Here is a 57,671-nt window from a genome sequence, read left to right as displayed (position 1 = left end):
CCGTCCGCGCCCCGCCGCGCCAGTTCGGCGCCAAAGATCAAGGTTGGAACGTAAAGCGGCAGCACCAGCAACGACAACAACAGGCCACCCCGCTTTAGGCCAACCGTCAAAGCCGCCCCAAACGTGCCAACGACGCTTAGCGCCGGCGTGCCAATCGCCAGTGACAGAACAAGCCAAGGATAGCCCGCCTGTGGCAAGTTGAGCAGCAGTCCAAAAAGAGGTGCAGCAATCACCAGTGGCAGGCCGGTGGTGAGCCAATGCGCGAGGGCTTTGATTGTCACGACGCCTTCAAGTGGCAATGGTGAGGTCGCCATCAGATCGAGCGTCCCGTCCTCCCAGTCCAGCGCCAGAATGCGATCCAGCGACAACAGGCAGGCAAGCAACGCCCCGAGCCACAAAACACCGGGCGCAATGTCCGACAAAAGGCCACTTTCCGGCCCAACGCTGAAAGGCACAAGTATCACGACAATAAGGAAAAATGCGAGGCCAAGGCCAAAGCCGCCACCGGCGCGGATCGCCAGCTTCAAATCGCGGGTCAACAGCGCAATCATAAGAAACTCTCGTCAAATCCGTTGGGATCAGGACGGGATCCGCTGGCTTTGAACGGCCCGACATCCAGCTCATCGCCGTCAAGCCCAAGATCGATATGGGTGGCGATCAATGTGCTGCCTCCATCCGCAAGATGGCGTCGCACAGCGTCAGCGAAACGGGCAACCGAGTGCGCGTCCAAAGACACAGTAGGCTCATCTAAAATCCAGATCGCCCGACCGGTCACGAGCAACCGCGCCAGCCCCAATCTCCGTTTCTGACCGGCCGACAAAGTTCCGGCAGGACGCTCCAGAAGATCCGTTAAATCAAAGGCTTGAACGGCGGTATCAATATTGGATTGACCAAAGACTTGGGCCCAAAAACGCAGGTTCTCTTCAACCGACAACATCGCCTTAAGCCCGTCGCTGTGCGCGGCATAGGCGATGCTTTCTTCAGGCGCCGTCACAGTGCCCGATACCGCTGGTTGCAGCCCTGCCACTGTTCGCAGCAATGTGGTCTTGCCGATCCCGTTGGGTCCACGAAGGATCAAGGCACGGCCCGGTGCGAGTTCAAAACTCACGCCTTCCAACACGGCAATGCCGCCACGCGATACGGTCAAATCAGAGACAGTCAAAGTCATGTCTTTGACTTAGCCCATCAAAGGCCATGACAAAAGCAAAATGGCGCGTCGGGCGCATTGGTCGCGAATCAAGTCTTAACGCGCTGAAAACATGATGAAACCAGAGGTCTGTATCACGTCGGTATCCCGTCAGCATTACATCGGTGGCGAAAACGGCAAACAGGCCGATTAACCGACCGTGCAGTTTGATCCGAAAATGCCTCGGGGTTGAATTGGTCCGCACGACCAAGAAGGAGCCGCGCCCCTGACAGTCCCCAGCTCTGTGCTTGAACCACGCTCAACCGCTGCATCCGGGCGGGAGCGCTCGGTGCGGAATATCAGACCGGGAAAACCACGGCCGCCACGCGACGGCCCTCGCTGACCAAAACGTTGTAGGTGCGACACGCCGAAGGTGACGCCATCGGCTCAACACCGATACCGGCCGCCTCTACTGTGTCGCGAAACGCTTTGTTGACCGGAACCATGTCCGCGCCTGTCCCCAAAAGGATAAAATCAACCTCGCCTGCCAAAGCCAGAACACTTGCTACGTCGTCATAGCCCTGCCAGCCCCGCGCGCCCGTGGTGGTGATGATTGCCGCGCCTTTGAGCACTTCGCCGTTGATGCGGAAAAAGCCGGGACCATAGCCGTCGATTGGTACAGCGTCCTCATAGTGCACTTCGTTCATCTGCATGTTTTACCCTCCATGGCTCAGGATCGGCAGGCCCGAAATCGCCGCGCCTGCGATAACGGTATAAGCCACGCCTCGGTATAGCCGCTCCCGCTCCGGATGGAAGAGCGCGGCCCCCAACAAGTTGCCCGCCATTGCCGGAACGCCTAAGGCGAGGCCCAGCACAAAGGGCAGAGCCTCAAACCACCCCAGCAACAGCAGGACCACGATCAGCAGCAGGTCATAGAAAAACAAATAGGCCATTGTGTTGGCCCGCACCACGGACGGGCCGTGGGGGCTGGCCATGTAAAACAGGATCACCGGTGGCCCCGGCATTCCAGCCGCGCCGCCCATAAATCCGCCCGCGCCCCCGATGCCCCAGACCATTCGTCGCGTGATTGCGCCACGGTAGCGCAGCCCAAACAGCAAGACTGCGAGCATTGCCAAAGTCACAAAAGACACCGCATAGCGAAACACCGCAGGGTCGACCAATGTCAGAACCCAGAGCCCAACCGGCAGAACGAGAACTACCCCTCCCATCAACCGCGCCAGATCACGGGGATGGCCATTGCGTACGGCGGCGGGAATGTTGGGGGCTGGCGCCAGCACATCCATCGCGGCAAGCGATAGAATGGCCCACACAGGCGGCATGACCTGTGCTGCCACCGGCAGATAGATCAGAGCGGTCCCAAATCCTGAAAAGCCGCGCACAACGCCCGCGACAAAGGCAGCCAAAGCAACCCAGGCAAGGCCCTCAAAGGCCAGCGCCTGGGTCAGAAGTTCAGGCATCCACGTTGGAAAACTGGTTGCCGGATGTGTTGTCTGGCTTGGACCAATCGCGCTTGACGCCCAGTTTCAGCAGAACCGCTGATGCAATGAAGACCGAGGAATAGGTCCCCACAATCACGCCCCAGATCATCGCGAATACAAAGCCACGGATCACGTCGCCGCCCAGCACGTAGAGCGAAATCAACGCCAACAGTGTTGTTACCGAGGTCATCACCGTCCGGCTCAGGGTTTCGTTGATCGAGATGTTCAGCACCTCTTTCAACTCCATCTTTTTGTATTTGCGCAGGTTTTCCCGAACGCGGTCAAACACCACCACCGTATCGTTGAGCGAGTAGCCCACGATGGTCAGAAGCGCGGCAATAATGGCAAGGTCAAACTTGATCTGCAGTTCGGAAAACACGCCGATGGTGAGCACCACATCGTGCACCAGCGCCGCCACCGCGCCAAGCGCGAACTGCCATTCAAAGCGCAGCCAGATATAGATCAGCACTGCTGCAATCGCCAAAGTGACGGCCAAAACGGCCTTGGTGATCAACTCACCCGACACTTCGGGGCCAACGGATTCCACCGCCACAAAGCTGATGTCAGGCACCACTGTCTGCAGTTGCGCCTGCACTTGACGGATCAGATCGGCAGACACCGCCTCTTCGCCGGCTTGGGCCTGAAACTTAATGATTGTGACGTTCTGATCAGCCGTAAAACTAAGATCATCCACTTCGACGATGGACACATCGCCCAGCTGTAGCGGCGTCAAAGCCTCGCGATATTCTGCGACCACAACTGGTTGCGCGCTTTCGGTCCGGATGGTCGTGCCGCCGGTGAAATCGATGCCAAGGTTCAGTCCCTGAAGGGAAAAGCTGACAAGCGCCGCAATCATCAGAGCAGTGGAGATGCCAAGCCACAGCAAAGGGCGGGAGAAGAAATCCCATTTGGTATTCTGGGGAACAAGTCTCAAACGCATGGGGTCAAACCTCGATTGTCTTGGGTCGGCGGCGTTCAAACCAGATGACAACCATCAAACGCGTCACGAAGATCGCGGTAAAGACAGATGTCATAATGCCGAGCCCCAGCGTGATGGCAAAGCCGCGTACTGGGCCGGAACCCACGGCAAAGAGGATCACGGCGGTGATGAATGTGGTGATATTGGCGTCCAGAATGGCCGAAAGCGCTTTTTCATAGCCAAGATCGATGGCCCGCGCCGGGCCTTTGGAGGTCTTGAGCTCTTCGCGGATACGTTCAAACACCAGCACGTTGGCATCCACCGCCATACCGATGGTCAACACGATACCAGCGATGCCCGGAAGCGTCAGCGTGGCGCCGATGACGCTGAGCAGGCCAAAGATCATGCCCACGTTGATGATCAGCGCGATATTGGCGAAGAGGCCAAACGTGCCATAGCTGAGGAACATAAAGACCAGAATGCCCACGAATGCGACGATACAGGCGATGCGCCCGGCCTCGATGCTGTCTTGACCCAATTCCGGGCCGATGGTGCGTTCTTCAAGGAAGGTCAGCTCGGCAGGCAATGCCCCCGCGCGCAAGAGAACGGCGAGGTTGGTGGTTTCTTCCACCGAGAAGCGGCCGGTGATGATGCCCGAGCCGCCTGGAATGTGGCTTTGGATTGTAGGCGCGGAGACCACTTCGCCGTCAAGCACGATGGCAAACGGGCTGCCGATGTTCTCGGCCGTGTAGTCCCCGAATTTGCGCGCGCCTGTGGGATTAAAGCGGAAGTTCACCGCAGGCCGCCCGTTCTGGTCAAACGTCGGCTGGGCATCGACCAGTTCTTCGCCGGTCACAACCGGTGCGCTTTCAACGGTGTAGAAGACACCCTCTTCATCCAGCGACGGCAGAATTTGATTGCCAATACCAGCGGAGCCATCAGCATTGGCGCCACGCCCAAGAACGGGGTGGAACGTCAGCTGAGCCGTGGTGCCGATGATGTCTTTGAGTTCGGAAGCCGACCCGATGCCCGGCACCTGAATCAGGATCCGGTCAGTACCTTGGCGCTGAATGGTCGGTTCACGTGTGCCCACTTCGTCGATCCGGCGGCGCACAATTTCCAACGCTTGTTGAACAGTGCGCTGATCGGTGGCGAGGCGTTCTGCTTCTGACAGGCGCACAACAATTGTGTCGCCTTCGGTGCTGACCTGAATGTCGGTGGCCCCTGCCCCGGTAAGTGAAACAACCGGCCGCGCCAGACCGCGCACGAGGCTCGCAGCCTCCTGAATGGCTTCTGGTTTGGAGATTTTCACACGCAGTTCATCGTCGGGGCCGGGTTGCAGGCGAATGGTGCCGATGGTGGCACGTTCCTCGCGCAGCAAGTCGCGCACTTCGGGCCACGTCGCAGTCATGCGCGCCTTATAGACGTCCGAGACCTGCACTTCGGCGAGCAAATGCGCACCACCGCGCAAATCAAGCCCGAGGTTGACCAGAGACGACGGCATCCAGTTTGGCCAGCCTTCGGCCAGCTCTTCCAGCCCGTTGCCGGACATGCCGGCCTCGAGGTCAGCTACTGCGTCGTTGTGGGCCTCAACCCGTGGATAAAAGGCATTTGGCAAAGCAAGGAGCAAGCCCACCACACAGGTAAGCAAGATCAATACGCGTTTCCAGCCGTCGATTTGCAGCATGAATGCAGCCCCCGGTCAGGTCGTGTCAGATCGTGACGTCAGAATTTAAGTGGTTCAGCCGTTCGCCGGTTCGGTTTTGGACAGAACCTGCGCGATCGTCGACTTTACCACGCGCACTTTGACGCCCTCGGCCACTTCGACTTCGACTTCGTTGTCTTCTTTGACTTTGACCACTTTGCCAATCAGCCCACCTTGGGTCACAACCCGATCGCCCTTGCGCAGCGCATCCACCATGCCTTGGTGTTCTTTGACCTTCTTTTGCTGAGGGCGGATCAGCAGGAAATACATGATCGCGAAGATCAGAATGAGCGGCAGAAACTGACCGATTTGTTCCATAGTGTGGCGTCCTTTGTCTGTGCGCGGGTCTCTCCCGCGAATTTTGACGGAACCTATGCGCTGGATGACTGCATTGCAAGCAGCCCCAAGCCGCTATACGCGCAAGTTTTACATTGGAACGCGGGATTTCAGAGTGCAGCGGTGGCTAGGCCGCTTTTGAGGCGCCTTACATGGCCGTCCGGCGACACCATTGCTTGACCGAATACTGCCGCAATGCGAGGGTCTGGTGAATTTGACTAACCCAAAGATTGAAACGCGATGCACGCAGCCATGATGTTCCCTATCGAGTTTTCAATCAGTGCACAGGATGCGGCGAACATAGCTGCGTTTCTACTCTTTGGCGGTGCGCTGGTTTGGGTCGCCAGAAAGATCGACCTCTCCCCATTGGACGGTTTGCAAAAAGCATTGGGGGCAGATGGCAACCTATCAAAATCGCTTTTTCGCTCTCTCTTGGCACTATGGGCGCTGCTCTTGCTGTTCTTGCTCGTGGGATTGCTCGTCACGATCGGAATAATCACGAGTCAAGTGGCCGGAATGGATGGCACCACGCAGCTCGACCGCTTGCCTCTCATCCAACTCGCCGCACTCACCGCCACCCTTGGCGCAACCGTTGCCCTGCCCTTTACAATTTTGCGTCTGAAACTCACCAACGAACAAACAGAGACTGCCAAGGCGTCGCTGTTTAACGACAAGATCACCGAAGCCGCCGCCGACTTGCATGCACAACGCCAGATTTCCAAGAAATCCGGCAAAAATTGGGAAAGCGTCTGGGAAGACGACGTAGTGCGCCGCAATGCGGCGATTGACCGGCTCGAAGGGTTGGTGCGCGATGAACAACCCAGCGAGGCCGGTCGCGTCGCCCGCCTGCTCAGCGTCTATGTGCGGGAACTGTCGGATGAAATCCCGGCACAGCCGACGCCAGACACGGACGATGTGAAAGCGCTGCGAAATTGGGCCCACCAATTGAGTATCCCCCGGTCGGACATGCAGAACGCGGTGCAGGTTTTGGGGCGACTAGCGAAGATCGAGGGCGTCGCCCCTATGTCTTTGGAAGTCGACCTTCAAAAAGCGAACTTGCAAGCAATGAACTTACGAAACCTTGAATTCGGGAATACCAACTTCTCCGAAGCAAATCTCGAGGCGGCTCATTTTTCTGATGCTAACCTTCTTAACGCCGACTTTTTTGCCGCAAGTATCAGTTTTGCAAACTTTAGGGAGGCCAACCTACAGGAGGCGGACTTCTCGAGCACAAACTCAAGAGAGGCAAACTTCAAAGGAGCCGACCTACGAAAGGCAAACTTTCTAAACTCTCAGTGTCGGTTCGCAAATTTTTCAGGAGCAGATTTACGAGAAACAAATTTCCAATCGTCGGACATGAGGGCAGCTGTACTAACGGAAACCAAGCTTCAAAGCGCTGTTTTCAGGTATGCGACCATGAATGCGGTTAAAGCCTCCCACGCAAACTTACGCGGAACAATCTTTGCGCATTCATATATGCAGGGGATGGAGTTGGTTGGAGCAAAGCTTGACAAGAATACACTACTGCAGGGAGTCAATCTGAGAGGTACTTCGGTTCGCTCAGCAGATTTCAAAGACGTTCAAGGAATTCCCAAATATCTACCTGAATTATTTGGGGATTCTTCTACAGTTCTTCCACCGAATACTTCGCATCCGTCTCATTGGTATTCAGGTAATCCTGAGTTCAGTGACTTTTATACCGAATGGCGCAAATGGGCGGCAGGCTTGGGCGTAGAGTTGCCAGAAGAGGAGATTCCATTTTGATTACCACCCTTCCCCTTTGCGCATCGTTTCGGCATATAAGGCCCTACAGATTCACACGATCCAAAGGACAAGACCGATGCACGACATTAAAGCGATCCGCGAAAACCCGGCCGCTTTCGACGCCGCCCTGACCCGCCGTGGGGACGCGCCTGTCTCGTCGTCCCTTTTGGCCCTTGATGAAGAGCGCCGCGCCAAGATTGGCGCTGCCGAAGCTGCACAAGCCGCACAAAAGGCCGCTGCCAAAGACGTTGGTGCCGCCAAAGCCAAAGGCGACGAGGCCGAATTCGAGCGGCTGCGCGCGCTGGTGGGCGAGAAAAAGGCCGAAGTCGCCGCCATGCAGACCGACGCCAAAGACATCGACGCCAAGCTGACCGACGCGCTGGCCCGCATTGCTAACCTGCCAGCCGACGATGTGCCGGATGGCGGTGGCGAGGACGACAATGTCGAGGTCACCCGCTGGGGCACCCCGCGCGAGATGGACTTTGCGCCGGTTGAGCATTTCGACATCAAAGGCGTGTCCGCCGCAATGGATTTCGAAACCGCCGCCAAAATTTCCGGCGCCCGGTTTGTGATGCTCAAAGGCGCCGTGGCGCGCATTCACCGCGCCCTGGCGCAGTTCATGATCGACACCCATGTGGATGAAAACGGCCTGCTCGAGGTCAACTCGCCCGTTTTGGTGCGCGATGAGGCGATGTATGGCACTGATAAATTGCCGAAATTTGGCGAAGACAGCTATCAGACCACCAACGGTTGGTGGCTGGTGCCGACATCCGAGGTGCCGCTAACCTATTCGGTTGCCGGAGACATTCTCGACGAAGCCGCGCTGCCGATCCGCATGACAGCGCACACTCTGTGTTTCCGCAGCGAGGCGGGCAGCGCTGGCAAAGACACATCCGGCATGCTGCGCCAACACCAGTTCGAGAAGGTCGAGATGGTGTCCGTGGTGCATCCCGAGGAAAGTGACAACGAGCAAAAGCGCATGCTGCGTTGCGCCGAGGATATGCTGGAACGTCTGGGTGTGCCTTATCGCACCGTGGTTCTGTGCACCGGCGACATGGGTTTTGGCGCGCGCCGCACCTATGACATCGAAGCCTGGATTCCCGGTCAGAACACTTTCCGCGAGATCAGCTCGGTTTCCACAACCGGCGCCTTTCAGGCGCGCCGCATGAATGCACGCTTCCGCCCCACCGATGGCGGCAAGCCGGAATATGTGCACACGCTCAATGGCTCGGGTCTCGCTGTGGGCCGCTGCCTTATTGCGGTGCTGGAGAACGGTCAGAATGCGGATGGTTCCGTCACACTGCCCGAAGCGCTGACACCTTATCTGGGTGGCAAAACCACGCTGAGCGCTGAGGGCTTTCTGGTTTAAGCCGTCCGGCCCATCAAATCAAAGGGGCGCGGCGGCAATTATGCTCGCCGCGCTTTTGTTTCCTCTTGCCAAAAATATCCCGGGGTGAATTGGCCCCTTCGGGTCAAGAAGGGCTTGCCCCTCCCTTCCCTCCGCCAACACCCCGCGCTAGCGTGTTTTGGTGCACATCACGATCACAAAGGAGCCTCCCATGTATATCGAACCTTTTGGCGTCGAAATCTGGATGAACGAATGGGAGACCAAATGTGAGTGGAACCTCGCAGAAACCTGTGTCGAGAGCCTGACAATTGGCCAGTTGCTACATCTGACAGGCAAGAACGACACCAACCTGTCCGAGCTTCTGGCGATGAAGATGACATATGGCGAAATCGAAGGCTCCATGCGCCTGCGCACCGCAATTGCGGCGCTTTATGAGGCGCAAAATCCGGAAAACACCGTGGTCACCCACGGCACAATTGGCGCCAATATGCTGGTGCACAAGACACTTGTGTCGCGCGGCGATCGGGTGGTCGCGGTGGTGCCCACCTATCAACAGCATTATTCCATTCCGACCAGTATCGGTGCGGATGTGCATAAGTTGACCCTGCAAGAGGAAGACGGGTTCCTGCCCGATTTGGACGCTCTGCGGGCGTTGGTGACGCCGGATACGCAATTGATTGCGTTGAACAATCCCAACAATCCTACGGGTGCCTTGATGGATCGCGTGATGCTGGAGGATATCGCCGAAATCGCGCGTGCCGCTGATGCGTGGATTTTATGCGACGAGGTCTATCGCGGCACCGATCAAGAAGGCAGCGGCATGACGGTGTCGATCGCGGACGTCTATGAAAAAGGCATCAGCACGGCGGGCATGTCCAAAGCCTATTCGCTGGCTGGTTTGCGCCTTGGCTGGATTGCTGCGCCCAAGAAGGTCATCGAGGCGGTATCGATCCACCGCGACTACGACACGATTTCCGTGGGCATGATCGACGACCATTTTGCGGCACTGGCGTTGGAGCACCGCGACAAGGTTTTGGCGCGGTCTCAGGCGATCACCCGCGGCAACCTCGCCTATCTTTCGGACTGGGTCGATCAGGAGCCGCGTATCACTTGGGTGAAGCCACGTTCGGGCACGACGGCTTTGCTCAAATATGACCTGCCAATGTCGTCGCGCGATTTTTGCATAGCGTTGTTGAAGGACAGCGGCGTGATGTTCACGCCCGGATCGGCACTGAATATGGAAGGCTATGTGCGGATTGGCTATGCCAACACGCCCGCGATTTTACACGAAGGGCTGGCGCGTGTGTCGGCGTTCCTGAAAACTGCATAAAACGAAGGAGCTGTCTCTGCGTTTCAGAGCGACTCCCGCATTATTCCGCAGGAACCGCCGTTTGTGTGTCGCCGCGTTTCGGAAACGGCACCAAGCGTCCCTGCTCTTCGTCCCAAAGCTTGAGCGAAAACGAGCGGATTGCCTCGGGCCATTCGATGGTCGGCAAGTCGAATTCCTCGCGCAACATCTGATGGCACTTGCGCAGATTGTAGTGCGGGATGCGGGCGTTGAAGTGGTGGATGTCGTGATACGCGATATTGGCGCTGGCCAGATCCATCCACCAGCCCAGATCAAGCGCGGACGAACCTTGTAGGGCGGCGATGCGCGGGTCCAGATCGGGGCGACGGTCCCAATAGGTGTCCTCAAAATTGTGCTGAAGATAAACCATGAAGACGCCGACCATGCCGCCAAACAGGCTGGCAAGGAACCAGATCAGCACGCCGTTCCAGCCCGAAAGCGCATAGATCGCGCCCATATAGGCAAAGACCACCACATTGTGCAGCAGCACGGATCGCCACATGGTATGGGCGCTCTTGGGCCAGCGGTAGCGGATGAAATAGGTGAACAGGCTGCCCAGCGGGATCAGCACAAACGGGTTGCGATAAAGCCGGTATTGCAAGCGGCTCCAGAACCCGGCCTCGTTCCATTCGCGCAGCGTCATCGTGTGGATTTCACCCGTGTCGCGGTGGTCAAGATTGCCAAGGTGGTTGTGGTGCATATTGTGATTGTGGCGCATCGCGGCATACGGCGCGAAGGTAACAACTGACAGCGCCTCGCCTGCCCAATCATTGTGCCTGCGGGACACAAAAAGGGACGCGTGGCCGGTGTCATGCTGCAACACATAAAGCCGCACAGCCGACAGGCCATTCAGCACCATCATCGGGATCAAAATCCACCACGTACCTTGATTGGCAATCGCCAGATACAACGTCAAGAAATAGAAGGCAAAAGTGCCAAAAAAGCTGACGGCGCCGAGGCGGTCGTCCTGCACTGTGTAGTCTTTCAGACGCGCACGAATTTCCACCGTGACCCTCGCTCTGTTTCAAAAGTGTTGTTGGCTTAACCGTCTTCGACGGGTGGCTTTCAAAATACGTATCGACAACGTGACTGGATCACGTTGCCGCGACTATAGCGCGAAAATTGCGCTTGCCAAATGGGGGGCTACCCGACCCGAAACACATGCAATCCCCGCGCGTTAGCGGGAATCGCGGCCGTGGATGTGTTTGCGCAGACGCGAAGGCGTAGATTTTTTCCGGCCTTTGAACGGGTTCTTGTCCCCCTGCCCGCGCATTGTCAGGCGGATCGGTGTGCCTGGCATATCGAAATCTTCGCGCAACCCATTGACCAAATAGCGGGAATAGCTGTCCGGCATTTTGTCGGGATGGCTGCACATCACCACGAAACCCGGCGGACGGGTTTTGGCCTGCGTCATATACCGCAGCTTGATGCGCTTGCCCTGTGGTGCGGGCGGCGGGTGCTGCTCAAGCATGCCCGAGAGCCAGCGGTTGAGATGCGCAGTCGACACGCGGCGGTTCCACACATCATAGGCGCGCAGAATGGCATCATGCAGACGCTCCAGACCGCGGCCCGTCTTGGCCGACACGGTGATCAGCGGGGCGCCTCGAAGTTGTGGGAGCAAACGGGCGAAGGACTCTTTGAGGTCGCGCAGTTTTTCCTGCTTGGCGTCCTCAACATCCCATTTGTTCACGGCCACGACTACGGCCCGGCCTTCGCGCTCGGCCAGATCGGCGATGCGCAGGTCTTGTTGTTCAAAAGGAATCGCTGCGTCCAGAAGAACCACGACGACCTCGGCAAACTTCACAGCGCGCAAGCCGTCCGAAACCGACAGCTTTTCCAGCTTGTCCTGTACCTTGGCCTTTTTACGCATACCGGCGGTGTCAAAAATCCGCATCGGTGTGCCGGACCATTCGGTGCGCAGGCTGATGGCGTCACGGGTGATGCCCGCCTCGGGACCGGTCAACAGGCGGTCCTCGCCAACGATCTTGTTGATCAAAGTGGACTTACCCGCGTTCGGGCGACCAACCACGGCGATCTGCAAAGGACGCCGCTCTGTGATCAGCTCGGACGGCAAAGCCGCGTCTTCGTCATATTCCGCGTCTTCGTCCAGATCGACGTCGATCTCGATCTCGTCGTCGGCATCTTCGGCACGTTTTGCAAACTCATCCGCGATGGGCATCAGATGCGTGTAAAGATCGTTCAAACCTTCGCCATGTTCCGCTGACAGGCGAATCGGCTCGCCCAGTCCCAGAGAATAGGCCTCGATCACCCCCGCATCTGCAGCCGAGCCTTCGCCTTTGTTGGCGGCAAGGATCACATGGGCCGAGCGTTTGCGCAGGATTTCCGCGAAAATCATGTCAGTCGGCGTCACACCTGCACGGGCGTCGATCATGAACAGGCACACGTCCGCCATATCCACCGCACGCTCGGTCAGGCGGCGCATGCGGCCTTCGAGGCTATTGTCGGTGGCATCTTCAAGGCCTGCAGTGTCAATCACCGTGAACCGAAGGTCTGCAAGACGTCCCTCGCCTTCGCGCAAATCGCGCGTGACCCCGGGTTGGTCATCGACCAACGCCAGCTTTTTGCCAACAAGGCGGTTAAACAGCGTGGATTTGCCCACATTTGGGCGGCCCACGATGGCGAGGCTGAAACTCATAACAGGTCTCCGGAACGTCTGAAGTCGCTCCGATATAGTATTATTGCGTCAACGGAAAGCGTGCAATTGCCCCTTGCGGCTGACGATGTAGAGCACACCATTGGCCACAACCGGATTTGTTGCTGCCCCACCGGGGATTTCGGCGCTGTAGACTTGCTCACCAGACTTGGGATCAAAAAGACGCAACATCTCGTCAGAGGAGGCCACCACAAGACGGCTGCCTGCGATGATCGGCCCGTAATGGGCATGCAGTTCTGCCTGACGCCGCGGCTTGTCTTTGACGAAATATGGCAGTTCGATGTTCCAGATCGGGGTGCCGTCGCGTGCGTCCATCCGGATCAGGCGGTTGCGGTCAGAGACAAAGAACAACGAGTTGCTGGCTGGAAACACCGGGCTGAGCGCGCCTTCGTCTGCGGTCCAGATGCGTTCACCGGTTTCCGTGTCCAGCGCGACCATACGACCGGAATGGTTGGCCAAATACAGGCGGGAGCCAACAACAACGGGATCGCTCGAGATGTCGCCAACCCGATTTGAGGCGCGTCCCGGACGGGTGTCAGACAGGCCCGCGTTCCAGCGACTGACGCCGCCACGACGGAAAGCGGCCTGCAATTCACCGGATCCAAATGGGAAAAACACAAAGCGGTCGCTGACGGCAGGGGCTGCCGGGCTTTGAACGTTTTGCACGTTGGGCAGTGAAATTGCTTGCCAGATGACTTTGCCGGTTTTGGCGTCTATCGCCCAGCCAGTCGCATCACCGGACACGACATAAACAATGCCGCCAAAAACCGTGGGCGTGCCGCTTCCGACCGCTTGCAGCTTTTGCTCCCACACATCAGCGCCGGTTTTTGGATCAAACGCGCGCACCGAGCCAAAGCCGGTGGTGGCAAAAAGAAGGCCTTCTCCGTAGGCCAATCCGCCGGTCGAGGCGTTGTCCGCCTTGTCGCGTGCTGGTGTCAGATCGCGGGTCCAAAGCATGGCGCCACCGGTAGAGGTCGCGGTCAGTGTGGCCTCGGAATCCATCGTGAAGATGCGACCTTCCACGACCACAGGGTCTGCGGTGATCCGGTTTTTGCGGCTGTTACCTTTGCCAACGGGTGCGGACCAAGCCAGCGACGGCGTGGCCGAGAGCGCAGCATTGTTGACCCGATATTTCTGCGTGCCAATGCGATGGGTCCAGCTGGAATTTTTGGTCTGACTTGCGAGGCTGATGGCTGGTGCTGTGTTTTCAATTTCCGCCGCGAGCGTCCGCAGATCTTCACGTTCACCCGGAAGTACGACTTCCTTTTTCGCGCAGGAGGCCACAAGCGCCACGCTCACAGCCGCCATGATCCATGTCTTGCTATTCACTGCTCCGGCCCCCACCAGGTAATTCTTATTGATCAAATCCGGCGCCTGAGACGTCCGCGGGTGTTCCCCCCAACGCCACAATCAACTGAGAAGCGCGACGACGCAAGCCTGCGGTTACAGATGCGTCTTCAACGATGCCGTTCAAACGCGCAATTGCGCCTTCCTGATCGCCGTCTTCGATGTCTGCGAGTGCCAGCTGTTCCTGCGCCAAAAGCGACAGCGGCGCGCCGGGATTTGCCAATGCTTCAAGGGCGGAGCGGCGTTCAGCCATTGGCAGATCGCCCGCGCGGGCCAGAATGGATTTGAAGGCCGCGATATCGCGATAAATTGCCGGGACGTCTCCGCCCGACAGAGCGATCGCGTCAAATGTTTCAGCGGCGCTGGCGGCATCACCCGCACCGATCTGTTCGGCACCAAGCAGCAGATCCGCAACCACTTGTGCCTGTGCCGAGTCGGTCTTGAGCGACTCAAGCGAAGCGGCGGCGTTGCTGTCGTTGCTTTGAAGGGCCGCCAGAATCGCATCGCCGCTGGCCTGAGCTGCCGTTTGCTGTTGCGACTTGCGCACCTCGTTGTAGGCAGCTCCGCCTACAATCAGAAGCACGAGCAGCACCGGCACCCAGCCATAGCGTCGGATCATCGCAAAAAGCTTGTCGCGTTTGACCTCTTCGGTCACTTCTTCGATGAAACTGTCTGTGTCGCTCACGCCGCTCTCCCGCCGCATTATTGTTGAGTTTGCACCCTCTTATCCGTTTGTCTCCGACCTGCCAAGGGGCGCGGCAAATCGGCAACAACTTCGCTTGCGCTTGGACAAAAATTGAAAAAATCTGAACCCATCAGTTCAGTTTTTCGCAGATGAGCTTGTTTCCGCCGATGTTGTACCCAATATGTCGGTGAAAGATTTTGCGCGAACTGACAGGGAATATCACATGCGCCTGATTCCGGCACTCACAGCGATCCTTGTGACCGTTTTTCTTTTTGTTTTGGTTGTGGAACGCGACATGCTGCGCAGCTTTGCGTCTGGCGGGGCCAGCGCGACCACGGACGAGGCAACAGAAACCACCGACGCCCCCGAGACACCGAGCACCGACGTCGCGGACGGCAAGGTGCGGGTTGTGGCCATTCGGTCCGTCACCACCTCGATCGACAGCGCGGTCGTTTTGCGCGGCGAAACCCAGGCCAACCGCTCCGTGGAAGTGCGCGCCGAAACCGGTGGGCTGGTGATATCCGAGCCGCTGCGCCGCGGTTCGCATGTGGAGCGGGGCCAGGAATTGTGCCGCCTCGAAGCCGGCACACGGACGGCTATCCTGGCCGAAGCGAAGGCGCGGCTGGCCGAAGCGGTGGCGCGCGGACCGTCAACTCAGGCAGCTGTGGCCGAGGCCGAAGCCCGCCTTGAAGAAGCGATGATAAACGACAATGCGGCGCGAAAACTGTCCGAAGGCGGCTTTGCCTCCTCGACCCGCGTGGCCTCTGCAGCGGCGTCTGTGCGCGCGGCAGAAGCCGGCGTACAGTCGGCGCGTTCCGGTTTGGAGTCTACGCAAGCGGGCATCGAATCAGCGGAAGCGTTGGTGGCGGCGGCACAGCGCGATATCGAACGGCTGACCGTGACGGCGCCATTCGCCGGACTTTTGGAAAGCGACACCGCAGAATTGGGCAGCCTCGTTCAGTCGGGCAACCTTTGCGCAACCGTCATTCAGCTTAATCCGATCCGCATCGTCGGCTTTGTGCCGGAAACCGAGGTCAACCGCGTGAACGTCGGCGCTTTGGCGGGTGCAAAGCTGACCACCGGTGAGCAAGTGACCGGTCAGGTGACCTTTGTGTCACGCTCGGCAGACCCGTTGACCCGCACATTCCGCGTCGAAGTTGCCGTTCCCAACGATGATCTGCGCATCCGCGACGGGCAAACCGCCGAGATCTACATCGCGTCAGACGGTGCCGAAGCACATCTGATCCCGCAATCGGCACTGACGTTGAACGACGAAGGCACGCTTGGCGTCCGGTTGGTGGGCGAAGGCGACATTGTCGATTTTGTTGCGGTTGAATTGTTGCGCGATGTGCCGGAAGGTATTTGGGTCGAAGGGCCACCTGATGAAGCCAACATCATTATCATCGGTCAGGAATACGTCGAAAAAGGCGTCGCCGTCGCGCCGTTTTATGAGGAGCCCGCCTGATGGTTGGTATCGTCGATTGGGCCGCTGAACGGGCCCGTATGGTTCTGGCCTTTATCGTGCTGTCCCTTGTGGTGGGCGGCTATGCCTATTGGGGCCTGCCCAAAGAAGGTGAACCGGACATTCAGATCCCTGGCCTGTTTGTCTCTGTCCCCTTCCCCGGCATTTCCGCAGCCGACAGCGAGTCGATGCTGGTCAAACCGATGGAAACCGAGCTGTCCGATCTGGACGGGCTCGACAAAATGTCGGCCACCGCATCGGAAAACTATGCCGGTATTTTCCTTGAGTTCGAATTCGGCTGGGACAAGTCCAAAACCATGGCCGACGTGCGCGAGGCCATGAACACAGCCGAAGGGAAGTTCCCCGAAGGCTTTGAAAAATATACGATTAACGAGATCAACTTCTCTGAGTTCCCGATTGTAATCGTGAACCTGACCGGACGTGTGCCGGAACGCACAATGTTCCGCATTGCCAAAGACTTGCAAGACAAGATCGAAGGGCTTGATGCGGTGCTTGAGGCCGGTATTGCCGGACAGCGCGACGAGATGTTGGAGGTGGTGATCGACCCGTTGCGGCTCGAAAGCTACAACGTTACCGCGCAAGAGCTGATCGACGTGGTTGTGCAGAACAACCAGTTGATTGCCGCCGGCGAAATCGACAGCGCGCAGGGTACATTCGCAGTTAAAATCCCGTCCTCCTTTAGCGAGCCGCGCGATGTCTATGGCTTGCCGGTCAAGACAAATGGCGACCGCGTGGTCACGTTGGGCGATCTGGCGGAAATCAATCTGACGTTTGAAGACCGCGCCGGTACCGCGCGGTTTAACGGCGAGTCCACTGTGGCGTTGCAGGTGGTGAAGCGCAAAGGCTTTAACCTGATCGACACGGCCGCCGAAGTGCGCACCCTTGTGGAAAACGCCAGTGCCGACTGGCCGTCGGAATTGCAGTCCGCAGTTCATGTCGGCACGTCCAACGACCAAAGCCGCGTTGTCGGCTCGATGGTGAGCCAGCTTGAAGGCTCGGTTCTGACGGCGATTGCGCTGGTGATGATTGTGGTTCTGACAGCCCTTGGCACCCGCGCCGCGCTGTTGGTTGGTTTTGCCATCCCGACCTCGTTCCTTTTGTGTTTCGCGCTGCTGGCAGCGATGGAAATCACCATCTCAAACATCGTGATGTTCGGCCTCATTCTGGCTGTGGGGATGCTGGTGGATGGCGCCATTGTTGTTGTGGAATACGCCGACAAACGGATCAAAGCCGGTGTGGGCCCGATGCACGCCTATGTCGAAGCTGCGAAGCGGATGTTCTGGCCGATTGTCAGCTCAACCGCGACAACGCTTTGTGCGTTCTTGCCAATGCTGTTCTGGCCCGGTGTGCCGGGTCAGTTCATGGGCATGCTGCCCGTTACGCTGATCTTTGTTCTGTCAGCCTCACTGGTGGTGGCCTTGGTTTACTTGCCGGTTATGGGCGGTGTTTCCGGCCGTTTGAGCCGCGTGTTTCACAATGCTTCCGAAGGGCTTCGGGCGCGTACACCTTGGCTCGTTCGGGCCGCATTGGTGCCGCCGTCGCTTTATCTGGTGTTTATCGGCGCGTTGCAGATCATAAACCCAGGCTATTTGTTTGACGGCCAGCCACCCGTCGAAGGCATCGCCTCAATCTTGCCGGGCTTCGTAATTTTTCTTGCGGGCGCTTTCGCAGCGTCGGTCACGTTGGGCGCGGCGCGGATTGAACGCAAGCGCAACAAAGTCAAAGCTGGCTACCGCTTGTCGCCCTTTGGCTGGTTCATCAAGCTGATCGCGGGTAACCCCATCATGCCATTGGTGTCTGTCGCTGCGGTCATCGCTGTGGTGATGACTGTCTTCTCTTATTTTGGAGAAAACAACAAAGGCGTTGAGTTCTTTGTGGAATCCGAACCCGAACAGGCGATTGTTTATGTGCTCGCACGCGGCAACCTGTCGTTGGAACAAAAAGATGCTTTGGTCAAACAGGCCGAAAGCGTTGTGCTTGCCCACCCGGGAATTCAGTCGTCGTTCGCCTTTGCTGGCGAGGGCGGGTTGAACACCAACACGGGCGGCGCACAGGCGCCCAAGGACATGATTGGTCAGATCCAGATCGAGACGATTCCGTGGGAAGATCGCCCGATACGCTCTGAGCCTTGGATCACCATTCCGGGCATCAACTATGCCATCAACCGCGAAGTGAAAGACGAGCGGTTTGGCGGCCACCGCATTTTGAACGAGCTGACCGCCGAGCTTGAAAAAATCCCCGGTGTAAAGATCGAAATTCTCGAAGCGTCGCGCGGTCCGGCCTCTGCCAAGCCCGTGCACTTGCGGGTTAAGGGCGACGATTGGGAAGACCTGATCACGGCGGCGACGCTGGTGCGCACGGAAATGGATCAGACCGCTGGCCTGATCAACATCGAAGACACCCGCCCCCTGCCGGGCATCGACTGGGAGGTTTCGGTGGATGTGGCCAAGGCTGGTCGGTATGGCGCCAACGTTGCCACCGTCGGCGGTATGGTACAGCTGGTGACCCGCGGTATCTTGCTGGACACCATGCGCGTGGACAGTTCGGATGAAGAGATCGAGATCCGTGTACGTTTGCCGGAAGAGGACCGTTTCCTGAGCACGCTAGATACGCTCAAGGTACGCACCGCCGAAGGGCTGGTGCCGCTGTCCAATTTTGTCACCCGCAAGCCGGTGGCCAAACTGGCCGAGATCAACCGCGTCGATCAGACCCGCTATTTCGACGTCAAAGCAGGCGTGAGCAGTGGGCTGACGATTTTGCATAATCCAGAGACCAACGAGCGCGAAGCCATCGAGACCGAAATTTGGAACGGCGATGAAGCGCTCAAACAGGAGTGGGCCGACAAGGGGTTTGTGGCCGAAGTCATGACCCCTAACGAACGCATCAACACATTGACGCAATGGCTTGAAACCAACCCGTTGCCGATGGGCGTTGCCTGGGAATGGACCGGCGATCAAGAGGACGAGGCCGAAAGTCAGGCATTCCTCAGCTCGGCCTTTATGGGCGCATTGTTTTTGATGTTCATCATCCTGCTGGCGCAGTTCAACAGCTTCTACAACGCGTTCCTCGTGTTGCTGGCTGTGGTTTTGTCGACCACGGGTGTGTTGATTGGCATGCTGGTCATGGATCAGGCGTTTTCGATCATCATGACAGGCACCGGCATCGTGGCCTTGGCGGGGATTGTGGTGAACAACAACATTGTTCTGATCGACACCTATCAGGAATATTCGCGATATATGCCGCGCATTGAAGCCATCGTGCGCACAGCACAGAGCCGGATCCGTCCGGTGTTGCTGACCACCATCACCACGATGGCCGGTCTGGCGCCGATGATGTACGGGCTTAGCCTTGATTTCATCAATGGCGGCTATGCGATCGACAGCCCGACGTCACTGTGGTGGAAGCAGCTGGCGACAGCTGTGGTGTTTGGACTTGGCATCGCCACCGTGCTGACGCTGGTGTTCACGCCGTCAATGTTGGCGATCCGCGTTTGGGCAGGCACATATTTCCAGTGGATGATGATGCTGCTCAAACGTCTGTCTCTTGGCAGTGCCAGCAAAGCCGGTCAGGATTGGGCGCTGCGACGTGCCGCGCGCAAGGTGAAGCAGCCAGTATTGCTTTGGGACGAGGACACTCCGCTCGAAGCGGCGACAGACGATGCGCCTGCCAAGCCTGAACCAACTGCCGAAGATATTGCTGCTGCCGAGGCGGCGCTGACTGATCAGGCGCAGGAACTTGCACCGGAGGTCGAAGCACCACGGGATGCGAAGGACGGCGACGAGACACCGCGCAAGGGGCCTGACGGGCTTCAGGCGGCAGAGTAAGACGGTCAAACGGGCCAAGGGTCTTTTCAGAAGGCCTGTTGTTGCGCAGATAGAAAAAGGGCCAAACCTTCAGCGAAGGTTTGGCCCTTTTTCGTGGTCTCAGCCAACGGCGTCTTCGCTCAGTTGTCGTTGCCAAAGCTGGGCGTAGCGTCCACGCCGGTCCAGCAGATCAGAGTGCGTGCCTTCTTCCACGACTTCGCCATTTTCCAGCACCACAATCCGGTCGGCTTCGGCGATGGTGCTCAGGCGATGGGCGATGGTGATCACCGTGCGCCCCTGCCCCGCATGCGCCAGCGCTTCTTTGATGTCTTGCTCGGTCTCGGTATCAAGCGCCGATGTGGCCTCGTCCAGCAACAGCAGCGGTGGATTTTTCAGCAGCGTGCGGGCAATGCCGACACGTTGCTTTTCACCCCCCGACAGCTTGAGCCCCCGCTCACCAACGGCTGTTTCATAGCCTTCCGGCAGCGATGCGATAAAGTCATGTATCTGCGCGGCCTTGGCGGCGGCAATGATATCGTCCTCGGTGGCGCCGTCGCGCCCGTAAGCGATGTTGTAGCGAATGGTGTCGTTAAACAGCACCGTGTCCTGCGGCACCACACCAATTGCGTCATGCAGGCTCTCCTGTGTCACATCACGTACGTCCTGGCCATCGATGCGCAGGGCTCCGCCCTGTACGTCATAAAACCGGAAAAGAAGCCGACCGATGGTGGATTTCCCCGACCCCGACGCGCCTACAATTGCGACGGTTTTGCCGCCCTCAACCGTGAGGCTGACGCCCTTTAGGATGGCGCGCTCCGGATCATAACCAAAGGCCACACTATCCAGTTCGATCCGCCCCTTTGAGACATCAACCGGCTTTGCGTCTGGCTTGTCTGACACTTCGCTGGGCTGGCCCAGCAAATCAAACATTTCGCCCATGTCCACAAGGCTTTGGCGGATTTCACGATACACCGTGCCAAGGAAATTCAGCGGCATGGTGATCTGGATCATATAGGCGTTCACCATGACAAAATCGCCCACCGTCAACGTGCCGTTCTCAACACCGTTGGCCGCCATGACCATCACCACAACAAGACCGGTGGTGATCAGAAAAGATTGGCCAAAGTTCAGGAACGCCAATGAATAAGACGTCTTGAGGGCGGCTTCTTCATAGCCGGCCATAGCGGCGTCATAGCGGGCGGCTTCGCGTTTCTCGGCCCCAAAATATTTGACGGTCTCGAAATTCAGCAGGCTGTCGATGGCCTTTTGGTTGGCGTCGGTGTCCTGATCGTTCATCTGGCGGCGCAGCTTTACCCGCCATTCAGTGACCTTGAACGTAAATGCCACATACGTCCCGATGGTGACCGCGACCACCACCAGATACCAGATGTCAAACACCACCGCAAGGATCACGCCGATCAGCAGCAGTTCCAATATCAGCGGACCGATAGAAAACAGCATAAAGCGCAACAGGAATTCGACGCCTTTGACACCACGTTCGATGATGCGGCTCAGGCCACCTGTTTTGCGAGTGATGTGATAGCGCATCGAGAGGCGGTGAATGTGCTCAAAGGTCTCCAGTGCGAGCTGACGCAGGGCACGCTGTGCCACCTTGGCAAAAACCGCATCGCGCAGTTGCTGAAACCCGTTGGCCATCAGCCGGGCCAAACCATAAGCAATCGTCAGGCCAACGGCGCCCAGAACCAATGGAGATACGGCCTCCTCGGCCAGCGCATCGACGGCGCCTTTGTAAAGCATGGGGGTGTAGACGGCGATTGCCTTGGACGCCAAAAGCGCCAGCATCGCCAGCACCACACGGTATTTTACCCACGCCTGATCCTTTGGCCAAAGATACGGCGCCACTTTGCGTACGGTGCGCCAGCCAGAGCGCTGTTCATTTCGCGCGAGTTCTTCGTCAGATGCGGTGTGCCACTGGGCCATGCTGCCTGCCTTGCAAAATAAATGAGCCGGGCGACGTTACTGCCCGGCTCATCGGAATACCACCCGTGCAGATGCACAGATCACTCTGGAACGGTGAACACCTGCCCCGGATAAATCAGATCGGGATCGCGGATTTTGTCTTTGTTGGCTTCAAAAACACGCACATACATCGGGCCTTCGCCGTAGCGTTCGCGCGCGATCGCCCAAAGGGACGAGCCCGGTTGGACTGTGATGATCTGAACCGCTGGCTGTTTCGGCGTCTCAGCAGTCTGAGGTGCCGGAGTTGGCGCTGGTGTTGGTTGCTCCGCAGCCGTTTCAGGCTGCGATGCAGCAACAGGTTGAGGTGCCTCTTCAACTTTCGGCGCTTCGGGCTCGCTTGCGACCACTGTTTCGGCTTCAGGCTGCGATGCGACCTCCTCGGCGCTCTCCTGAGCGGCACTTGTGGTCGTGACCTCGGGATCGGCCTGCGGTTCCTCGCCGGTTTCGGTCAACTGACGGGCCTGGGCCACGCGTTCGGGCGTTTCGCGTTTGAATGGCGTTTCGACACGGCTCAGCACTTTGCCGGATGCGTCCACTTCATCCGCGCGCAACGTGTAAAGGCCTGCGTCGATGTCCAGCAGCTCTGCCTGCCATTGTCCGGCCTCATCAACAGGCGCTGTTTCGACCGGCGCGTTGTTCAAGTAAAGCCGCACAAACCCTTCGGCGAGGCCGCGACCGGCAACGACAACCGCACCGCTGTCGGAATAGCTGATGGCATCAATCGAAACTGCTGAGGTCACATCAGCCGCATCCGAAGCCGTTGCAGGTTGCACCACCCGCACACCGTCAGCGTCAGACACCAGAACAGCAGGTGCTTTCGGGGTTTCAGGTTGCGCGGCCGCAGCGGTTTCCTCTTCAGCCGTTTCCACAACGTCCTGTGCGGCGACGTTTTGGTCAGGAGCACTTTCCTCAGACGTTTCTTCAGCAGGCTTTGTCGTGACATCGGGCGTGGCGTTCGCGGGTTCGGCCTCAGCGGTGACAACCTGTTCGGCGACCTTAGGTTCATCCTCCGGCTCTGCGGCCTCTGCCACCACCACTGGTGCGGCAATCGGGGCCACAAGAAACGCGCTTTCCGACATCAGATCGCCATCTTCACGTCGCTCGACAAGCAGGAGTTCGCTCGGTTGAGGATTGGGCCCCAAAGATATGAAAGTAAAGAATTTTCCAGCGCTGTCAGTCGCAGATTTGGCGATTTCAACACCATTCAAAAGCAGGACGACTTCTGCGTTTGGCGCGGCGGTGCCTGCGATCTGACCTTCGCCATCCGGCGCGATGCGCACCAGATCGAAAGCCGGCAAAATCACGGGTTCAGCGATCGTCCGTTCCGGCGCAGGATCTGGCGTGGCCACAGCAGCGACCTCGTCCGGTGCCGCGTCAGCCTCTGGCGTCTCCTCCTCAGGCTCGGGCTCAGATGTTGCCACTTCTTCCGACGGTGTTTCTTGCACCACTGGCGCAGGCGTCGCCGCAGGGTCAGCCGCGTCCTCGTTGACCTCGGCAATCGGGGCCGTGGCCTCGTCTGTCACCGGAGCGGCTACGGTGGTGTCTTGTGGATCTGGAGCCGCCTCTTCGGGGGCTGTCAGCACACCGGAGGCCACCAGAGCAATCACGGCGACCGCGGTCGCGGCGACACCGCCGCCGACCAATGCTGCATTGCTGCTTATAAATGTCGCGATCTTGCTCATCCGCCCTCATCCCCCGAATTCGGCGTTCATCTTGGTTGAGCGACATTAGCAACAGGGGTAATGCTGGTCAAAAGAGTTTGAACATATTGAGGAAAATCATGACCAAGCGTTCTGTCTGTGTCTTTTGTGGCTCACGTGCGGGGGCTGATCCGGCCTATTTGGACGCGGCTGATGCGCTAGGCGCACGGCTGGCGGCGCATGATTGGCGGCTGGTTTATGGCGCCGGCGACGTTGGGTTGATGGGTGCTGTGGCCAATGCAGCGCAGGCGGCGGGGGCCGAGACATTTGGCGTGATCCCAACGCACCTGCTGGACTGGGAGGTTGGCAAGCGCGACCTCAACCGCTTCATCGTCACCGAAAACATGCACGAGCGCAAAAAGGTGATGTACATGAATTCCGACGCTTTGGTGGTTTTGCCGGGCGGCGCGGGCTCGTTGGATGAGTTTTTTGAAGTGCTGACATGGCGTCAGTTGGGGCTGCACGAAAAACCGATCCTGTTGTTGAACGTAAACGGGTTTTGGAACCCGCTGGTGGGGCTATTGGATCACGTCATTGAACAGGGCTTTGCCGAGGAAAGCCTCAAGGGCTTTGTGCAGGTGGTGGACACGGTGACGGAGCTTGAATTGCGCCTGACGCAGGCGTTCGGCTGATCATCCAAACTCTTAAAGGGGGTGTCCACAAACCGTTTTGGCGAGAGATAAACGGTCATTCGCAGAGATCAGAACCAAAGTCTGCTGTGCGGGACATAGTGTGAATTCCCTACGCTCGCACCAATGGCGGCTTTGCTATCGCAGTTTGAGGATCACATTATCCTCTGCCTCTTCCCCATCAACTCCGTGCGCACGGACAATCCCAACTAGCCAGTCGAAAACAACTGGTCCTTCGTTGTTCTGTGCCTGTCTCAATTGCTCTTTGACTGAACTTCGGTTCGTTGGATGGCACCGTTCGAGACGCTGCTCCAATTGGCGAACGGTTTCCGAGTATCCCAAACGCCGTTTCGAAGCCTCAGAGTTTTCCCAAATTAAGATAAAGCCTTGGTCCGGCGTACCGAAACCACCACGCAATATGTCGTTGAAGGCATCCAGATTGTGGCCCCATTCGGTCCCAGGAATGAGAACACTGCTGACCTCGTCGTAAAATTCCTCAAGCGTCGAGAACTGTTCACCGTCGATGCGAAAAGTCTTCATGCTGTGGTATTTCCTCCAAGTTTCCTGAACCATCGCCGCATCTAGAGTAACAGAACGGTGAGACACAAGCACACTAGTCCTAGGACCGGACATTCGCTGCAATGCAGAACTCATGCAATTTATGCTCAGCGCAGTCATTCGCCGCAGTCGATCTAGTGCCTGCATTGAAACTATCGGAACCAAATCCACTTGCGAACTCGAAAAGAAAAAGCCCGCCGGACATCTCTGTCGGCGGGCTTTTCCTTGATGCGTTAGCAGATCACATGCGCGATGCGACGTTTTCCCAGTTCACTAGGTTGTCCAGGAAGTTGGACAGGTAAACAGGACGCTTGTTGCGGAAGTCGATGTAGTAGGAGTGTTCCCAAACATCACAACCAAGCAGTGCAGTCTGGTTGAAGCACAGCGGGTTCACGCCGTTTTCAGTCTTGGTCACTGCCAGCGAGCCGTCTGCGTTTTTCACAAGCCAGCACCAGCCGGAACCGAACTGACCAGCACCTGCGGCGGAGAACTGCTTTTTGAAATCGTCAACCGAGCCGAAGGATTCAACCAGAGCTTTTTCCAGCTCAGATGGCATGGCGTTTGCGCCAGGGCCCATCATTTCCCAGAACTGGTTGTGGTTCCACAGCTGGGAGATGTTGTTGAAGATGCCGTTCTGGGCAACCGCGTTGGCGTCATATGTACCAACGATGATTTCTTCCAGCGACTTGCCGTCCCACTCGGTGCCAGCAATCGCAGCGTTGCCGTTGGTCACATAGGCGTTGTGGTGCAGATCGTGGTGGAATTCCAGCGTCTCGGCGGACATGCCTTTGTCAGCCAGAGCGTCGTGGGCGTAGGGAAGATCAGGGAGTTGAAAAGCCATTGCAGCATCCTCTTCTGTTGCGCGAATTTTGTCTGCCCCCAGATGCGGGGGATTTTGGGGTGAGGTCAAGTCTAAAGCGGGGATTTGACCTGTGTTTTAGCGCCGTTTGCAGGTGCCTTGGGCGCTGAAATATTCCGGTGACACGCCCAGATAATTCAGAACATCGATCCCCGGAGCGTTCAGGTTGGCGGTCGCCTTGTCTCGTTGTTTGAAATAACTCAGCGAATAATTCAGCGATGGACCGTAACCCAATTCGGTTTTCACCCCTTTGAGTTTCCAGCGCAGGGTCAGGCGTTTTTCTGTATTCGTCTGCACTGTCGCAGGAATGGGACCGCCATTTTCCTGATTTATCAAACTGTCAAAAACGGTGACGTTGCCGCCATCGATAGCAACAACAATTCGGCTGCGGATCCATTCGTTGGCGCCTTGCCGCGGGAAACTGCAGTCAAAGGTCTGCGCGACCGCCAAGGGCGCACAGACCACAGCGGCCAAACATGTTAGGGTGAATGACTTCATGGACATCCCTTTCCGTAGGTTTAGTCTTGCTACGATAAGAGGCCCTGTCCGGATGATTAAATCAAGTCTGGAGCAACCAGTTGGTGCCAAACCCAGCCGCGTCACGGATCACTTTTTGACCGTGCAGCGACCTGATGCGCTGAGATTGTTACGGAGTTCGCGGTCTATCCGAGCTTTGACCTTCGACGTATTGTTAGTGACATTGATCGTCGCTTTGTAGGTAATATTCACCTCAAAGTTTTCTTTGAAATCGGTGTTAATTGGTACGTTCTCAACTTTCCAATCGAGTTGAATCCGCTTCTTGGTAGGATGGGACAGCTCCGCCGTTATCGGTTTTCTGTGAAAGGCTGAAACCAAGTTGTCGAAGGCCTTTGCAGTGCCTTTGGCTTCGTCCACAAAGAAAATGGCCTTTTCAGACAGAAAGCCGCCCTGTCCGTGCACTTTGTAGTCGCAGTGATATTCAACAGGCGCTGCAAAGACCGCAGCGGCGGATAGAAAGACAGTCGCAAATGCTGCGACGCCGGATCCGGATTTAGTCATGAGTGTTGGTCTTTCGGTTGGGAATTAACGGCACAGGAAATTAATCTTGTGCCGCCCAAAAAATACTTACCGAGTTGTGCAAACTATTTGGCAGGGCGACATTTTCCGGCCGCCTTTGTGTTGTTGCGAACGTCAATAGAAGGCGTTGCCCGCAAGGTGCCCTGCATTGTTTTCAGGTTGATTGAGCCGCGATATTTTACATCCACGGGGATCGTTTCGCCGCTGGTAAATCTGGACGGAATGTCCTTTAGTTCCCAATAGAATTCCATCCGTTTCGTCGAGGCGCGTTTCATCCTTACGTCGATCGGTTTGCCGTGCATCTCTTTGATATAGCCGTCATAAGCCTGTGCAGTGCCTTTTTCCTCATCAAAGATAAAGAGCGCCGCGTCGCCGACCCAGCCGCCATATCCGCGGCTGCTGTATTCACAGACAAACGCCTTTTCAGCTGCCAAAACAGGTCCGGCCAAGGTTGCGAGGCCAGTTGCAAGAGTTGCAGCAAGAGCAAGTTTATTCATTAGTATCTTCCGTTTGATCTTTCGCGGGTTTTGCATGGATACAGGCGTGCGAAATTGCGAAAACAGTTTCGCATCAAAGCGCCGTCCCAAAGCGCATCCCCCATTTGTCACAGAAATATCCGAAGTCACTATCGCAAAAATAGAATCGCGAATACCGGAAATCTCCTATTTATGGCGGCTATTTGGGACCCGACGCTAAGAAGCGTCAAGGTCAAATGCCGCAAAACTATGGTTTAACGGACCCCGTCTCGACCAAGTGTGCCGCCGGCCGGTCACTTTTTGCGTTGTTGGATTACCCCAAATGGTGGACTTCGCCGCCTTTTGTTGCCGACAAGCGTAGCACATCAAACACGTATTGCGCGACAGAGCGGAAACAGATCACCTCAAACGCGTCTGACTCTGTTTGCCAGAATGCGGCGGGCACTTGGGCAATGCGGGTGCGGCGGATTTCATCTGCAGCAAAGCGGCTGTGCGAAAGGTCAACCGGTGCCAGTTTCGCCAACACATCGCGACAGCCAACCCCGCGGATTTCAAACACTGCCCGTGCATCAGAGACGTTGGCGACAAGCGCGTGACCGCCCGAGAGCGCGGCGTTCAATGTGGCGACTGTGTCCAGCACAGTGGCGTAGTCCACGACCACCAACAGTTCATCCGGAGACATCCACGCGACCTTGCCCTTGCCGCCGACTGCCACTTTGCGTTGCGCCGGCACATCCGCGCCTGTTGCCGCTTTGATCGCAGCGGTCATTGCCTTGGATGCAAGATCGCCACGCACGGTTATCATGCCGCGAAGACCGGTTTCGGTGACCGATGCAAAGCCTTTGAATTCTGCGCCGGAGAGCGCGCTCACTGCCTCAGACATTTTGCTTCTCCCCGTCTTTGTCATAAAACACCGGATCGACCACGCGGGCCGCGACTGTGCCGCCGTCCACCTTGTTGAACTCCACCACGTCGTCCAATCGGTTCATGCCGCCATGCACCAGCCCCATGGCGATGCCACGGTCCAGTGTCGGCGAATAGTAGGTCGAGGTGACACGGCCCTGCACGTTGCGCTGATTGTTGGCGTTTTTGCCCTCAGCCACGATATAAGACCCGTCCGGAATGACAGACCCATCCAGCGTTTCAAAACCGGCCAGTTTCCAGCGATCCGGGCTGGCCATGTGATCGCGCAGCTGCGCGCGTTTGCCAAGGAAGTCTCCTTTCTTTTTGGAAATCGCCCACTGCATGTTGAGATCCTGCGGAATGACCGTACCGTCAGTTTCGTCGCCAATCATGATAAAGCCCTTCTCGGCACGCATCACATGCAGCGCTTCGGTTCCGTATGGCATGATGTCGAACTCTTTGCCGAATTCCATGACAACATCCCAAAAGGCGCGACCCTGACTTGCCGGAACAGCGATTTCATAGCTGAGCTCCCCTGAGAAAGAGATACGATAGGCCCGCGCGTCAAACGCGCCGATCTTGCCGTCTTTCCACGCCATAAAGGGCAGCGCCTCTTCGGACACATCCATGTCGCCGCCGAGTTTCTCGATCAGATTGCGAGCATTAGGTCCGACGATGGCAATTTGCGCGTATTGCTCGGTCACATTGGCGGTGAACACCTGCCAATCCCACCATTCACATTGCAGCCAGTCTTCCATCCAGCCGTGAATGCGCTCGGCGCCGCCGGTGGTGGTGTGACACAGGAACGTGTCCTCATCGATGCGCGCCACAACTCCGTCATCGATCAGGAACCCGTTCTCGTTGCACACCAGGCCATAGCGGCATTTGCCCGGCTTCAGGGTGGACATCATGTTGGTGTACATCATGTCGAGGAATTTACCCGCGTCCGGGCCTTTGACGATGATCTTGCCAAGCGTCGATGCATCCAGAAGGCCCACGGAATTGCGGGTCTGGTTGATCTCGCGCTTTACCGCGTCGGCGTGGGTTTCACTGCCACGCGGGAAGCAATACGGGCGACGCCATTGGCCGACTGGTTCAAAGAACGCACCGTTGGCTTCGTGCCAGTCATGGATCGGCGTGCGGCGCAGCGGTTGGAACACCTCGTCGCGGGCCTCGCCGGCAATCGATCCCATCGAGATCGGTGTGTATGGCGGACGGAACGTGGTTGTGCCCGTCGCTGGAATGGGCTGATTGAGCGCATCAGAAAGCACGGCGAGACCGTTGATGTTACTCAATTTACCCTGATCGGTCGCCATACCCAAAGTGGTGTAGCGTTTTGTGTGCTCAACGCTTTCATAGCCTTCTTGGGCCGCAAGCCGAACATCGGACACTTTCACGTCGTTTTGATAATCCAACCAGGCCTTCATGCGCAGTTTTGTCCCTGCGCCCTGTGGCATCAGCCAGACAGGCTCCAATGCCACTTCATCATGCTCTGACACACTCGGAGTTTTTAAGTCCGGCACGTTTAGACCCAAAGCCTGACAAACCTTGTTGGCAGCGTCATGGGCCGTTCTCAGTGTTTCAAAAAGAGAAAAACCTTCGTAGTCCGTATCGGTTTGTGCGCCTGCCGCTGATCCGGCTGGCACCACAAATGGATTACCATCGTGACTTAGAGGTGGGCGGTTGGGATCGGGTTGGAACATCGCGTATTTTTCGTTCCAGTTCAGCTTGCCGCCACAGTGCGACCACAGGTGCACCACTGGCGACCAACCGCCAGACATGGCCACCGCATCACAGGCAATGTCCTCCAACACAGATCCTTCGCCCGCTTGCGCACAAATTGCCACGCCAGTCACGCGCTTGCCGCCTTTGACTTTGGCAATGGCCTTGCCGTTTTCCACGCGGATACCAAGTGCCTTGGCTTCCTCCGCCAAGGCGCCACCGCCTGTGGCGCGGGCATCCAATATCACCGGCACATCAAGGCCCGCGTTTTTCAACGCAATCGCTGTGCGGTAGGCATCGTCATTGTTGGTCACAACCACGGTGCGGTCGCCCGCAGAAACCCCAAAGTTCGCCACATAGTCGCGCACGGCGCTCGCCAGCATGACGCCGGGAATGTCGTTGCCAGCAAACGACAATGGACGTTCGATGGCACCTGTCGCGGTCACGATCTGTTTTGCACGGATGCGCCACAGTCGGTGACGCGGACCAGCCAAAGCAGGCGCGTGATCGGTCAGACGTTCATAGCCAAGGAGATAGCCGTGGTCATAGACCCCTGCCCCCATCATCCGGTTTCTGAGCGTAACGTTGTCCATCGCTTCCAGCTCAGTCACGGTCGCGTCGATGAAGTCGTCGGTAGCTTTGCCATCGATTTCGCCGCCATCAACAGGCGCACGGCCACCCCAAAACGCAGTCTGTTCCATCAGGAGCACAGAGGCACCCGCCAGTCCTGCGGTTTTGGCAGCTTGCAGACCAGCGACACCGCCGCCGACGATCACAACGTCAAAGAAGGCGTAGTAATGTTCATAGCGGTCGGCATCACGATCTTTGGGCGCCTTGCCCAGACCGGCGGAGTGGCGCACGATCGGTTCAAAGACGTGTTTCCACGCCGCTGCGGGCGCCATGAAGGTTTTGTAGTAAAACCCCGCGGGCAAGGCCCGCGCGGCGTAGTTGTTAACGACGCCCACGTCAAACTCAAGCGACGGCCAGTGGTTCTGGCTGGTGGCGCTCAGCCCGTCGTAAAGCTCTGTCGTGGTGGCGCGTTGGTTGGGCTCAAATTTGCCACCAGCGCCAAGGTTCACCAGCGCGTTTGGCTCTTCGGCGCCCGAGGCGACAACGCCACGCGGGCGGTGGTATTTGAACGAGCGGCCCATCAGCATCTGGTCGTTGGCCAGAAGAGCTGAGGCGAGCGTGTCGCCCTCGTATCCGGTGAGTTGCTTGCCGTTAAAGCTGAACGTGACCTGCTTGGCTTTGTTCAACAGACGGCCGCCAGTGGCGAGGCGTGTGCTCATGAGAACTCCCTCCACGACCAACCGGGATATTTGGCCGAGATTTTGTCTTTGATGTCTTTGGGCGGCTCCAGCGTTTGCGCCGAATAGGTGCCAAACACCTCAAGCGTCGTCGTGGAGCGCGCCGCGTGGAAGAATTTGCCGCAGCCTGATGCGTGCCGCCAGCGCTCAAAATGCACCCCCTTGGGGTTTTCGCGCATGAAGAGGTAGCTCTCGAAATCCGCGTCGTCGCTCTCGGGACCAAAGCGCTTCAGATGAGCCTCACCTTCGGCGTGAAGCTCGGTTTCCTCGGCCCAAACGCCGCAATAGGGGCATTGAAGGGTTAGCATTATTTGTCCTCCATGTCGTCGATCCACAGGACAAGCTCGAATTCCCGACCCGTTTTTCGCGCACGTGCAATCTTATCGAAAACGATCTCTGCGTTTCCTGTCTTTGTCTTAGCCGCCAATTGTTCTTCCTTGGCTTCCAGTCCCAAGAGAGAAACGTCCAAATTCAAGGGATGGCGCTCACCTCTTTCGACGATTTCATATGCTTCCATGCTTTGAACCACGAAACCTCGATCGTGTAGCAGTGGGACAATTCCTTCGACCTCAATGAGCGACATTGCGGGCATGCCTTTTGCACTACTCCCTGCCGTCAACAGTTCTTGCAATTGTGTCTCACTGAACGCCATCAGTGCGCCACCCCCGCTGCCACGCTCTCATCAATAAACCGGCCCTCAATAAACCGCTCCATACCAAACTCCGCGCTCAACGGACCCGGCTCACCCTTCGCAATCAACTCGGCAGTGGCCCAGCCGCCGCCCGGAATGGCTTTGAAGCCGCCAGTGCCCCAACCCGCGTTGATAAAGCAGTTGCCCAGAGGCGTTTTGCCAATCACTGGCGAGCGGTCGCCGGTAACGTCGACAATGCCGCCCCACTGGCGCAGCATCTTGAGACGGCTGACCATCGGGAAGGTTTCACAAAGCGCGCGAACGGTTTCCTCGATGTGATGGAAGCTGCCGCGTTGGGTGTAGTTGTTGAACCCGTCGGTTCCGCCGCCAATCACCATCTCACCCTTGTCTGACTGAGACATATAGCCGTGTACGGTGTTGGCCATCACCACCACATCCATACAGGGCTTGATCGGCTCACTGACAAGCGCTTGCAACGCCACCGATTCCATCGGCAGACGGAAACCCGCCATATTAGCCAAGTCACCCGAGTTGCCAGCCACGACAAGCCCAAGCTTGTCACAATCAATGGCGCCTTTGGTGGTGTCGACACCCGTCACCTTGCCGCCCTCTTGGCGCACTCCGGTGACTTCGCATTTCTGGATGATGTCCATGCCCATATCAGAGCACGCCCGCGCATAGCCCCAAGCCACAGCATCATGACGACCTGTACCGCCGCGCGCCTGCCAAAGACCACCCAGAACAGGATAGCGCGGCCCATCGATGTTGATGATCGGCACCAGCTCTTTGACCCGCTCCGGCCCGATGAATTCGGTGGTCACGCCTTGCAACGCGTTGGCGTGCGCTGTGCGTTGATAGCCGCGAATTTCGCTTTCGGTCTGCGCCAGCATGATCACGCCACGCGGGCTGAACATCACATTGTAGTTCAGATCCTGCGACATGGTCTCATAAAGCGAGCGCGCTTTTTCATAAAGCGCTGCCGAGCTGTCCTGCAGATAGTTGGAGCGGATGATCGTGGTGTTGCGCCCCGTGTTGCCGCCACCCAGCCAGCCTTTTTCGATGATCGCCACATTGGTGATGCCGAAATTCTTGCCCAGATAGAACGCGGTGGCGAGGCCATGCCCGCCCGCGCCGACGATGATCACATCGTATTTCTTCTTGGGTTCGGGGGAGCGCCACGCGCGTTCCCAACCGGTGTGAAACCGGGCGGCTTCGCGGGCGATGGCAAATGCTGAATAACGTCTCATGAGCAGTGATTCCGATACGGCGGGACTTTCGTCATTTTATGCCCTCTCAGCATCGGGGCGCACCCTGATTAAAGCGCCTATTTGCGATCCGGTTGCGACATGAGGTGACGGTTGCGTGATTTTCTCTTTTGCCTGCCGCCTGTCGGCATTAGATGTGAGGCTAACTTCTGGAGGTCCGATGCTTTTTTGGATAGTCGCAGCCGCTTTTGCCGTTGTTTGTTGTACGTTGATCGCGCTGGCCGTTCTGCGCCGCCCCGCGCATGAGGAGCATCCGGCAGCCTATGACCTGCGCGTTTATCGCGATCAGCTCAAAGAGGTGGACAAAGATCTCGCACGTGGCGTGATCAATGAAGGCGACGCCGTGCGCATCCGCACCGAGGTCTCGCGCCGTATTTTGACCGCAGACGCCCAACTGCAGGCCGAAAGCAGCCAAGGCGGCTCCGGCGGGCCTGCGCAGCGGGTTTTGGTGGCCGTGCTTGCGGGTGTCGTGCTGGCGGGCAGTTTTGGGCTCTACTTTGCGATCGGCGAACTCGGCGCGGCGGATCAGCCGTTGCAATTGCGCCATGCCGACGCGCAAGCCCGCATGGACAACCGAACCTCGCAGGCAGAGGTTGAAAGCAATTTGCCAAAGCGCGAGCCGATCACACCCGATCCGGAATTTGCCGCCCTGATGGACAAGCTGCGCGCGGCCGTGAAAGAAAGCCCCGATGATCTGCGCGGCTATCAGTTGCTGGCGCGAAATGAGGCGAGCCTGAACAATCTGGTGGCGTCCCACCAAGCGCAGGCGCAGGTTATTCGACTTAAAGGCGACGAGGCCACAGCTTCGGACTACCTTGTTTATGCCAACACCTTGATTTCCGCGACCAACGGCTATGTCTCACCCGAGGCACAGGCCGCGCTGGAGGCGTCACTGGCCTTGGAACCTACCAGCCTTTTGGGACGATATTACTGGGGGCTGATGATGATGCAGAACGGCAGGCCTGACGCCACCTTCCGCATTTGGGATCAGGTTCTGCTACAAAGCCCACCGGATGCGCCTTGGGTGGCGCCGATCCGGCAACGCATTCTTGATCTGTCGTGGTTTGCCGGGGTGAAGGATTATCAACTGCCTCCCGCCGCTGGCCCACACGGTTCCGGCCTGTCTGGCCCGACGGCAGAAGACATGGAAGCGGCTGAAGATATGGAGGCAGGCGACCGTCAGGAAATGATCAGCAACATGGTTGCGCAACTTGCCGAACGCCTTGCCACCGAAGGCGGCTCGCCCGAAGAATGGGCGCGGTTGATTTCGGCTTATGGAGTGCTGGGTGAACGGGAGCGCGCCGCGCTGATCTGGGAAGAGGCGCAGGAGGTCTTCGGGTCCAATGCCGCTGCGCTGGAAACGGTGCGCGAAGGGGCGCGCAACGCAGGTGTGGCGCCGTGACAGTGATCTACGACTCCTTCGAAGAGATGGCTGCCGCCCTGCCCCAGATGCAGGCGCTGATGGGGTTGGATCTAGGCACGAAAACCATTGGGGTTGCAGTGTCGGATGTGATGCAAACCGTGGCCACACCAATCGAAACTGTAAAGCGCAAGAAATTCACGCTGGATGCACAGCGGCTGGTGGAGCTTGTCAAAGACCGCCAGATCGCTGGCATTGTGCTTGGCTTGCCACGCAACATGGATGGATCCGAAGGCCCGCGCGCGCAATCGACCCGCGCGTTTGCCCGCAATCTGTTGCCTCTGGTGCCCTGCCCGATCGGGTTTTGGGACGAGAGATTGTCGACAGTTGCTGCAGAAAGGGCTCTTCTTGAGGCGGATACGACACGAAAACGTCGCGCAGAGGTTATCGATCACGTGGCCGCCGGGTATATCCTTCAAGGAAGCCTCGACCGATTGAAGCACATCAGGAGCGCATCGTGAGCAAGGACATCGTCTGGAAACGCAACGAGGTGGAGAGCCCGTGTATCCAAGTTTGTGTGGTGCACCCTGAGGAGCGCATCTGCACCGGATGCTTGCGCTCGATTGATGAAATCACCCGTTGGTCCAAGATGGAACCCACCGAGCGCAGCGCCATTATGGCCGAGCTTCCAAGCCGCGCACCGCTTTTGCGCAAACGCCGCGGTGGGCGGAACGCGCGGCTCAAGCGCTGACGCCCAAACCGCAGGACCAAAGCAAAAACCGCGCCCCAAGGGACGCGGTTTTTTTGTGTGTTTGTCTGAGATCGCTTAGGGGGCGTTGCGCTCTGAGAGACGTGCAGCCACTGTTGCCAGTGTTGCCGCGCGCAGCACCACCGGGATGGGCGCCAGAAACACCAGCGCCCCCCAATTAAGCTGTGCGAGAAGATCAGCCAGAAAACTCATGGCACGGTCGTGTCGGTGGCGATTTCAATGACCACGTCAGACGCCGCCAATGACGGGTAGCCGCCCACAACCGACGCCAGAACTTCGCCGCCGTAGTTGATCATAGCCACACCTGGTGTTTCAGGATCTTCGGTCACTTCGATCGTGCCGATCACGCCGAAGGGCACAACCACCATGATCTGATCTTCGAACCGGTCAAAGTCTTCGATCACAGGTGAGACCTCATCATCCTCAAACTCCAGCATGGACAACACAAAATTGTCGCCGCCTTCGCCGCCCGTACCGGAATCTCCTGCACCGAGCCAAAGCATGTCTTCACCATCGCCACCGACGAGCGTGTCGCCAGATCCATCGTCTTCCAGCGTCAGGCCAGCATCCGGCAGGTTTTCTGGTGGAGGCGCAACGCTCAGGCCAAACAGCACATCCGCGTCTGCCCCTCCGTTTAGAACGTCGGCGCCAAGGCCGCCAGTCAGCGTGTCGGCGCCCGCGCCGCCCAGCAAGGTGTCGTCGCCCTCGTCACCGGACAGAGTGTCGTCACCGCCCTCGCCCGAAAGAGAGTCATCGCCCATGCCGCCGGACAGCTCATCATTGCCGCCGCCGCCGTTCGCAGTGTCGTCGCCAAGGCCCGCCATCAGTGTGTCGTTCCCGATGCCACCTTCCAGCACATCGTCGCCGTCGCCGCCATCCAGCATGTCATTGCCGTCGCCGCCATCCAGCATGTCGTTATCAAGGCCACCGTCCAGAGTATCATCACCAACGCCGCCGTTGAGGACATCGTGGCCCTCGCCGCCGCCGATCAGATCAGCACCTTCACCGCCATCAACGCTATCGTTTCCGTACCCACCACCAATGATGTCGTCGCCAACGCCGGCAAGAATGGTGTCATCGCCCAGACCACCAAGAAGTGTGTTTTCACCTTCTTCATCGTCGATCAGGTCGTCGCCCGATCCGCCGCGGATCAGGTCATCGCCTTCACGTCCGCTAAGCGCGTCATCACCATTGCCGCCATTCATCACGTCATCGCCAAAGCCGCCAATAATGCGGTCGTCGCCGTCGCCACCAATCAGGGTATCATCGCCGTTGCGACCCGCGATCCAGTCGTCGCCGTCTCCGCCGCCAACCAAATCGTTGCCGGAGCCACCCGTCAGGCTGTCCTCGCCGCCACCGCCCCACACAAGGTCGTTGCCGCCCAGGCCATTGATTGTATCGTTGCCGTCATCGCCTTGAATGGCCTCGCCATCCTCGGTCCCCGAGATTTCGTCGTCAGACAGTGTTCCCAGGATATCCGTCGAGGGATCCGCAGGGTCTACAGGATCTACAGGTTCATCATCGCCACCGCCGTCATCATCGTTAACGGAAGATCCACCATCGCTTCCGCTTTCATCAATGGCCCAAACGACCAAACCTACTCCCAGCAGCAAACTTAAAGTTAATAGCATTTTCAAATCCCCCCGGATTTTTCCACCCGACACATAGTTCACTAATATTTAACACATTTTTGCCTCAATTACAGGAGTTTGTGTGATTGTTTCCCTATAAGCACCGATCCCGTTCAATTGGTTTTTCTGTTTCCAAACGGCAACCAGAAACGACAAGAATCAATTCCTGATTGAGTAATGCAACGGCCATTTCGGCAATTCGACAGGCGGCCCAAAAGAGAGCATCGCGACCAAATTCTCTGGTTTCGCTCATCAAGCGTCTGCGGCGCGCTCCGGCGCCGCATTCCGACCAAACAACCGATGCGAGAAACTGCACGCGACGGACTGACCGCTGACACGCATCTACCACAGGTTTGCAGGACGTCGCGCAACACCTTTTTAGGGCCCAAATTACATCCAGTCGCGTGCCAACCAAGGGCCAGCAGCGCAAGGCGCGGCCAGCAAGGCACGGCGTAGGTTATGCAGTGATCACACCCGTCACCATATCCAGCATTGCGCCCTTACCCGCCGAAGGTCGTTACCAGCCCAAAGCCTTGCGCAGCATGTTGAACGCGACCAACGTCAAGAACACCGCAAACACCCGTTTAAGCGGCTTGGGGTCCATCGCATGGGCGATGCGTACGCCAATTGGCGCGGTCATCAAGGTCATCGCAATGATGATAAAGAAGGCCACCAGATTGACCGCCCCAATGGTAAATGGCGGCCGGTAAGCCGGATCAACCGGCAAAAGCAAAAACCCGATCACCGACGGCACAGCGATGGTCACCCCAAAGCCAGCTGCGGTTGCAACCGCGCGGTGAATTGGGGTGTTATATAGGCTCATCAACGGCACGCCGAAGCTGCCACCGCCAATGCCCATCAGCACCGAGAGAAACCCGACAAGCGGGCTTAGAATGGCTCGCAAAAGGCCTTTGGGCATGGCTTGCCCCAACCGCCAATCTGCCCGCCCCAGCCCCATGTAAGCGCCGATCACCAACGCGAGACAGCCAAACACAAGCTGCAAGGTGACGGAGCGCAGATTTGACGCCACCATCACGCCCACAATCGCGCCAATCACAATGCCGGGGGCCCAACTGCGCAGGATCTGCCAATCCACAGCGCCCTTCTTGTTGTGGCTCATGACAGAGCGCACCGACGTCACAATGATCGTGGCCAGCGAGGTTGCCAAACAGATCTGCATCAATTGCGGCCCATCATACCCTAAGGCAGTGAACGCGTAGAAAAACGCCGGAACCAGCACGATGCCGCCCCCCACGCCCAAAAGGCCTGCCAGAACACCGGCAAGCGCCCCGATTACCAGCAAAAGTATCAGCATCTGCACAAGCAGCATGGGATCAGCGGTCATAAATGGGCCTCCGGGCGGTCTCTTCTTTACGTCTGCACGCAGCTAAACCGGAATTTTTGTGATCCCGCAAGGCGCAGCCGTGCGTGGCTCCGCACCGTCACCAACACAGCGCAGATCAGGCAGCGGCGCGTTCAACGAAAGCGAGCGCCGCTTCGACGGTTTGAGGCCCCGCTTGCGCCGATGGGGCGTTTTCGCTCAGATACCGCCGCCACGCCCGCGCACCGGGACGCCCGGAGAACAATCCCAACATGTGGCGCGTGACCTGATGCAGCTTGCCGCCAGCCAGGAGGTGGGCTTCGATGTATGGCAGCATCTGACGCACCACCTCAATCGGATCGCTGTCTGTGCCGGCACCAAAAATACGCCGGTCCGCGGCACACAGCACATCCGCGGGGTTTTGGTAGGCCGCCCGCCCGATCATCACCCCGTCCATGCCGGCGGCCAGATGCGCCTCGGCTTCGTCCAGCGTGGCAATGCCGCCGTTGATCGACAGATGCATGTCCGCAAAGTCACGCTTCATCTGGTACACCAGAGGATAATCAAGCGGCGGGATATCGCGATTTTCCTTGGGGCTCAGCCCCTGAAGCCACGCTTTTCGGGCGTGCACCGCGACGCGTGACACGCCGGCGCGAACCATCTGGTCCAGAAAGTCGGGCAATACCTTTTCTGTGTCCTGATCATCCACCCCGATGCGGCATTTCACCGTGACCTCAACGGAAACCGCATCTTGCATGGCTTTCACACAGTCGGCGACCAGCTGCGGGGTTTTCATAAGGACCGCGCCAAACGTGCCTGATTGCACACGATCAGACGGGCAGCCGACATTTAGATTGATTTCATCATAGCCACGCGCCTCGCACAGCTTGGCGGCAGTTGCCAATTCGGCTGGATCTGACCCGCCAAGTTGCAACGCGACGGGGTGTTCCTCATCAGAGAAGTCCAGCAGATGAACCGCCCCACCCCGCACCAAAGCCGGTGCGGTCACCATTTCCGTATAAAGCAACGTTTCGCGCGACAGCAGCCGGTGCAAATACCGGCAGTGACGGTCGGTCCAATCCATCATCGGTGCACAGCTTAAACGTGCGTGACGCCAGATTTTTTCTCTATTATTATCAGTCACTTACAAGCTCATCGTTTTGTCAGATGCACACCACTATCAAAAATGGGGGCTAAAAACAGCCAAAATAAAACAGTGTATGCCCCAGTGTCATACTAATAATCGCCGAAGTCATACAATTAAGAGCTTGTCTACAAGTGGCCAGTCTACCGCAAGCCTTTCTATGAACACTTGTAGGTCGGTTTTCCGCAGGAAGCGGAGGTTGCAAAACCGCGTGAGCGGCCCAAAGTCGCGATCGCTGGGAATCCCAACGAATGACCGGTCCCAGCCCGAAGCAGACTGTGCCTCCACGCGGTGCAATGTCTGAAACGGACATTCAAACAGCCACGCCAGACGACTGGTTAGCGGACAAAGCGCCGTTTCTCTGCACCTGCGCCACTGGTCGCTCTGGTTACAGCACACTTCTGTAACACAAATCGATAGCATCGGCCGGTGTCGGAGAATTGGGACTGTGCCAGGCTCTATCTGTTTCTGTAAACGAAATCAGTTCATCAATCCGCTGCGCCGCAAAAACCATTCGTGGCGCTTTGGATCGGCACTATTTAGGATGGACCACGACCCCACCTCGGCGAAATTCCGTTTAGTACCAATAGTCGAAAGACCTCAAGCCAAATGAAACACCGGCTGCATCGCGGCCCACCATTCGCCCTCAACCCTCGTTTCCAGCGGTCTCTGCATCGGACCGCACAAAGCCCACCATTTTTGGGTCACCTCATGCGCTGACACCGCGGCCATGTCCGCATCGAAATCACTCCCGGTGTATTCCCAATAGCTGAAAAGCAGATTTTCGGGTTCACGTAGGAAAATCGTGTAGTTTGAAATGTTTGATTGCTTCAGACGCTCCAGGACTTCCGGCCAAACATTGGCATGCAATTCGGTGTATTCCGCAATTTTCTCCGCGCTGATACCGATCACCATTCCCATTCGCTGTACCATTTTCTCTCCCCCGGTTGCTCATGGCTTTAGGCCGTAAAACTTGATGGCGTTGGCACCCATAATTCCAGCACGATCAGCCGCAGACATTTGAGAAAGGCGCTCCTGAACCGTTTCATGCCAAATTGCGTAAGAACTGGCCAAATTGACGACGGGCCAGTCGCTGCCAAAAATGACTTTTTGCGCGCCGAAAGAATCCAGCACATGATCGACAAAAGGCGCGATGTCCGCCGGCTCCCACTGGGCACCAATTTCGGTGACGACGCCGGACAATTTACAGTGCACATTCGCCGATTGGGCAAGCGCGGCCATCCCATTTTGCCACGCCAGTGAAGGTCCCTGACCACCGCCCATAGCTGGTTTTGCGATATGGTCGACCACAATTTTCAGTGCGGGATGGCGCGCCGCGATTTCTTGGATCGCGACCAAATGCCTTGGCTGGATTAGGGCGTCAAAACACAAACCCACCGCTTCCATATGCGCAAGTACCGGTGTGAAAGATGCCGACAAAATCCAATTTGTATCGGCAATGTTCTGCAACATCGGACGCAACCCTTTAAGGGTCGGATCCTTGCGAAGAACTTCGATCTGATCAATGGCATCGGCTGCCGAAAAATCCACCCATCCTACGACGCCGGCCACCCACTCGGTATTGGCTGCGACGTCGAGCAAAAACGTGGTCTCTGCCACAGTGTCAGTGGCCTGCACGAGTATTGTTTTATCAACCCCTGTAGCCGCCAAAAGCGGTGCCAGATCTTCCGGGCCGAAATCACGAAAAATCGCTGCAACACTGTCATTTGGCCACGGGTAATCCCCCCGAGACAACGTCCAAAAATGCTGATGTGCATCGATGATCACAGCATGTCTCCAATGAAACCCTCGGCGCACAACTCTCGCCACAATGCGTCTGGCAAGGATTTGTTGAATTGAGTGATGTTGCGCAGCAAAGACGACGCTTTGGCGGTGCCTATGAGTGTTGATGCCACCAGGGGCGACTGGTCTGGAAACTGAATTGCCGCAGCAGACAGCCCAACATCATGAGCCGAACAAATGGCTTCGATCTTGGCAACCCTCTCCAGCACGTCTGGCGGCGCGGGGCTATAGTTGTAGTGCGCGCCTTCAACAGGACCCGTGGCGAGAATTCCGGAATTGAACACGCCCCCGATCACCAATCGGATGTTGTGCTCAACCAGCTTGGGAAACAACCTCAGACGCGCCGATTGGTCTAGCAATGTGTACCGACCGGCCAGCAAAATCAGGTCCATTTCAAATTGCCCAACAAGCTCTTCGCAGATCTCAACGGTGTTCACGCCAAGACCCACAGCGCCAATTGTACCATCTGTTTTCAACGCCTCCAGCGCGCGAACGCCACTGTCCAACAACTGTGCGCGATGTTGGTCAGTATCTGTACCGGCATCAGGATCTCCAATGTCATGCACAAAGAGAATATCTATGCGGTTCAACCCAAGACGCTGAAAACTGTCCTCGACAGATCGCATGATGCCGTCGTAGGTGAAGTCAAAACGTTGCTTTAACGGCCATGCATTGTGAAAACCGTTTACCACCGGCGGCGGGCTGGCATCCGGCGACAACACACGCCCGACTTTTGTCGACAAAACCCAACCGTCCCGATCACGTAGGAAATCGCCGATCAAACCTTCGGATGCGCCATTGCCATAATGCGGCGCGGTATCGAAAAACCGGATGCCATTGTACCAAGCCGTCGCCAAAACCTCCTCGGCCGCCTCGCGGGACACCGGTCGATAAAGCCCCGCGAGCGCAGCAGTGCCCAAAGACAGGCGATGTTTGTCAGTCAGCATCACTAGCCTCTAATTTGGGTAACATGCGGGGTTTGAAGGCGATTGGGACTTATAGGTCAAAACGAACTCTACATGCCCCAAAGCCTCGCTGGCTGTGCGAGCGCCCGCGCCCAAAGCAACAAGCTTTTCATAGATTTCGGTACCCACATCATGCAGCTGCCCACCACCATCCAAGATCCGCCCGGCGTTCACATCCATGTCTCCTGACATATGGGTAAAGGTTTCCGGATTGGCGCAAACCTTGAGGACAGGCGATATGGCAGATCCTACGACGGATCCGCGCCCTGTGACAAAGATCACAGCATGCGCACCACAAGAGATCAGCTCGATGATCTCTGCATTGTCATTGATATTCGGAAAGCCGTGTTTTGGCGGCCCATCAGGCACCACATCCAGCAGATATAGCCCACCTGTCGCAGGCCGCTGCGCGGGTCGCAAAATACCGCAGATCTGGCTTTGTCCGGACTTTGCATAGGCGCCAAGCGATTTTTCCTCGATGGTGGACAACCCACCCGTCGCGTTTCCGTTGGAAAAAGACCCATACCCCATATCCGCGTAGTATCGCGCAGCTTTGGCAACGGTATCGACAATCGCTGGCCGAAGCGCATCCGTGGCGGCGCGCTCGGCCATAACATGTTCGCACCCGATCAGCTCGCCGGTCTCCTCAAAGATACAGGTGGCCCCTTCTGACACCAACCGATCGAAGGCGACCCCGGCGGCCGGATTTCCAGTGATGCCTGATGTTGCATCAGACCCGCCACAGATCGTGCCAATCACCAATTCCGAGGGCTGCATCGCCACCATGGGCAGGTTTTGTAGCTCGGCACGGGTTTGCGCCACCCAAGCCCGCCCTGCTTCAACCGCAGCTGCCGTGCCGCCTGCTTCTTGAATTGTCACCACATTCACCGGCCGCCCAGACGCGCGCACGCTTTCGGCCAATTGGGACTTCTTGAAATTCTCGCAGCCCAAAGACACCAGCTGCACCGCGCCAACATTGGGATGCGTGCACAATGCCGTCATCATGTCTTGGCCATATTCGGAAGGAAAACATCCGGAAAAGCCAATGACCTGAACGTCGCTCTCATCAAAAGGACGGGCAATCTGTTTGCAGACATGGTGGGCGCATTCCACTAAATATGCGACCAACACAACGTTGCGAATTCCTTTGCGCCCATCTTGCCTGGGCCAGGCCATCATTTCGGGCATGTGCTACTCCATGATCTCAACGGTTGTGTATCTGCTGGCCAGATTGTGCACATGCACATGCGCGCCCAGCGGGATATCCGCGACCGCAAACCCAATTGGAAAGCCGTATTTAACGACATCGTCCCCACCTTGGATCGCAACGACCGCAAGCTTGTGCCCAAGCCCAAGCGTGCTGCCCACATGAACCTCATTTCCTGCGATCAGAATGTCTTCACCGGCTTTGATTGTCGCTTTGAGAACGGCGATATTGTCGCCCTGCGCGAGAACCAAAAGGCGTGGATCAGTCTGCAATGCATCGGTCATGGCTCATTGTCCCACGTCACCGAGTTCAACAAGGTGGTTCTTGCGGCGTTCAAGTGGTTTTGGAACAACGCCATAGCCTTGGACTTGTCACCCGCTTGCACCGCATGGATCACATCAAGGTGCTGCTGCGCGGCAATGTGGTTGCGCTCGCGCTCATCTCGTTTGTTCCATCGATAGTGATAGTGAAAGATCACTGAAACCAATTCATAAAAGTCATCGACAAACCGATTGCCAAGCCCGTCGGTCAAAGCACGGTGGAACTGCTCATCCAACCTTGGAAAGCTAAGGTATTCCGCATCAATATTGGCGATGATTTCCTCGTGCGGCCCGCTCAAGTCGACCAAACGCGCGAAACCGGAACTGTCAGAGCCTTGATCCAGCAACGTCTGAAACGCCCTCAATTCAAACATCTCTCGGACATCGAACAACTCGATGGCGAATTCGCGAGTGAACCCGCGCAGCACCCAATGTCTGTTTGGTTCTTTTTCGATCAGCCCAAAGCGTGAAAACTTGATTAGGCACTCCCGCAATACCGATGTGCTTGCGCCAAAAGCCCGCACCATTTCGCTTTCATGCAGGATCGCGCCGGGCTTCAAATCTCCGCCAAGAATGAACTCCATGAACTGCGTCTCGACACGTTCGCTTGTCGAAAGCGTTTCCTCTTTGGCATAGTAGTCTGACGCCTTGGGTTTTCTGAGAACCGTTTTGGCGCGGCCCGACCAATTGATGACGCCAATCTCGTTCAAATGAGTCAAAACAGCCCGCACAGTTGTGCGGCTGATGCCAAGGCGTTGGGTCAGATCAACTTCAGACGGCAACGTGTCGTCGATACGCAGCTCAGCGACATAATCGAGGCTGCGATTGAGGCTATCTTTATATGTGGAATTGTCTCGTGACATTATGCGTTCTACCGACCTAACAAACTCGCTCTAAGTGTTTTACATAACGCCAAAAGTTGCAAAAGCTTCTTGTGATGACATGCCTGCACGAATGGCCTTGGCCACTTGATTTTCGGTGCTGGCTTTCTCCAGCGCGTTCTGGACCGCCTCTCTTTCCGCCTCTTGGGGAACGATCAAAACCCCTTCATCGTCAGCAAAAATCAGATCCCCGCTACTGACGCGCACCCCTTCGACGTCGATTGGCACACGATAGTCGATCACTTTGCCACGTACGCCCTGATCCTGTGCGAAAGACCCGCGCGAGAAAACGGGAAATTCAAGTTGGCGAATTTCATCAGTGTCTCGGACATACCCGTCCAACACGGCGCCAGCGGATTTCAAATGCTGTGCCCGTGTCGACATAAGACCGCCCCAAAGTGCAAAGGAGAACGATGATCCTGAGGCGATGTAAATCTCGTCTTCCTGCAAACTGTCCAAGGCTTCAAACATGATCCCGAACGGGTGGTCCGCAAGTGGTCCTTTGCCCTCACCTTCGGCGTAGTCTGCTTCCAGAACTGTCATCGCACGCCCCACCAGTTTTGTACCAGCTACCAACGGTTTGATCGGTTGCGGCAAGAATTGCTTTCGATATCCAAGCGCATCTAAAGCGTCACCCAACACGGCGGTGAACAGCTTGTCCTTCACAAGTGCAAAAAGCTCTTTGTCGGTCATGTTGCTCTCCTCAAAAACCTGTCGCCCCGCCACCATCGACCAAAATGACCTGGCCGGTGATGTATTTTGCGGATGACGCACACAGAAAGGCACAGGTCCAGCCAATGTCCTCCGGCGTGCCCAATTTGCCCATCGGGATGCGCCCCATAATCTTGGCTTTGCGCTCGGGGTCACCTTTGGTCGCAGTGCGAAACACATCCGTGTCGATCCACCCAGGCGCCACACCATTCACCCGAATGCCGGCTTGCGCGAACTCCGCCGAAAGCGCTCGAACGACGCCATTGATGGCCGTCTTTGCAATTGTATAGCCGTGCACATTCGGCTGCCCGATGTAGGCTGTCATCGAAGAGATAAAGAGCACAGAGCCGTCTTTCCCCGCCTCAGACATACGCGCCATAACATAGCGGCTCAATTCCAGCGCACCTCGCACGTGGACATCAAAAACACCGTCGAAATCCTTTAGAGTGGAGTCCAAGAAAGCCTTTTTCACCGTGTTGCCGGCGTTGTTCACAAGGATATCAAAAGCCCCAGATTTCCCATGCAACTGATCCGCCTTTTCCGCCAGTTGCGCCACGTCCGAAAGATCCAACACGCAATACGTCGTGCCATGCCCAATCTCTTCGCATGCCGCTTGCAAGACATCCTCTCGACGGCCCGCAATCACCACCTGCGCTCCACTTTGCGCCAGACTGGTTGCAATGGCCTTTCCAAGCCCTGTGCCGCCTCCGGTGACCAGCGCAGTCTGTCCCGTTAGTCCGTATTGTTGCGCAAGCGCCGCGTTGTTAGGCATGTGGTTGGTCCTGCATATCGATCATGACTTTGAATGTGTTTTGGCGGTTTGCGTCCCAATAGCCAAAGGCTTGGTCCGCTTCCGCCCAAGGAAAAACCCGCGAGATCAAATGCTCCGCAAGGGTCGGTTGGGTTTCCAGAAACGCAATGACGGCCTCAAAATCAGCGCGTGTGGCATTGCGAGACCCCATGATGTCCAACTCTTTCAGGTTAAAAATCGCGGTGTTGTAGCTGACTTCGGATTTGGCGTAGCCGACATACACGATACGTCCTGAAAAACATGCCAAGTCGACGGCGGAGCGAAAGGTTTCCGGCAGCCCAACCGCTTCGATCACCACGTCGGCTCCGTGCCCGTCGGTCAGCTCAGCCACACGGTCAGGCAAGTTCTCGGTGGTCGGGTTTACAACGTCGCGAACCCCCAGCGCCTTGAGCATTTCGCGTTTGTTTTCGCTGATCTCGACCACAATCACATGTGCGCCTTTTGCCAGAGCACCCAAAATGGCGCCCAGACCAATCATGCCTGCGCCAAGCACCACAACAGCGTCTCCCGCAGCCACAGAGCCGCGCGTCACCGCGTGAAAGCCAACGGACAAAGGTTCGACCAAAGCCAGTTCCCGCAAAGAAAGGTGGTCATTGAGAATAAGATGCGTATGCGGCACCACCAGCCGGTCCGCCATACCGCCATGGCGCTGCACGCCAAGTGTTTGGTTGTGTTTGCACGCGTTGGGGCGGCCGTTTTTACAAGCAGCGCACTGTCCGCACGCGGTATAAGGCACCACGACAGCCCGTGTGCCGCGTCTGAATGTCGATGGCACATCCGGCCCGACATCCAAGATCGTACCACCAATTTCATGGCCGGGAATGCGTGGCAACGTCGCCAGCGGGTTCAGCCCCTTGAAGGTATTGAGGTCACTTCCACACAAGCCGACACAGCCCACGTCAATCAACACATCCCCTGCACCCGGCCTTGGTGTTTCAACCGTTTGAAAGGCGGTCTCGCCAATGGATGTGATTGCCAAAGCTTGCATAAAACGGGTGTGTCCTTGGATGTGAAACTTGGGGGGGCGGCCGCCCGTATCAGACGGGCAGCCGTTGGTCAAATGGCGTTACTTAAAGTCCGCCACGTTGTCTGATGTGATCAAAATACCGTCGATCGGAGTGAATGCTGCCACCTCTTCGCCCTTTATCAGGCCGATAAGGTTGGACACCGCCTCAACGCCCATACGGGTGTTGTCCTGCTTGATCGTTGCGGCCTGTTCACCCGCTTCGATGGACACCAGATTGGCTGGGTTGCCGTCAAAACCCACGATCACGAGATCGTCCAGTTTCCCCAATTCGCTGGCAGCCGACACCGCAGCCAACGCACCCGGATCCCACGCGGAAAAGATCGCTTTGATGTCCGAGTTTGACTGCAGGAAGTTGACGGTTGTTTCATAGGCGCAGGCGTCCTGCCAATCACAGATCTGGAAAATCACCTCGTGACCTGCAGCCTCGGCTGCGTTTTTCACGCCATCCCGACGCGCGTTGCCTGTCTGGTGCCCTGCGCTGCCTCCAAGAATAAGCACGGTACCTGCGTCCAATTGGTCAACGATATAGCCACCCGCAATCGACGCGGCCGCGAGGTTGTCAGTTTGCACAAGGCTCGCCACGTGATCGTGCTCAATTCCGGTGTCGACCGCGACAACGGGTATGCCTTTGCGCTTGGCATTGTCCAAAGACGCGTCAAACGCGCGGTTGTCTACAGAACCAATGATGATGCCGTCGACGCCCATGTTGATGGCACGGTCCACTGCGTCTTTCTGTGCGGCGGCATCCGGCGACGATGCCGTCAGATCAAGCAATTCAACACCCATTTCATCCGCTTGCGCCGCAGCGGCCTTGGCCACACCGATCCAGAACGTGTTGTCTGTGGAATACCCAGTGTAAGCGATGCGCAAATCCGCGGCAAACGCGGCTCCCGCCATCGACACGCTGAGGGCAACCGTGGCTGCCATCGTTTTAAAAGCTGTCATTTTCTTTCTCCTCCCTTTGGGTAATAGATGCCCGGACTTGGGCCGGACTTGTCCTGTGAGCGTTCCTCCACACCCATCAGAATTTCTTGAATTCAGCGGCTTAGCGGGTCGGTCGTCGCCAGACGTCCCAATATACAGCCAGGATAATGATGATGCCGATTGCGATGCGTTGCACCGATGTGCCCACGCCCAAATAGGACAGGCCGACGATGATGGTTTGCATGATCAGCATGCCGATCAGCGTCTTTCCCACGCCACCGCGGCCGCCAAACAAACTGGTGCCACCAATCACAACAGCCGCGATGGCAAAAAGCTCATAGCTTTGTCCCCGCGCTGGCATGGCAAAGTTGAGTTTGGACACCTCAAGGATGGCCGCAGTCGCCGCCAAAAGGCCGCCAATCATGTAATAATAAATGCGGCTCTTGCGCACGTTCACGCCAGACAGACGCGCCACTTCCTCGTTGCCACCGACCGCAAAAGCATGGTTGCCCAGTTGCGTCTTGGTCAGAAAAAGACCTGTCACAAGCGCCACTGCGAACATAATGGTCATCGGCACCAGATACCCCGATCCCAACATCTGAAAACTCTCGGGGAACCGCGACAGATCTCGCCCACTGGCAAGGATCTCTGCGATCCCTTTATAGGCCGTCAATCCGCCAAGCGTGACGATAAAGGCAGGCACTTTCGTGAACACCTGAATGGTGCCGTTTAAAGCGCCCATGAACGCACCGGCGGCCAAGCCGATCACAACCGCCACAATGACCGGCAGCTGGTATTCTGCCAATGCAATCCCGACGATCACACCGACAACGGCAAAGATTGATCCCACGGAAAGATCCAGCCCACCCGAGATAAGAACAACGGTCGTGCCGCACGCCAGAATGGCCAGAATGGAAGCTTGCCCAAAGATCGAAAGCAACGTGTCCAAGCTTCGGAAAGGTTCCGAAAGCACAAAAAATGTCAGGTAAATCAACACCAAAGCCGCCAGAACTTGCCAGATCTGCAGAAACTGGTGCCGCAGAATGTCAAAGCTCGAGCTTGTCGCCGAAGGTGTAGAAATTTGTGTCGAGGACGATTGTGTCATGTCAGTCATCTCATGCGGCCTTGTCTTCAACGGTGCCGGTGATCAGGCCCACAAGCGTGTCCCCATCGACATCCTTGACGTCGCGCACCGCCGCAAGACGGCCTAGGCGCAGCACCATGACGCGATCGCAATAGTTCATCACATGCTGCATGTTGTGGGTGATCATGATCACGGACAAACCATGATCTTTCAGAGAATTGACCAGATCCATGGCCATCTTGCTTTCGCGCACACCAAGTGCTGCGGTCGGCTCATCCAAAATTGCGATGCGCTTGCCAAACATCACGGTTTTGGCCAGCGCCACCGCTTGGCGTTGTCCCCCGGAAAAGGCTTCTGCCTCGCGGTAAATGTCGGCAATCCGGATGTCGAGCTTTTGGAAAAGCGCGCGAATTTCGGTGTCCATTTTGGCGAAATCAAGCGTCCCAAACAGCCGACCAAAGACGTCTTTACGTTTGATCTCGCGCCCTAAAAACATGTTTTTGGTGATCGACAACTCGTCAACAAGCGCAAGATCTTGGTAAACGGTTTCGATACCCACCGCCTTTGCTTGCGTCGGAGAGTCGATGTGGACTTCCTGCCCGTCAATCTCAACGCGGCCCGCGGTTTTTGCGATTGCACCCGTCAATGCTTTGATGAGCGTCGACTTACCCGCGCCATTGTCACCAACAACCGCAAGCACTTCGCCTTGCCGTAATTCCAGATCCACATCCTCAAGCGCGACAACGCCGCCATAGCGTTTGCTCAAGCCACGGGCCTGCAAAATGATTTTGTCGGCGTCCTGTTTGGTCATGCGTCCCTCCCCTACGTAGCGCGTTGCGCACCACGATTTGGTTCTTATTCCATAAAAAACATTCAGCGAGTCGGTCAACTGTTTTTTTTGCTTAAAGTACATTTTGTGTTGTTTCTCGAAGGGACACTCCGAGAGTGTTGGTGCGCAAAGCCCCTACTGCACAGCGAGGATGACTAGTGTTTTGTTGGTGGAATGCGGGTGATCTTGAGAACACCCGCGCGCCAATTGCGTCGACTGACCGGCCAAGCTTTTCGGTTTATGACTTTCGCTGAAAGGCAATCATCACGAGGGCCAAACAGGACGAGCCGATCATCAACAGCAAAGACACCGCATTTAGCAAAGGCGTTGACCCTTCCTTGAGCCGATCAAACATGGCGATGGTCAGCGGAGCGTCGGACCCCACCAACATCAAAGTGGTGTTGAAGTTCTCAAAGCTCATCAGGAAGGCCACCACAAAGGCCCCGATCATGGCCGGTGCCAGATACGGTAATGTCACGGTGCGTATGGCCGTCAACTTGCCCGCGCCAAGGTTCAGCGCAGCTTCTTCCAACGTGCGATCGAACTTTTGCAAGCGCGCACCAATGACCAAGGTCGCGATCGTCGTAATGAATGAAAACTGACCCAATATCACCAGCCACAAGCCCGGGCGCAGGGCTTCTACGTCGATCTCAAAGCCGTCCCAAAGGCCGTTTGCGACACGGCTCGAAAAAACCAAAATGGAAATACCCAACACAATGCCGGGAATAACCAGCGGCAAAAGCATGAAGACATATAGCACGCTTTGGCCGCGGAATTTGTAGCGATTGAACAAGAACGCGTTGGTCATGCCGACAAAAACGGACATCGCCGACACCACCACGGCCACCAATACAGACGTGCCAATCGCGCCGAGGATACCGCGTTCGTGAAACACACCGATCATCGGACGTTCAGAGCCAAAGAACCAGTTCCAAGTGAATCCTTCCCACGGCAGAGAGGGAAATTGACTGTCGTTAAAGGCAAAGACCGCGACGACAACTAGCGGCAAAGCCAAAAAGACAAAGAACAGTGTCACATAGGCCGTGTAGGCGGCGGTCAAAAACCTTGGTTGGGGGATCGAAGGGATCATATTGGCGTCTCCTATCCCATAGTCTTTTCAAGGGATTGACCGGTAAGCTTGAGCATGCCCCAGACAATCGCTGACGACAGGATCAACAGCATAAAGCCAAAGGCCGCGCCGAGTTCCCAGTTGAAGCGAACGATGAACTGGGAATAGATCAGCTCGGTGAACCAAAGGCTCTCCTTGCCGCCCAGCATGGTGGGCGTCAGGTAGTTGCCAAGGCTCAGCATAAAGACCACGATGCAGCCCGACACGATGCCCGGCATGGCGTGCGGAATGATGATCTCGCGCAACACGCTGACGCCATTGCCACCAAGATCATAACCCGCTTCAATCACTTCATCGGGCAGGCTTTCAAGCGTTGTGACCAGTGGTACAACCATGAAAAGCATCGACGTATAGACCAGCCCGATCATGATGGCGCCGTCGTTATAGAGCATCTCTACCGGGCCATCGACCAGCCCGAGGTATTGCAAGACATTTGAAATGACACCGGTTTCGCGCAGCAAGATCATCCAGCCGAAGGTGCGCACCAATTCGGACACCCAAAATGGCACCAGGCACAGCAGAAACAGCGCTGATTGCGCCCGCCCCTTGATCATCTTGGCGATATAGTAAGACACCGGAAAGGCGATTATCAGCGTCATCAACGTTGCAAGCGATGACATCACGGCCGTGCGCAGGAAAGTCCACAAATATAGCGGCTCCTGAAAGAACGTCAGATAGTTTGCAAAGCTTATTTGATATTGGCCGACGCCCACGCGCTCGCGCAGTGAAACTAGAAACACATCGACGTGTGGAATGAAAATCAGCAAAGACAACCACATCAAAAGCGGTGTCAGCAAAAGGGCGAGCCCAAGTTTGGCTTCGGCGCGCATTCAGCTCGCCTCCGCGGCAAAGCAATTGCCTTGATCACTGCCCCAACCAATGTGCACCTCGGACCCCTTCACCAGATCCGCGAATTCGCCAGACTGCGGCAGGTTCACTTCGACTTCGCCGTGGCCGGTGTCACTTGCAATGATGACTCGGCTGGCGGCGCCGTTGAACAACAGCGAGGTCACCGTGCCAGAGAGTTGATTATCAAACTGAGACAGCTCGCCTTTGACGTGGGCGATTTTGATCGCCTCGGGGCGGACAAAGACATCCGCCATATCGCCAACGTTCAGGGTTCGACCTTGTATCGCGCCACGCAAAGGCATGCCTGTGTCTGACAGCAATTCAAGATCTTGGCCGTCCAGTTTTGTCACACGTCCGCGCCACCGGTTGCTGTCGCCCACAAAGCCAGCAACAAAAGCGGTGTCAGGGCGGTAATACAGATCCCGTGCGGTGCCGACCTGTTCAAATCGGCCTTCGTTCATCACAGCAATGTTGTCAGACATGACCAACGCTTCGGATTGATCGTGGGTGATGTAAACGAAAGTTGTGTCAAACGCCGATTGCAGCGCTTTCAGCTCTACTTTCATACGTTCGCGCAATTTCAGATCAAGCGCGCCAAGCGGCTCGTCCAGCAACAGCACATCCGGCTCAAGCACCATGCAACGGGCAATGGCCACGCGCTGCTTTTGCCCACCGGACAGCTCATCCACTTTGCGCTGGCCAATTCCAGGCAGGCCAATACGGTCGAGTGCTTCGTCAACTTTGCGGTTGATGTCGGCCTTACCCATTCCCGTTCGGCGCAGGCCGTACCCGATATTGTCAGCGATGTTCATCATTGGGAACAACGCGAGATGCTGGAACACCATGTTCACGGGACGCTTGTTCGGCGCTACGTCGAGAACAGATTTTCCCTTGATAAGAATGTCACCGTCGCTTGGGTCAAGAAAACCCGCAATCATCCGCATGATCGTGGTTTTGCCACAGCCGGATGGGCCCAAGATAGAAAAGAAAGACCCCTGCGGAACGGAAAACGAAACGCGGTCCACAGCCACAGTGTCGCCGAAGCGTTTTTCCAAATCGATGCATTCAAGATCAGCTGTCACGCGAGAACTCCCAGATAGTCGAAAGCGCCCGCCAATGTCGGCGGGCGCTCAAAAGTAGTTTTAGAGGCTTAGTTGGCTGCTTTTACACGGTCAAGAACGCCGCCTTCGATGGCTTCCAGACCCGCAGGAACCGGAGGATACCATTTGATGTTGTCGATCGCTTCTTGCGGGAAGCTAGCTTTGTACTTGGCTTTCAACCCATCGTCCGCAAACTCAGCTGCGCCTTGCGACGCCGTAAAGTTACCAGCAGCAGCGGTGATCATCGCCGCGACTTCTGGCTGCATCACAAAGTTGATCCAAGCGTATGCCGCGTCGTCTGCTTTGCCTTTGGCTGGCAGAACAAATGTGTCTACCCAACCCAGAGCACCGGCTGCAGGCGCGACAAAGGTGATGTCGGAGTTGTCATCGTTCAACTTCCAGCCACCGGTGTCCCAAGCCATAGAGGCCACTACTTCGCCAGAGCGCAGCAGACCCATCAGCTCGTCACCGCCACCCCAATAGGTTTTGACGCCAGGCTTACATTCGATCAGCTTGGCCTCTACTTGCGCCATGATGTCGGTATAGGCTGCTTCGTCGCTATAGGCTGCAAATGGATCCAGCCCCATCGAGAACGCGAAGCCGATCAATGTCGGGCGCTTCAGGCGATAAGAAACTTTGCCAGCAACATCAGCACCGCAAAGGTCTGTATAGTCTTTGACCATGCCTGCGTTGGCCGTGTCGACGACCAGGCCGCTGGTGCCCCAGACGTGTGGCACGCCGTAAACGTCGCTGCCGACAGTGGTGTTGCCCTTAGTGGCTTCCAGCATCGAAGGAATGAACAGGCTCATGTCGATTTTGGACATGTCCATGGGCTTGTAGATGCCAAATTCTTCCTGAGGCCCCGCGATCCGGTCTTGGCTCGGCTGGGCAAGGTCAAATCCGCCGCCGCCGGTGGCGCGCAGCTTGGCGATCATTTCTTCGTTGTTGGACTTGGTCACTTTGACGGTGTGGCCGGTTTCGGCTTCAAACTTGGCCACCACATCTTCGGGTGCATATCCGCCCCAGGTCAAAAGACGCAGCGTGTCGGCGTTGGCAACTGTCGCGCCGCCCATGAGAGCAACGGTAACCGCCGTCGAAAGTGCAAAGGATTGTTTGGTCATTTTCTAATTCCCCGTTTTTGATTGATTGGCTAAAGTGCCAGTTTCCTAGAGTTTGATCGTTCGGTCAAAGGTTCTGTGTCAAACCTTGGCCGAACGCGTGATCGCGGAGTTTTGAATCCTGTCAGGCAATCCTCACTCCGCATTATTGATATTAAATAACAAAGGTTTACGTAGAATTTGTGACAGAACTTTTGACCCATCACACAATCTTTAACAACAGCTCACGTGTGTTGTCTTGTGTCATCTCAACGGGGTTTCCGCCTGTGCTTGGGTCCTTCAGAGCGCCTTGAACGATGCGGTCGATGTCAGGATTTTCGATGCCAAGCCCTTTAAGAGTTTTGGGAATTCCCATCGAGTCATTCAACGCATCCACATAAGCACAAAAGCCGTCAAAGCCGCCTTCGATACCAAGATAGTTTGCCGCTTGCGTCAACACACCTTCTGCGGCCGGTTTGTTGAACTGCAACACCGCCGGCATGCAAACGGCGTTGGTTGTGCCGTGGTGGGTGTGATAGATCGCGCCGATCGGATGCGACAATGCGTGGATCGCGCCCAGACCTTTTTGAAAGGCGGTCGCGCCCATCGCCGCAGCCGACATCATATGCGCGCGCGCCTCTATATCGGTGCCGTCTGCATAGGCGCGCGGCAGGTATTCCTTGACCAAACGCATACCTTCCAACGCCATGCCTTGCGACATTGGGTGGTAATGCGGCGAACAAAAAGCCTCGACGCAATGGGCAAAGGCATCAAGACCGGTGCCCGCTGTGATGAATTTGGGCATGCCCACGGTCAGTTCAGGGTCACAGATAACCACAGATGGCAGAAACTTCGGATGGAAGATGATCTTCTTCTCTTCGGTTTCGGAGTTGGTGATCACCGAAGCACGACCAACTTCCGACCCTGTTCCGGCAGTAGTCGGCACCGCGACAATAGGCGCGATCGCGTCAGAATCCGCGCGTGTCCACCAATCACCGATGTCTTCAAAATCCCACAACGGACGGGTTTGCCCTGCCAAGAAGGCGACCAGCTTACCAAGGTCCAGACCGGAGCCGCCGCCAAAGGCGACAACGCCATCATGTCCGCCATCGTTGAAGGCTTTCACGCCAGCTTCGGCGTTCTTCTCGTTGGGGTTTGGGTCGACGTCAGCAAAGATCGCACGCCCCAATCCCGCCGCCTCCAAAAAATCCAGCGTGCGGGTGGTGATGTCCATGTCTGCCAGACCGCGATCTGTGATGAGCAACGGTTTGGAAATGCCAGCGGCCGCGCAGGCATCCGCGATTTCCGAGATACGGCCTGCGCCAAAGCGCACAGCCGTGGGATAGGACCAGTTAGCAGTAAGTGACATGGGTCAGCCCTTTTTCAGGTGATAAGATTTTGGACGTGTCAGGTTGTGATAGCCGATGATCGACAGGCCGCCGCCGCGACCGGTGTCTTTGCATCCGGTCCAGCACAGACCGGGATCAAGATAGTCGGCACGGTTCATAAACACTGTGCCGGTTTCGATCTGATCCGCGATGGCTTCGGCACGGTCGGCGTCTTGGGTCCACAGCGACGCCGTCAGACCAAAGTCGCTATCATTCATCAAGGCAATCGCATGGGCGTCGTCTTTGACGGGCATAATCCCCACAACAGGACCAAAGCTTTCTTCACGCATCACGCGCATATCATGTGTCACGTCGGTCAAGATTTGCGGCATCAAGTATGCACCGCCATCCTCTGGGAAGTTTGCCGGATCAATGTGCGCTGTGGCACCTGCTGCCACCGCCTCAGCCACCTGCCCGCGGACCTCTTCAGCAAAACGCACATGCGCCATCGGTCCCATTGTGGTGTCGGCCTCAAGCGGGTTGCCCAACTTGTAGGCGTTCACAATCGCAACGGCCTTTTCGACAAAAGCGTCAAACAAGCTCTCAGCGACGTAAATCCGCTCAATTCCGCAGCAGCATTGCCCCGAGTTGAACATCGCGCCGTCAATCAGAGTATCGACCGCAGCGTCCAGATCGGCGTCGTCCATGACGTATCCCGGGTCTTTGCCACCAAGCTCCAACCCCAATCCGGTAAATGTACCGCTTGCCGCGGCCTCCATCGCCTTGCCGCCACCGACGGAGCCGGTGAAGTTCACAAAATCAAAAGCGCGTGCGGCGATCAGATCGGACGTCGTGTCGTGGTCCAGAAACACGTTCTGGAATACGTCTTCTGGCACGCCCGCAGCAACAAAAGCTGAAACCATGCGCTCACCGACCAACGGTGTTTGAGAGGCATGTTTCAGAATGACGGCGTTGCCCGCAATCAGGGCTGGAGCAACTGTGTTGATCGCCGTCATATAGGGATAATTCCACGGCGCTACGACAAACACGACGCCATGCGGCACCCGCTTGATCACGCGGCGGAAGGCGTCGCTGTCTTCGACCTCGATGGGCGCCAAAGCGTCGGTTGCGATATCCGCCATATAGCTGGCGCGTTCGTTGAAGCCACCAAACTCACCGCCATAGCGGACGGGACGGCCCATCTGCCATGCGATCTCGGGCACGATCTCGTCGTTCATCGCACCCACGCGGGCCACACCGTCGCGTACAAGCGCAATACGGTCCTCTAGGGGACGCGCCGCCCAAGCCTTTTGGGCTAACTTTGCACGCGCGACACTTTCTTGCGCTTGCCCAGCGTCCAAAGTTTCGCGGGTCGCATATACGGATCCGTCAATCGGGGAAATACAAGTAATCGTCATGCCTTAGGCCCTTTCAAAGCCGCGCGCGACTTCCCAGTCGGTGACCGCGCGGTCAAATTCTTCCTGCTCCCATTCAGCAGCGCGTGTGTAGTGATCCACAACGTCGTCGCCAAAGGCCTCACGCAGAAACGCAGAGTTTTTCAATGTGTCCATCGCTGCGTTCAACGTGCGGGGAACGTCCTTGGCGATCTCGTTGACATAGGCATCGCCTGCAGCTGCGGGGGCCAGTTCCATCTTGTCTTCAATCCCCTTTAGGCCGGCGGCCAACATGGCTGCCTGCGCAAGATAGGGGTTCATGTCCGCGCCGCCGATGCGACATTCCACCCGCACCGACTTGGTTCCGTCACCACATAGGCGGAAACTTGCGGTCCGGTTGTCGACCGACCAAACGGCTTTGGTCGGCGCAAACGACCCTTTGGCAAAGCGTTTGTAGCTGTTTACGTAAGGCGCGAGAAAATAAGTGTAGTCCGAAGAATAAGCGATCAATCCGGCCATGTAGTTTTTCATCAGCTCGGACATGCCCAGTTTGTCAGACTTGTCATAGAAAAGCGGCTCGCCGTCTTTCCAGACGGATTGGTGCACATGCGACGAGGACCCAACCCGATCTTGGTGCCACTTGGGCAGAAAAGTTGCGGCATGGCCATTTTGCCATGCAATTTCTTTGATCGCGTGCTTCGCAATCGTGTGGTGATCCGCACAATTCAGCGCTTTGTCATACCGAATGTTCAGCTCTTCCTGACCGGCCTCTGCTTCGCCCTTCGAGTTCTCGATAGGCAATCCAGCGGCAAAAAGGTGATTGCGGATCGGCCGCATCACGTT

Annotated in this window: 55 protein-coding genes (2 of these 55 running past the window's edge); 9 read left to right on the top strand and 46 right to left on the bottom strand. The window is 56.9% G+C overall.

Annotated features, from left to right (window positions below):
• The 7 genes from ccmB to yajC all read right to left on the bottom strand — a co-directional run.
• A protein-coding gene (ccmB, locus tag PG871_RS12890; RefSeq protein WP_270729882.1) for a heme exporter protein CcmB crosses the window boundary here: on the bottom strand, positions 1–551 show its 5' portion. 106 nt of this gene lie to the left of the window's left edge; the window shows 551 of its 657 coding nt (coding positions 1–551); the start codon lies at positions 549–551; its stop codon lies off the left edge, out of view.
• A complete protein-coding gene (ccmA, locus tag PG871_RS12885) occupies positions 548–1,168 on the bottom strand; it encodes a heme ABC exporter ATP-binding protein CcmA (protein ID WP_270729881.1) in 621 nt (206 codons plus the stop codon). Before ccmA ends, ccmB begins: the two co-directional genes overlap by 4 nt.
• Positions 1,169–1,485: 317 nt before the next feature.
• Positions 1,486–1,839: an Mth938-like domain-containing protein gene (locus PG871_RS12880; RefSeq protein WP_270729880.1), complete on the bottom strand. Its 354-nt coding sequence runs from the start codon at positions 1,837–1,839 to the stop codon at positions 1,486–1,488.
• 3 nt (positions 1,840–1,842) lie between these two features.
• On the bottom strand, positions 1,843–2,604 hold the full coding sequence (locus PG871_RS12875) for a sulfite exporter TauE/SafE family protein (protein ID WP_270729877.1): 762 nt from the start codon (positions 2,602–2,604) through the stop codon (positions 1,843–1,845).
• Positions 2,597–3,565 carry a protein translocase subunit SecF gene (secF, locus tag PG871_RS12870; RefSeq protein ID WP_270729875.1) on the bottom strand — a complete coding sequence of 323 codons (969 nt, stop codon included), beginning with the start codon at positions 3,563–3,565 and terminating at the stop codon, positions 2,597–2,599. The genes PG871_RS12875 and secF overlap by 8 nt, the downstream gene beginning before the upstream one ends.
• Before the next feature lie 4 nt (positions 3,566–3,569).
• Entirely contained in the window at positions 3,570–5,231 is a 1,662-nt protein-coding gene (secD, locus tag PG871_RS12865; RefSeq protein WP_270729873.1) for a protein translocase subunit SecD, read from the bottom strand.
• Positions 5,232–5,285: 54 nt separating this feature from the next.
• Complete coding sequence (gene yajC / locus PG871_RS12860) at positions 5,286–5,567, bottom strand: preprotein translocase subunit YajC (RefSeq protein WP_054001115.1); 282 nt, start codon at positions 5,565–5,567, stop codon at positions 5,286–5,288.
• A gap of 270 nt (positions 5,568–5,837) precedes the next feature.
• Here yajC and PG871_RS12855 point away from each other — a divergent pair, with 270 nt between their 5' ends.
• From PG871_RS12855 to PG871_RS12845, 3 genes are all read left to right on the top strand, one after another.
• On the top strand, positions 5,838–7,349 hold the full coding sequence (locus tag PG871_RS12855) for a pentapeptide repeat-containing protein (protein WP_270729871.1): 1,512 nt from the start codon (positions 5,838–5,840) through the stop codon (positions 7,347–7,349).
• A 76-nt stretch (positions 7,350–7,425) separates the two neighbouring features.
• Complete coding sequence (gene serS, locus PG871_RS12850; protein WP_270729868.1) at positions 7,426–8,718, top strand: serine--tRNA ligase; 1,293 nt, start codon at positions 7,426–7,428, stop codon at positions 8,716–8,718.
• A gap of 190 nt (positions 8,719–8,908) precedes the next feature.
• A complete protein-coding gene (locus tag PG871_RS12845; protein ID WP_270729867.1) occupies positions 8,909–10,027 on the top strand; it encodes an aminotransferase in 1,119 nt (372 codons plus the stop codon).
• A 40-nt stretch (positions 10,028–10,067) separates the two neighbouring features.
• On the opposite strand, the gene PG871_RS12840 is transcribed toward PG871_RS12845, so the two are convergent.
• From PG871_RS12840 to PG871_RS12825, 4 genes are all read right to left on the bottom strand, one after another.
• On the bottom strand, positions 10,068–11,051 hold the full coding sequence (locus tag PG871_RS12840; RefSeq protein ID WP_270729866.1) for a fatty acid desaturase: 984 nt from the start codon (positions 11,049–11,051) through the stop codon (positions 10,068–10,070).
• A 171-nt stretch (positions 11,052–11,222) separates the two neighbouring features.
• A complete protein-coding gene (gene der / locus PG871_RS12835; protein ID WP_270729865.1) occupies positions 11,223–12,701 on the bottom strand; it encodes a ribosome biogenesis GTPase Der in 1,479 nt (492 codons plus the stop codon).
• Positions 12,702–12,749: 48 nt separating this feature from the next.
• A complete protein-coding gene (locus tag PG871_RS12830) occupies positions 12,750–14,048 on the bottom strand; it encodes a PQQ-like beta-propeller repeat protein (RefSeq protein WP_270729864.1) in 1,299 nt (432 codons plus the stop codon).
• Between the two features lie 25 nt (positions 14,049–14,073).
• Positions 14,074–14,751 carry a hypothetical protein gene (locus PG871_RS12825; protein WP_270729863.1) on the bottom strand — a complete coding sequence of 226 codons (678 nt, stop codon included), beginning with the start codon at positions 14,749–14,751 and terminating at the stop codon, positions 14,074–14,076.
• A gap of 223 nt (positions 14,752–14,974) precedes the next feature.
• On the opposite strand from PG871_RS12825, the gene PG871_RS12820 reads away from it, so the two are divergent.
• Positions 14,975–16,216, top strand: coding sequence for an efflux RND transporter periplasmic adaptor subunit (locus PG871_RS12820; RefSeq protein WP_270729861.1), 1,242 nt, complete (start codon positions 14,975–14,977; stop codon positions 16,214–16,216).
• Complete coding sequence (locus PG871_RS12815; protein WP_270729859.1) at positions 16,216–20,058, top strand: efflux RND transporter permease subunit; 3,843 nt, start codon at positions 16,216–16,218, stop codon at positions 20,056–20,058. Before PG871_RS12820 ends, PG871_RS12815 begins: the two co-directional genes overlap by 1 nt.
• 99 nt (positions 20,059–20,157) lie before the next feature.
• Here the strand turns inward: PG871_RS12815 and PG871_RS12810 are convergent, their stop codons facing one another.
• The gene (locus PG871_RS12810) at positions 20,158–21,978 is read right to left on the bottom strand and encodes an ABCB family ABC transporter ATP-binding protein/permease (RefSeq protein ID WP_270729857.1); all 1,821 of its coding nucleotides are present in this window, start codon (positions 21,976–21,978) and stop codon (positions 20,158–20,160) included.
• Between the two features lie 80 nt (positions 21,979–22,058).
• A complete protein-coding gene (locus PG871_RS12805) occupies positions 22,059–23,699 on the bottom strand; it encodes a LysM peptidoglycan-binding domain-containing protein (RefSeq protein WP_270729854.1) in 1,641 nt (546 codons plus the stop codon).
• 98 nt (positions 23,700–23,797) lie between these two features.
• Between PG871_RS12805 and PG871_RS12800 the strand changes: the two genes are divergently transcribed.
• On the top strand, positions 23,798–24,349 hold the full coding sequence (locus PG871_RS12800) for a TIGR00730 family Rossman fold protein (protein ID WP_270729852.1): 552 nt from the start codon (positions 23,798–23,800) through the stop codon (positions 24,347–24,349).
• Positions 24,350–24,484: 135 nt separating this feature from the next.
• Here PG871_RS12800 and PG871_RS12795 read toward each other — a convergent pair whose 3' ends face one another.
• The 10 genes from PG871_RS12795 to PG871_RS12750 all read right to left on the bottom strand — a co-directional run bounded on the left by PG871_RS12795 (position 24,485) and on the right by PG871_RS12750 (position 33,126).
• A complete protein-coding gene (locus tag PG871_RS12795; protein WP_270729850.1) occupies positions 24,485–24,886 on the bottom strand; it encodes a barstar family protein in 402 nt (133 codons plus the stop codon).
• A 259-nt stretch (positions 24,887–25,145) separates the two neighbouring features.
• A complete protein-coding gene (locus PG871_RS12790; protein WP_270729847.1) occupies positions 25,146–25,745 on the bottom strand; it encodes a superoxide dismutase in 600 nt (199 codons plus the stop codon).
• Positions 25,746–25,841: 96 nt separating this feature from the next.
• Positions 25,842–26,261 carry a hypothetical protein gene (locus PG871_RS12785; RefSeq protein WP_270729846.1) on the bottom strand — a complete coding sequence of 140 codons (420 nt, stop codon included), beginning with the start codon at positions 26,259–26,261 and terminating at the stop codon, positions 25,842–25,844.
• Between the two features lie 108 nt (positions 26,262–26,369).
• A complete protein-coding gene (locus tag PG871_RS12780; RefSeq protein WP_270729845.1) occupies positions 26,370–26,801 on the bottom strand; it encodes a hypothetical protein in 432 nt (143 codons plus the stop codon).
• Positions 26,802–26,884: 83 nt separating this feature from the next.
• The gene (locus PG871_RS12775) at positions 26,885–27,316 is read right to left on the bottom strand and encodes a hypothetical protein (RefSeq protein ID WP_270729843.1); all 432 of its coding nucleotides are present in this window, start codon (positions 27,314–27,316) and stop codon (positions 26,885–26,887) included.
• Between the two features lie 292 nt (positions 27,317–27,608).
• Entirely contained in the window at positions 27,609–28,178 is a 570-nt protein-coding gene (locus PG871_RS12770; protein WP_270729842.1) for a sarcosine oxidase subunit gamma, read from the bottom strand.
• Positions 28,171–31,209, bottom strand: coding sequence for a sarcosine oxidase subunit alpha family protein (locus PG871_RS12765; RefSeq protein ID WP_270729840.1), 3,039 nt, complete (start codon positions 31,207–31,209; stop codon positions 28,171–28,173). Before PG871_RS12765 ends, PG871_RS12770 begins: the two co-directional genes overlap by 8 nt.
• Positions 31,206–31,535: a sarcosine oxidase subunit delta gene (locus PG871_RS12760; protein WP_270729838.1), complete on the bottom strand. Its 330-nt coding sequence runs from the start codon at positions 31,533–31,535 to the stop codon at positions 31,206–31,208. The genes PG871_RS12765 and PG871_RS12760 overlap by 4 nt, the downstream gene beginning before the upstream one ends.
• Positions 31,535–31,879, bottom strand: a complete 345-nt coding sequence (locus PG871_RS12755) for a hypothetical protein (protein ID WP_270729836.1) — start codon at positions 31,877–31,879, stop codon at positions 31,535–31,537. The genes PG871_RS12760 and PG871_RS12755 overlap by 1 nt, the downstream gene beginning before the upstream one ends.
• A complete protein-coding gene (locus PG871_RS12750) occupies positions 31,879–33,126 on the bottom strand; it encodes a sarcosine oxidase subunit beta family protein (RefSeq protein ID WP_270729834.1) in 1,248 nt (415 codons plus the stop codon). Before PG871_RS12750 ends, PG871_RS12755 begins: the two co-directional genes overlap by 1 nt.
• 178 nt (positions 33,127–33,304) lie before the next feature.
• On the opposite strand from PG871_RS12750, the gene ccmI reads away from it, so the two are divergent.
• The 3 genes from ccmI to PG871_RS12735 are packed head-to-tail and all read left to right on the top strand — an operon-like array spanning position 33,305 to position 35,255.
• A complete protein-coding gene (gene ccmI / locus PG871_RS12745; protein WP_270729831.1) occupies positions 33,305–34,546 on the top strand; it encodes a c-type cytochrome biogenesis protein CcmI in 1,242 nt (413 codons plus the stop codon).
• Positions 34,547–34,548: 2 nt separating this feature from the next.
• The gene (gene ruvX / locus PG871_RS12740; RefSeq protein ID WP_270730892.1) at positions 34,549–35,025 is read left to right on the top strand and encodes a Holliday junction resolvase RuvX; all 477 of its coding nucleotides are present in this window, start codon (positions 34,549–34,551) and stop codon (positions 35,023–35,025) included.
• Entirely contained in the window at positions 35,022–35,255 is a 234-nt protein-coding gene (locus PG871_RS12735; protein WP_270729828.1) for a DUF1289 domain-containing protein, read from the top strand. The genes ruvX and PG871_RS12735 overlap by 4 nt, the downstream gene beginning before the upstream one ends.
• A gap of 75 nt (positions 35,256–35,330) precedes the next feature.
• Here the strand turns inward: PG871_RS12735 and PG871_RS12730 are convergent, their stop codons facing one another.
• The 23 genes from PG871_RS12730 to PG871_RS12620 form a co-directional block, all read right to left on the bottom strand.
• Positions 35,331–35,465: a hypothetical protein gene (locus tag PG871_RS12730; RefSeq protein ID WP_270729827.1), complete on the bottom strand. Its 135-nt coding sequence runs from the start codon at positions 35,463–35,465 to the stop codon at positions 35,331–35,333.
• Complete coding sequence (locus PG871_RS12725; protein WP_270729825.1) at positions 35,462–36,886, bottom strand: calcium-binding protein; 1,425 nt, start codon at positions 36,884–36,886, stop codon at positions 35,462–35,464. The genes PG871_RS12730 and PG871_RS12725 overlap by 4 nt, the downstream gene beginning before the upstream one ends.
• A 535-nt stretch (positions 36,887–37,421) precedes the next feature.
• Positions 37,422–38,249, bottom strand: a complete 828-nt coding sequence (locus PG871_RS12720; RefSeq protein WP_270729823.1) for a sulfite exporter TauE/SafE family protein — start codon at positions 38,247–38,249, stop codon at positions 37,422–37,424.
• 115 nt (positions 38,250–38,364) lie between these two features.
• Entirely contained in the window at positions 38,365–39,369 is a 1,005-nt protein-coding gene (gene dusA, locus PG871_RS12715) for a tRNA dihydrouridine(20/20a) synthase DusA (RefSeq protein ID WP_270729821.1), read from the bottom strand.
• Between the two features lie 600 nt (positions 39,370–39,969).
• Positions 39,970–40,302, bottom strand: coding sequence for an L-rhamnose mutarotase (locus PG871_RS12710; protein WP_270729820.1), 333 nt, complete (start codon positions 40,300–40,302; stop codon positions 39,970–39,972).
• Positions 40,303–40,320: 18 nt separating this feature from the next.
• Positions 40,321–41,157, bottom strand: coding sequence for an amidohydrolase family protein (locus PG871_RS12705; protein ID WP_270729819.1), 837 nt, complete (start codon positions 41,155–41,157; stop codon positions 40,321–40,323).
• Entirely contained in the window at positions 41,154–42,119 is a 966-nt protein-coding gene (locus PG871_RS12700; RefSeq protein ID WP_270729816.1) for an aldo/keto reductase, read from the bottom strand. The genes PG871_RS12705 and PG871_RS12700 overlap by 4 nt, the downstream gene beginning before the upstream one ends.
• A gap of 9 nt (positions 42,120–42,128) precedes the next feature.
• Positions 42,129–43,325 carry a UxaA family hydrolase gene (locus tag PG871_RS12695; RefSeq protein WP_270729814.1) on the bottom strand — a complete coding sequence of 399 codons (1,197 nt, stop codon included), beginning with the start codon at positions 43,323–43,325 and terminating at the stop codon, positions 42,129–42,131.
• A gap of 3 nt (positions 43,326–43,328) precedes the next feature.
• Positions 43,329–43,628, bottom strand: a complete 300-nt coding sequence (locus PG871_RS12690) for a UxaA family hydrolase (RefSeq protein WP_270729813.1) — start codon at positions 43,626–43,628, stop codon at positions 43,329–43,331.
• Positions 43,625–44,527 (bottom strand): GntR family transcriptional regulator, encoded by a 903-nt coding sequence (locus PG871_RS12685; protein WP_270729811.1) that lies wholly within the window; start codon positions 44,525–44,527, stop codon positions 43,625–43,627. Before PG871_RS12685 ends, PG871_RS12690 begins: the two co-directional genes overlap by 4 nt.
• A gap of 39 nt (positions 44,528–44,566) precedes the next feature.
• Positions 44,567–45,238 carry an RraA family protein gene (locus tag PG871_RS12680; protein ID WP_270729809.1) on the bottom strand — a complete coding sequence of 224 codons (672 nt, stop codon included), beginning with the start codon at positions 45,236–45,238 and terminating at the stop codon, positions 44,567–44,569.
• Between the two features lie 10 nt (positions 45,239–45,248).
• Positions 45,249–46,028 (bottom strand): SDR family NAD(P)-dependent oxidoreductase, encoded by a 780-nt coding sequence (locus tag PG871_RS12675; RefSeq protein WP_270729808.1) that lies wholly within the window; start codon positions 46,026–46,028, stop codon positions 45,249–45,251.
• Positions 46,021–47,055, bottom strand: a complete 1,035-nt coding sequence (locus PG871_RS12670; protein WP_270729805.1) for a zinc-binding alcohol dehydrogenase family protein — start codon at positions 47,053–47,055, stop codon at positions 46,021–46,023. The genes PG871_RS12675 and PG871_RS12670 overlap by 8 nt, the downstream gene beginning before the upstream one ends.
• A 78-nt stretch (positions 47,056–47,133) precedes the next feature.
• Positions 47,134–48,039: a sugar ABC transporter substrate-binding protein gene (locus PG871_RS12665; RefSeq protein ID WP_270729803.1), complete on the bottom strand. Its 906-nt coding sequence runs from the start codon at positions 48,037–48,039 to the stop codon at positions 47,134–47,136.
• Between the two features lie 100 nt (positions 48,040–48,139).
• Positions 48,140–49,132 carry an ABC transporter permease gene (locus tag PG871_RS12660; RefSeq protein WP_270729802.1) on the bottom strand — a complete coding sequence of 331 codons (993 nt, stop codon included), beginning with the start codon at positions 49,130–49,132 and terminating at the stop codon, positions 48,140–48,142.
• A 1-nt stretch (position 49,133) separates the two neighbouring features.
• Positions 49,134–49,913 carry an ATP-binding cassette domain-containing protein gene (locus tag PG871_RS12655; RefSeq protein ID WP_270729800.1) on the bottom strand — a complete coding sequence of 260 codons (780 nt, stop codon included), beginning with the start codon at positions 49,911–49,913 and terminating at the stop codon, positions 49,134–49,136.
• Positions 49,914–50,169: 256 nt separating this feature from the next.
• Positions 50,170–51,021 carry an ABC transporter permease gene (locus PG871_RS12650; protein ID WP_270729796.1) on the bottom strand — a complete coding sequence of 284 codons (852 nt, stop codon included), beginning with the start codon at positions 51,019–51,021 and terminating at the stop codon, positions 50,170–50,172.
• A gap of 11 nt (positions 51,022–51,032) precedes the next feature.
• Complete coding sequence (locus tag PG871_RS12645; RefSeq protein WP_270729794.1) at positions 51,033–51,890, bottom strand: ABC transporter permease; 858 nt, start codon at positions 51,888–51,890, stop codon at positions 51,033–51,035.
• Positions 51,891–52,991 (bottom strand): ABC transporter ATP-binding protein, encoded by a 1,101-nt coding sequence (locus PG871_RS12640; RefSeq protein WP_270729792.1) that lies wholly within the window; start codon positions 52,989–52,991, stop codon positions 51,891–51,893.
• Between the two features lie 68 nt (positions 52,992–53,059).
• Complete coding sequence (locus PG871_RS12635) at positions 53,060–54,130, bottom strand: extracellular solute-binding protein (protein WP_443020492.1); 1,071 nt, start codon at positions 54,128–54,130, stop codon at positions 53,060–53,062.
• A 199-nt stretch (positions 54,131–54,329) separates the two neighbouring features.
• On the bottom strand, positions 54,330–55,475 hold the full coding sequence (locus PG871_RS12630; RefSeq protein ID WP_270729790.1) for an iron-containing alcohol dehydrogenase: 1,146 nt from the start codon (positions 55,473–55,475) through the stop codon (positions 54,330–54,332).
• A 3-nt stretch (positions 55,476–55,478) separates the two neighbouring features.
• Positions 55,479–56,852, bottom strand: a complete 1,374-nt coding sequence (locus PG871_RS12625) for an aldehyde dehydrogenase family protein (protein ID WP_270729789.1) — start codon at positions 56,850–56,852, stop codon at positions 55,479–55,481.
• Between the two features lie 3 nt (positions 56,853–56,855).
• Positions 56,856–57,671: the 3' portion of a glutamine synthetase family protein gene (locus PG871_RS12620; RefSeq protein ID WP_270729788.1), read on the bottom strand. Its footprint extends 549 nt past the window's final position; only the last 816 of its 1,365 coding nucleotides appear in the window; its start codon lies off the right edge, out of view; it ends in the stop codon at positions 56,856–56,858.

Source organism: Shimia sp. Alg240-R146 (assembly GCF_947331465.1).
Classification (GTDB): domain Bacteria; phylum Pseudomonadota; class Alphaproteobacteria; order Rhodobacterales; family Rhodobacteraceae; genus Shimia.
This window is presented reverse-complemented; position numbering and strand designations above follow the sequence as displayed.

Coding starts and splice junctions, on each gene's coding strand:
- PG871_RS12795 (WP_270729850.1), bottom strand. CDS start 24,886: ATGAAGACTTTTCGCATCGACGGTGAACAGTTCTCGACGCTTGAGGAA.
- yajC (WP_054001115.1), bottom strand. CDS start 5,567: ATGGAACAAATCGGTCAGTTTCTGCCGCTCATTCTGATCTTCGCGATC.
- PG871_RS12875 (WP_270729877.1), bottom strand. CDS start 2,604: ATGCCTGAACTTCTGACCCAGGCGCTGGCCTTTGAGGGCCTTGCCTGG.
- der (WP_270729865.1), bottom strand. CDS start 12,701: ATGAGTTTCAGCCTCGCCATCGTGGGCCGCCCAAATGTGGGCAAATCC.
- PG871_RS12765 (WP_270729840.1), bottom strand. CDS start 31,209: ATGAGCACACGCCTCGCCACTGGCGGCCGTCTGTTGAACAAAGCCAAG.
- PG871_RS12630 (WP_270729790.1), bottom strand. CDS start 55,475: ATGTCACTTACTGCTAACTGGTCCTATCCCACGGCTGTGCGCTTTGGC.
- PG871_RS12750 (WP_270729834.1), bottom strand. CDS start 33,126: ATGAGACGTTATTCAGCATTTGCCATCGCCCGCGAAGCCGCCCGGTTT.
- PG871_RS12755 (WP_270729836.1), bottom strand. CDS start 31,879: ATGGCGTTCAGTGAGACACAATTGCAAGAACTGTTGACGGCAGGGAGT.
- PG871_RS12695 (WP_270729814.1), bottom strand. CDS start 43,325: ATGCCCGAAATGATGGCCTGGCCCAGGCAAGATGGGCGCAAAGGAATT.
- PG871_RS12880 (WP_270729880.1), bottom strand. CDS start 1,839: ATGCAGATGAACGAAGTGCACTATGAGGACGCTGTACCAATCGACGGC.
- PG871_RS12785 (WP_270729846.1), bottom strand. CDS start 26,261: ATGAAGTCATTCACCCTAACATGTTTGGCCGCTGTGGTCTGTGCGCCC.
- PG871_RS12805 (WP_270729854.1), bottom strand. CDS start 23,699: ATGAGCAAGATCGCGACATTTATAAGCAGCAATGCAGCATTGGTCGGC.
- PG871_RS12645 (WP_270729794.1), bottom strand. CDS start 51,890: ATGCGCGCCGAAGCCAAACTTGGGCTCGCCCTTTTGCTGACACCGCTT.
- PG871_RS12760 (WP_270729838.1), bottom strand. CDS start 31,535: ATGCTAACCCTTCAATGCCCCTATTGCGGCGTTTGGGCCGAGGAAACC.
- PG871_RS12800 (WP_270729852.1), top strand. CDS start 23,798: ATGACCAAGCGTTCTGTCTGTGTCTTTTGTGGCTCACGTGCGGGGGCT.
- ccmA (WP_270729881.1), bottom strand. CDS start 1,168: ATGACTTTGACTGTCTCTGATTTGACCGTATCGCGTGGCGGCATTGCC.
- secF (WP_270729875.1), bottom strand. CDS start 3,565: ATGCGTTTGAGACTTGTTCCCCAGAATACCAAATGGGATTTCTTCTCC.
- PG871_RS12625 (WP_270729789.1), bottom strand. CDS start 56,852: ATGACGATTACTTGTATTTCCCCGATTGACGGATCCGTATATGCGACC.
- PG871_RS12720 (WP_270729823.1), bottom strand. CDS start 38,249: ATGACCGCTGATCCCATGCTGCTTGTGCAGATGCTGATACTTTTGCTG.
- PG871_RS12690 (WP_270729813.1), bottom strand. CDS start 43,628: ATGACCGATGCATTGCAGACTGATCCACGCCTTTTGGTTCTCGCGCAG.
- ccmI (WP_270729831.1), top strand. CDS start 33,305: ATGCTTTTTTGGATAGTCGCAGCCGCTTTTGCCGTTGTTTGTTGTACG.
- PG871_RS12665 (WP_270729803.1), bottom strand. CDS start 48,039: ATGACAGCTTTTAAAACGATGGCAGCCACGGTTGCCCTCAGCGTGTCG.
- PG871_RS12775 (WP_270729843.1), bottom strand. CDS start 27,316: ATGAATAAACTTGCTCTTGCTGCAACTCTTGCAACTGGCCTCGCAACC.
- PG871_RS12845 (WP_270729867.1), top strand. CDS start 8,909: ATGTATATCGAACCTTTTGGCGTCGAAATCTGGATGAACGAATGGGAG.
- PG871_RS12635 (WP_443020492.1), bottom strand. CDS start 54,130: ATGACCAAACAATCCTTTGCACTTTCGACGGCGGTTACCGTTGCTCTC.
- PG871_RS12655 (WP_270729800.1), bottom strand. CDS start 49,913: ATGACCAAACAGGACGCCGACAAAATCATTTTGCAGGCCCGTGGCTTG.
- PG871_RS12730 (WP_270729827.1), bottom strand. CDS start 35,465: ATGAGTTTTCTGGCTGATCTTCTCGCACAGCTTAATTGGGGGGCGCTG.
- PG871_RS12680 (WP_270729809.1), bottom strand. CDS start 45,238: ATGACCGACAAAGAGCTTTTTGCACTTGTGAAGGACAAGCTGTTCACC.
- PG871_RS12780 (WP_270729845.1), bottom strand. CDS start 26,801: ATGACTAAATCCGGATCCGGCGTCGCAGCATTTGCGACTGTCTTTCTA.
- PG871_RS12710 (WP_270729820.1), bottom strand. CDS start 40,302: ATGGTACAGCGAATGGGAATGGTGATCGGTATCAGCGCGGAGAAAATT.
- serS (WP_270729868.1), top strand. CDS start 7,426: ATGCACGACATTAAAGCGATCCGCGAAAACCCGGCCGCTTTCGACGCC.
- PG871_RS12670 (WP_270729805.1), bottom strand. CDS start 47,055: ATGCAAGCTTTGGCAATCACATCCATTGGCGAGACCGCCTTTCAAACG.
- PG871_RS12650 (WP_270729796.1), bottom strand. CDS start 51,021: ATGATCCCTTCGATCCCCCAACCAAGGTTTTTGACCGCCGCCTACACG.
- PG871_RS12770 (WP_270729842.1), bottom strand. CDS start 28,178: ATGTCTGAGGCAGTGAGCGCGCTCTCCGGCGCAGAATTCAAAGGCTTT.
- PG871_RS12820 (WP_270729861.1), top strand. CDS start 14,975: ATGCGCCTGATTCCGGCACTCACAGCGATCCTTGTGACCGTTTTTCTT.
- PG871_RS12810 (WP_270729857.1), bottom strand. CDS start 21,978: ATGGCCCAGTGGCACACCGCATCTGACGAAGAACTCGCGCGAAATGAA.
- PG871_RS12855 (WP_270729871.1), top strand. CDS start 5,838: ATGATGTTCCCTATCGAGTTTTCAATCAGTGCACAGGATGCGGCGAAC.
- PG871_RS12790 (WP_270729847.1), bottom strand. CDS start 25,745: ATGGCTTTTCAACTCCCTGATCTTCCCTACGCCCACGACGCTCTGGCT.
- PG871_RS12675 (WP_270729808.1), bottom strand. CDS start 46,028: ATGCCTAACAACGCGGCGCTTGCGCAACAATACGGACTAACGGGACAG.
- PG871_RS12685 (WP_270729811.1), bottom strand. CDS start 44,527: ATGTCACGAGACAATTCCACATATAAAGATAGCCTCAATCGCAGCCTC.
- PG871_RS12660 (WP_270729802.1), bottom strand. CDS start 49,132: ATGACTGACATGACACAATCGTCCTCGACACAAATTTCTACACCTTCG.
- PG871_RS12815 (WP_270729859.1), top strand. CDS start 16,216: ATGGTTGGTATCGTCGATTGGGCCGCTGAACGGGCCCGTATGGTTCTG.
- secD (WP_270729873.1), bottom strand. CDS start 5,231: ATGCTGCAAATCGACGGCTGGAAACGCGTATTGATCTTGCTTACCTGT.
- PG871_RS12700 (WP_270729816.1), bottom strand. CDS start 42,119: ATGCTGACTGACAAACATCGCCTGTCTTTGGGCACTGCTGCGCTCGCG.